Origin of the sequence: Streptococcus canis, assembly GCF_900636575.1 — a bacterium.
Taxonomy (GTDB): Bacteria; Bacillota; Bacilli; order Lactobacillales; family Streptococcaceae; genus Streptococcus; species Streptococcus canis.
Genome location: NZ_LR134293.1, coordinates 1,982,572 through 2,040,242, shown reverse-complemented (window position 1 = coordinate 2,040,242; position 57,671 = coordinate 1,982,572). Strand labels below are relative to the sequence as shown.

Sequence of the window (57,671 nt, the reverse complement as noted above, 5' to 3'; positions counted from 1 at the left end):
TGCGACCTCAACCTTTCAGGCAGAAGGTAGTGATGAGGATACCGTTCTTTCTGTTGTTGTGGAAAGTCCCCTTATTACCCAATACCCTTATGTCCATGAAGCACGGTATGAGAATAACACGCTTCAGACAGAGGAAGAGTTGCGACAATGGGCAATGGCTAAATTCACACATGAGCACATCGACAGTATCTCCAGACAGCTAACTGTTGAAGCCTATCAGTTAGACGGTCAGGAAGTTCATCTGGGTGATACGGTTACTCTTAAAAGCCAGAAGCACAAGGTAGATGTTAAGAAAAAGGCAGTTAGTTATACCTTTGACGCTCTAGAAGAAGTGTACCTTTCAGTGACCTTTGATGATGAGGTTAGCTTTACGAGCTCTGGATCATCTGGGACCCATTCGCTAGCCAGTGCGGCAAAGACTATTCTTGATGTCAATCAATCAGTTACAGAACACCGAGCGTCTAAGGAGCGAGCAAACTTTAACAAGGTTTTTGACAGGCAGTTTGAGCGTCTTCAAACAGAAGTTGAAGATGGTATCGCTATGGCCAAAGCAGAAGGCGAGCGTTCTGGGAAGAAAGCTGCGCTTGATTATCTGGCAACAGATGCCCTTGAAGCACGAGTCGCAGCCCTTCAAAAAGCTAAGATTGATGAGTTAACCGTCTCTAGTTCAGCATGGATGACAAGGCTTGTCTCTCAACAGATTCTATCAGAGTATGTGAAGAGTTTAGAGGTGGAAGCTGATAAGGTGGTTATTCCAGGTCAGCACAGCCCAGTATTTAGTTTGGATAGGGATGGGAATCTTTCCATTGATACGCCACTTCTAAAGGTTAGAGGGGAAAGTTTAGCGACACAAGCTGAACTTAAAACCATCTCTTTAACTCCTGGACCAAAGGGTGATGCTGGAGCAGATGGGGTAGGTATTCAGTCAAGGGAGCAGTATTACTTAGTCTCTGCACAAAAGACTGGTCTTACGACAACAAGTACTGGTTGGACTAAAACGATTCCCTCTCTAACCTCAACCCTTAAGTATTTGTGGAATTATGAAAAAACCACGTTCACCAATGGCTCAACGACAGTCACAACGCCTGTTGTTATCGGTGTTTATGGGGACAAGGGTGTGGATGGAAAGGTTGGTAAGGACGGAAAGACCCTCTACACTTGGAGGATGTACGCAGATAGTGACAAGGGAGATGGGATTTCTGCCGTCTCAACGGGCAAACGTTACCTCGGACTAGCCGTCAACAGGGAGAGTGCAACGCCTTCAACTAACCCTAGTGACTATACCTGGTCGTCCTTTTTTGAAGGAACAGAACTCGGTGGGCGCAATTACATTGACGATTATGCCATGAAGGCTACGACCTTTTCATCAGTAACCTCTGAGTGGAAGAAGGAGGTGGTTGAGGATACGAGCTCTGTCAGTGGCGTGACTGTTAAGATGACCTGTACCAAAGCAGGTACTGGTGGCTTCCATCGGAACTTCTATGATTTAAGAAGTCGAATTGGTGCTAATATGACGTTTAGTGTGGACCTCAAGGCAAGTAAGACGGTTAGTCTTACCATCGGAAATGAACTGAGCGGGACTAAGGTTGTTCAAGTTAGTTCTAGCTGGCAGCGGTATTCGGTGTCTTGGAAGGTTACTAGTGCCCAGAATCATTCCTATGTCTTTTACCTGAAGTCAGGAACATGGGCGGTGGGAGATGTGGTTTATCTTCGAAATGTTCAACTAGAAGATGGAAACGTTGCTTCAGCTCCAGGACCGTCTTTGAACGATCTGATCGCCCAGATTGATGCCAAGGCAGATAATGGCTTCATGAAGCAACAATTAGACCTTCTAACCGAAAAGACAGAATCTCTCCGAGTGGACCTTGAAGCGAAAGCGTTGGCAAAAGAAGTGGCCGATTGGCTCAAGTCTTATAAAGAATTTGAGAAAAATAATGAAGCTGTCCTTGCGCAATTTAATCAAGACTTTATTGATAATACGGCTCGTATCGCAGCGATTGAAGCTGATCTTAAAGCCAACAGTCTCTTGCTTAACTTTGTCAATACCTATCTGAGAGCTGGTGACAATGGGGTTATTATCGGTAAGAAGGATAACTCTGAGTATATCGAATTAACCCCACAAGGGATGATGATTAAGTCAGCTGGGAATGCCGTCATGACTGTCACAGCTGGTGTGATTAAAATTCATCATGGGGTCTTTGTGGAGACCTTACAGGTTGGATATTACCGACTAGAAGCTGCAAGGCATAATGCCAAGCATCTGGTTTGTCGTTTTATTGATGCCAAGTAGAAAGGAGACCTTATGGCAGATTATGGTTCAAATAATGATAGGGGCTATACCCTACTTTTGCGAGTGGAAGAAACAGGCACTTCGACCGCTGACAATACATCTACTGTCCGAGTCCAACTCTGGCTAAAGAATGGTTATACGACCTTTGGGATGTATGACTGTAGGGCGAGTGTGTCCATCAATGGGCAGACACTTTCTTGGTCAGGGCGACCCGATATGTACACGGCTCATAGTTCCCTCCACTTGATTGATAAGACCATTACTGTACCGCATGATTCCAATGGCTCCAAAACCATCAGTTTTTCAGCGACTTTTTCAGGCTCTGGGGGTTGGTCGCCTGGCACCTTAAATACGGGGTCACAAACGCTACGCTTAAGTGATATCCCACGGTCATCTAGTGCCACGGTGTCAGGCAATATGATGGGACAAGCCGTAACTATTACGATTAAACGTGCCAGTAGTGATTTTACCCATAACATGACCTGGCATTTTGGGAGTCTAAGCGGCACGATTGGATCAGGCATTGCGACCTCTGTAACTTGGACGCCTTCGATTTCTCAATTAGCAACTCAAATACCAAATAGCACCTCAGGTAATGGGCATTTAACGCTAGCCACTATCTATGGTGGAAAGACGATAGGCTCAATGACAATTCCCATTACCCTCAACCTACCGACGTCTGTTGTTCCAACTTTGGGCAGTATTTCTGTTTCAGAATCACATGCCACTGCAAAAACGATTTTAACTGGCACAAGTTTTGCCCAGTTGGTGTCTAATCCTAAAGTGACCTTCAATCAAGGAGCAGGTATTTACGGTTCGACCATTCCTTCGACGGGTTATCGTGCAGAGGTCTTTAAATTTGAGAATAATCAGTGGGTTCAACTGCCTAATGTGGTAACGAGTCATAACGGTCTTTTGGGAGGTATCAACTGGATTGGTCGCGCTAAGGTCTCTGCCTATGTGACCGATTCGAGAGGGCGACAAAGTGCTCGAAAAGAAGTAGAGATAACCCTATTAGAGTATTTCAAACCTATCTTTTCATTCTCAGCGGTTCGTGCTGGTTCTAGTATGAATCAGGTGACGGTGACACGAAAGCTTAAGATTGCCCCTTTAACCATCAATAGTGTCCAAAAGAACAAGGCAACCTTGACATGGGAAGTGGTTGATTTGACAAGTGGCCAGAAGGTCACAAACGCTGGTGGTGCTGCCAACTGGACGTCGACAACGGAACACACAAAAACAGATTTCCAAGCTATTTTAGGTGGCGCCTATGATACCACGAAATCCTACACCATTATTGGAACGCTCGCAGACCTCTTTTACTCCACGACCTTTGAATTTACTATTGGTCCAGAAAAAGGTTGTCTACGGCTTAAGTCCATCAGGTATGGGGATAGGCAAAGCATGGACAAGAGGAGTGCTAGATGTGGATGGGAGTTTACCTGCTTATTTTGATGGTGAGATTTATATGAAGAATAAGAAACTTCTTGATATCTTTTACCCAGTGGGCGTCATTTACGAGTCCACGTCAAGTACCAGTCCAGCCACCATTATGGGTGGGACTTGGGAACGATTTGGCAATGGTCGGGTCTTAGTTGGTGTATCTGAGAATGAAAGTGAGTTTAATAGCGTTAATAAGTCAGGGGGTAGTAAGGCACATACCTTGACCATTGATGAGATGCCGTCTCACTCACACGCTCAGTATGTGACAGCTAACAACGGCTCAGGAGCAATTCGTCGTGACCATTCTTCAGATGGTAGCTCTAGCCTTTACCCTCAAGGGAATAACACAGGAAATACTGGTGGCGGAAAGCCACACAATAACTTACAACCTTACGTCACGGTTTACCGTTGGCGTAGGACAGCATAAGAAAGGAAAGCGTCATTATGAAAGAATTACTGGCAACAAATAAGGTTCTCTTTTCAGCAATCGGAGGACTTATCGGTTCGATTTTTGGAGAAGTGGATGGGGTCTTATATGCCCTTTTTATTTTTCTCATCATTGATTATGTGACTGGAGTCTTTGCGGCAATCGTCGAGAAGAATTTATCAAGCGGTCTTGGTTTCAAAGGCATCTTTAAAAAGATTGCCATTCTCTTTTTGGTATCCGTGGGACACCTCATTGATACTGAAATCATTAAGCAGGGTGGAGCGATTCGCACCATGGTTATTTTCTTTTACTTGAGCAATGAAGGTTTGAGTATTTTGGAAAATGCGGTGCGGATTGGCTTGCCTATCCCTGAGAAACTACGAGCCATCTTAAAACAATTCAACGAAAAAGAAGGAGACTGATATGGGAAAACATCTAGTGATTTGTGGTCATGGGCAAGGACGAACTGCCTATGATCCAGGAGCAATGAATAGCAAACGAGGCATTACAGAAGCTGGTAAAGTTCGTGAGTTAGTCAAACTCATGTCCAAGTACAGTGGAAAAAGCATTGACTACATCACTGATCAAAATGTTTATGATTATCGCAGTATTGGTAGCTTAGGTAAGGGTTATGACTCGATTACCGAACTTCACTTCAATGCTTTCAATGGTACAGCAAGAGGGACAGAAGTTCTTATTCAATCCTCCTTGACGGCAGATAAGGAGGATTTGGCTATTTTGTCAGTCCTGAGCCGTCACTTCCAAAACCGTGGGATTAAGAAGGTGGATTGGCTTTATAATGCCAATGAAGCTAAGAACCGTGGATATTCCTACCGCTTGGTGGAGATTGCCTTTATCGATAACGAAGAAGACATGACCATCTTTGAGAATAAGAAGGAAGAACTGGCTAAAGCTCTCGTATCTGCCATTACCCAAGAGGAGGTGAAGACAGTTGTTTCTGCCACCCCCAGTAAGCAAGGAGGACAGCCCCATTCTTCTACCAGCCCTGTTTATCACGTTGGGGATAGTGTTCGTGTGCTTGGTCATGCGACTCATTACCAAACGGGTCAAGCGATGGCGAGTTGGGTCAAGGGTCGCACCTACAAAATCCTCCAAGTCAAAGGAGTAACGCAGTCTCAGAGTAAGAGAGCTTACCTGCTTGAAGGGATTACCTCTTGGGTGTTGGAGCAAGATGTAGAGGGAACAAGCCTTGGACATTCTGAACAGACCTACACGGCTCAAAAAGGGGATAGTTATTGGAAGATTTCTCGGAAATTTGGGACAACCGTTGATAGTCTTCTAGCCTTAAATGGCTTGAAGAAAACGGATGTTTTAAAGATTGGGCAGACCTTGAAAGTCCATAAGGCAACCAGTTCCATCAAGGCAGTGGGGACAAGCCTTGCTCAACGTGCAGTTGCATCTGCCCTGTCTAAGGTAGGGCAAAAGGTGACTGTTCCTACCAACCCTTATGGCGGACAATGCGTCAGTCTGGTGGATAAGATTGTACAGGAGTTGACCGATAAGGATATGGCTTACACCAATGCCATTGACTGCTTAACCAAGGCAAAAGCCAATGGCTTTACAGTCATCAAGGATGCTTGGGGAGTAAATCCTAAAGCTGGCGATTTCTATGTCATTAAGACAGACAGTCACCCTTATGGCCACATTGGCATTTGTATTACCGACTCAGATGGTACAAGCATTGATGGTGTGGAACAGAATGTCGATGGTTATACTGACCACAACAAGAATGGTATCAATGACCAATTGGAAATTGGTGGAGGCGGTATTACTCGCCGAGTAAAACGTGTCTGGATGGCAGATGGCTCACTCTATGATGCGACTGGCACGGTCAAACTTGGAAAAGTCATCGGTTGGTTCAGATTAGGATAAAAGTTATCAAGCCTGGTGGAAACATCAGGCTTTTTCTTTTTTCTTTTTTTCCATATGGCGGAATTTTCCTCCTCAAACTTACTTAGGAAGGTAGAGAGAAGTTTTTTTCAAAAAACCGGAAAAACTCCTCTAAAAGTTACCTAGTCATGTAGAGAAAAAGTTTTCTTTAGTTTGGACTAAATATCACTTTTAGTCACCTAGTAGATAGAAGGAGGAAAGTCATGATCCCAGAACAAAAAGCAACTATTCGTTATTTACGAGAACATGGACTTGGTTATAAAGCCATTGGCGTAAAGCTCAGTCTATCGTCTAACACCATAAAGTCATTTTGTCGTCGTGAGGCGATAAAGGCTGGTGAGAAAACAGATGATGTTTTACCAGATTATTGTCATGCTTGTGGTCGTGTTTTGACGCATATAGATGGTAAGAAAAAGAAACGCTTTTGTGGAACGTCCTGTCGCCAAACTTGGTGGAACAGCCATTTGGAGGAAGTCAATCGACAGACCTATACCGAGCATGTCTGTTTGGCTTGTGGGGGTGAGTTTACCTCCTACGCTAATCCTAAGAGAAAATATTGTAGTCGTAAGTGCTATGTGACTGCTAGATTTGGAGACAAGAAATGACAGAACAAGACTTTCAACAAGAACTTACCTACCAACTGACTATGGCACAGGCCAAGCAGCTCCTGTCTCAAGGTCTGATTTCTGAAGCCGTCTTCCAAGAATTTAAGGCAAAAATGCTCGAAAAATATGAGCCATTTCTGAGCCAATTAGTTGCCTAAAAACTTGATAAATAAGGGCTTTAGAGTGATATATAGTTGCGAAAGGAGATGTATCAATGAAACAAATCAAAACGATACAAGCCCAAAAGGTAACTACCATCAAAAGGTTAAAGGTGGCCGCATACACTAGGGTTTCGCATACGAGTTTACTCCAGTCCTTATCCAATCAAGTCAGCTACTACAGCCAAATGATACAGGCAAATCCTGAATGGGACTATGTGGGAGTTTACAGCGATTCAGCCATTAGTGGCCGTAGTCAAGCTCATAGACGAGATTTTCAACAGTTACTTGAAGATTGTCGCAAGGGGAAGGTAGACCTTATTTTAACCAAATCTATCTCACGATTTGGTCGAAATACGGTGGAGCTTTTGGAAACTGTTCGTGAGCTGAAGCGACTTGGTATCAGTGTTCGCTTTGAAAAGGAGAAGATTGACACCCTAACCGCTGAAGGGGAGTTGCTTTTAACCCTGCTTGCCTCCATGGCTCAAGAAGAATCACAGTCTATCAGTCAAAACATCAGATGGCGAGTGAAGAAACGCTTTGAAGATGGAAAACCTTATATTCCCCAAGACATCTTTGGCTATCGATGGAATGGCGAAGAGTATGTGATTGAACCCCATGAAGCCTCAATTGTCAGACAGGTCTTTGAATGGTATATGGAAGGACTTTCAGCCCCAAAAATAGCTAAAAGGCTTGATGATAGGGGAGAACGAACAAGGCTAGGTAATCGCTTTACTAAGCGAATTATTTATAACATGTTTGACCAAGAAGCCTACTGCGGACGACTTATTTTACAGAAGACCTTTCGAGATCATTTTGGCAGTCGCTCTATTCCAAACGATGGGCAGATGGCAAAGTATATCGTTGAGAATGCCCACGAAGCCATTGTGACACCAGAGTATTTCCAACAGGTCAATCAAGAGAAAAAGCGGCGTGCTAGGAGGAGAGTATCAAAGCATGATGCCCTAGCAAAGTTACAAGGCAAAGTGTATTGTGAGCACTGCGGTTTAGACATGATTTTAACTTTGGAGACCAAATCTAATCAGGAAAAGCGAGTGAGGTATTACTGCAGGACAAGAGATGCCAAGGGTGTCGAGGCTTGTCTAGGACGTACCGTTACAGAAGAACAGCTCTTTCAAGCCTTTGGTGAGAGCATAAATACAGAAGACATTCACCATATTTCTTTTAATAGCGTGACCAATGAAGCTAAAGCGACCTATAGAAATGGAGAAGAAAAACACGTCATCATTCAGAAAGGACGGTAGACATGAAAAAAGTTATCACGATAGAACCAGCCAAACAGGTCACCCATAAGGTTGACCTGCCCAGCTTTACCAAACGACGAGTGGCAGGCTATGCCAGAGTATCCACTGACCATGAAGATCAGACAACTTCCTACGAAGCTCAGATGACATACTATACAGACTACATCAACAGTCGCTCAGATTGGGAATTTGTCAAGATGTATTCCGATGAAGGGATTTCTGGAACAAACACCAAAAAGAGACTTGGGTTTCAAGAAATGGTGGAAGATGCCCTTGACGGAAAGGTAGACCTTATTTTAACCAAGTCAGTCAGCCGATTTGCCAGAAACACGGTGGACTCCCTTTCAACGGTTCGCAAACTCAAGGAAGCAGGTGTTGAAATCTATTTTGAAAAAGAGAACATTTGGACCTTTGATTCTAAAGGGGAGCTTCTGATTACCATCATGTCGAGTCTTGCTCAAGAGGAGAGCCGTTCCATTTCAGAGAACGTGACTTGGGGCAGACGACGTCAGTTGGCTGAAGGGCAAGTGACCTTTTCCTACAGCCAAGTTTTAGGCTTCAAGAAAAGTGACACGGGTGGTTTTGAAATTGACCAAGAAGAAGCTAAAATCGTGAGGTACATTTTCCATCAGGTTTTACTGGGCAACAACCCCAATAAAATCGCAAGGGAGTTGACTGCCCAAGGGATTCCAACCCCACAAGGAAAAAGGAAGTGGAGTTACGGTACAGTTAAGCGTATGCTTCGGAATGAAAAATACAAAGGGGATGCCCTCCTTCAGAAAAGTTTTACAACGGACTTCTTGACCAAAAGCACCAAACCTAATGAAGGGGAACTCCCACAGTATTATGTGGAGAATAACCATGAAGCCATTATCAAGCGTGAAGTCTTTGATTTGGTTCAGGTTGAATTGGATAAGTTAGAAAAGAAACGGCAAACCAATAACATCTTCACAGGACGACTGTTCTGCGGTGACTGTGGGTCAGCCTTTGGAAGTAAGGTGTGGCACTCTACCAGCAAGTACAAACGAACCATCTACCAGTGCAATGCCAAGTATAAGGGTGAGCATAAATGTCAGACTCCCCATGTGACGGAGGAAGAGATTAAAGGTTGGTTCCTATCAGCCATGAACCAACTCCTCAGTAATCGAGAGGAGATTGTCGCTAATACAGAACTCTTGATTGACTTGGCAAAAGACACCTCACCGCTTGAAAACAAGATTGATGATTTGGAGCAGCAACTTGAAACTATTCGACAAGACATTGAAGACTTGGTTGATAGAAATGCAAGGAAGGCTCAGAATCAAGACCTTTACCAAGAGCAGTACGATACTCTAGTAACAGCCTACCAAGAAAGGCAGAAAGAGTTGCAGGAAGCTACGTCATCCTTAGAAGAGCAGAAAAGTAAACAGCTAAGTCTTGATGGATTTATTCAACAACTCAAACAGCAGGAAGACCTCATTACAGATTTCAATCAAGAACTCTGGCAGACTAGTGTTGAGCGATTGGATATTAAAGAGGGCAAGAAAATCAGCCTCACCTTCAAAAATGGTGTTCGGATTGATTTATAGAAGACAAGATGTGTCAATTCGGCACGTCTTTTTTTGGTGTTTCTGTGTTATAATAGAAGGAGTTATATTAGGATTTGAGATGCACACCCCACTCGGGTTTTGCACCCCCTTGAAAGGGAAAAGGTTAGATTGTATGATTAAATTGATAGCGACAGATATGGATGGTACCTTCCTAGCTGAAGATGGTACTTATAATCAAGGGCAATTAGCTGCGCTCTTGCCAAAGTTAGCCGAAAAAGGCATTTTATTTACGGTTTCGAGTGGCCGTTCGCTCTTAGCTATTGCCCAGCTTTTTGAACCCTTTTTAGAGCAAATTGCTATTATTGCAGAAAATGGCTCTGTGGTTCAATGCCGTGGTGAGATTCTATTTGCAGATGTGATGACCAAAGAGCAGTACATCGAAGTTGCAGAAAAGGTCTTAGCTAATCCTCACTACGTAGAATCAGGTATGGTTTTTTCGGGGCAAAAGGCAGCTTATGTTTTAAAAGGTGCGACAGAAGAGTACATTCAAAAAACAAAACATTACTATGCTAATGTTCAGGTGATTGATGGTTTTGAAGCTATGGAAAATGATGTCATTTTCAAAGTCTCTACCAACTTCACTGGCGATACGGTCTTAGAAGGAAGCGATTGGCTGAACCAGGCCCTCCCTTATGCCACTGCAGTGACCACCGGCTTTGATTCCATCGATATTATTTTAAAAGAGGTCAATAAGGGCTTTGGGATGGCTCACCTTTGTCAGGCTTTGGGCATTAAACCAGTAGAAACGATTGCTTTTGGGGACAATTTTAACGATTACCAGATGTTGGAGTTTGCTGGAAAAGCTATCGCAACGGAAAATGCAAGACCTGAAATCAAAGCAATTTCAGATCAGGTTATTGGTCATTGTAATGACGGAGCAGTATTAACGTATTTAGAAGGACTAGTATAATTAATGGATATTAGAATTTTGGCGCTTGATTTAGATGGCACCCTCTACAACACTGAAAAAGTTGTCACAGATGCTAATAAAAAAGCCTTGGCAGCTGCTAGAGAAAAAGGGGTTAAGGTGGTTATTACAACAGGTCGTCCTCTAAAGGCTATTGGCAATCTGTTAGAAGAGTTGGACTTGCTTGACCATGATGACTATAGTATTACCTTTAATGGTGGCTTGGTCCAGCGAAATACAGGAGACATTTTGGACAAGAGTTCTCTCAGTTTTGACCAGGTTCGCCAGATTCAACAAGCCTTAGAGGCGGTTGGCTTACCAACAGATATTATCAGTGATGGCAATGTGTATAGCATTCCAAGTAAGGACGGCAGGCATTCGCAATACCACCTAGCCAACCCGCTGTTGACCTTTATCGAGGTGGCCTCCTTAGCTGAACTACCAAAAGACATTACCTATAACAAAATTGTGACAGTAACCGATCCGGACTTTTTGGACCAGCAGATTGCGAAGCTATCCCCAAGTTTATTTGAAGAGTTTGAGACCTTTAAATCACGGGATATTATTTTTGAAATCATGCCAAAAGGCATTGATAAGGCTTTTGGATTAAACTTGCTCTGCCAACATCTTGGTCTTGAAGCTAGACATGTCATGGCTATGGGAGATGAAGCTAACGACTTTACCATGCTGGAATGGGCAGGACTTGGAGTAGCTATGGCTAATGGTGTCGCAGGAGCTAAAGCCATTGCCAATGCTGTGACCACCTTGACCAATGACGAGTCTGGAGTTGCAGAAGCTGTGAAGAGATTTATTTTAGATGAGGAGAGCTAATGGGATTATTTGATCGTTTATTTGGGAAAAAAGAAACCTCTAAAGTTGTTGAAGACAAAGTAGAAAAAGACCTTTTAGAAAAACTAGTTGGAGAAGACGGGCTGTCAGAGAAAACCAATGAGCAAGACAAGATTGAGATGGTTCAACAAGAAGTCGTTTCTTGGGAGGATGTCGGTTCGGTGGAAAATGATTTCAAAACAGCTTCAGTAGATGCACATGTTGAGGAAGAGATGGTTGATAGTAGTGACGATTTTTTAGTTGCTGCTGATGAAAAAGAAGAACTTAATATAAGTGAACTGAGCCAAACGACTGCATCAGAGACCAAAGACGTTAGGGACCAGCCAGTTGTGGAACAGTTTCCAACGACACCAGCACAAGATGATGCCTCAAATGATTCGACGAAGGAAACAGCAGCAGACACTTCAGAAGAGCAATCCAGTAGCCAACACGTTATGGAAGACTACTATCGTCGCAAGACTGCCCTTGAAAAAAATCTTCAAGAAGCAGCGGCAACAGTGCCACTAATGCCCGAAGAAGCCTCACAGGAAAAGCAGGAATTTGCCCCAGCAGAAGCTCCTCAAGATAAGGCAACCCAAGTTACCACTCCTGAGACAGAACAAGAAAAATACAATCGTAGCCTAAAAAAAACACGGACAGGCTTGTCAGCTCGCCTAAACAGTTTTTTTGCCAATTTCAGGCGGGTGGATGAAGAGTTCTTTGAAGACCTAGAAGAAATGTTGATCCTATCAGATGTCGGTGTACATGTGGCAACAGCTCTGACTGAGCAATTGCGTTATGAAGCCAAACTTGAGAATGCTAAAAAACCAGATGCCTTAAAACGCGTGATTGTGGAAAGATTGGTGGACATCTATGAAAAAGACGGGTGTTATAATGAAGCCATTAATTATCAAGATGGCTTGACCGTTATGTTGTTTGTAGGGGTTAACGGGGTTGGTAAAACGACTTCGATTGGGAAGCTTGCTTACCGCTACAAACAAGAAGGAAAAAAAGTCATGCTAGTGGCAGCTGATACCTTCCGTGCCGGCGCTGTTGCTCAGCTAGTAGAATGGGGTCGTCGAGTAGATGTGCCAGTGATTACGGGTCCTGAAAAGGCTGACCCAGCGTCCGTTGTTTTTGACGGTGTGGAAAAAGCTGTGGCAGAAGGTGCAGATATTCTTCTGATTGATACGGCTGGTCGTCTGCAAAACAAAGAAAATCTTATGGCAGAGCTGGAAAAAATGGGTCGTATCATTAAGCGTGTGTTGCCCGATGCCCCCCATGAAACGCTCTTGGCTTTAGATGCTTCAACAGGTCAAAATGCGCTTAGCCAGGCCAAGGAATTTTCAAAAATAACACCATTGACAGGTTTGATTTTAACGAAAATTGATGGGACTGCCAAAGGTGGTGTGGTCTTGGCTATCCGTCAAGAATTAGACATCCCAGTGAAGTTCATCGGATTTGGTGAAAAAATTGATGATATTGGAGAATTCCATTCAGAAGACTTTATGAAAGGCCTTTTGGAAGGTATCTTATAACAGTAAAAACCAGTCTTGTTTTATTGAACGAGTCTGGTTTTTGGTATGTTATTTTAGGCTAATCCTTTTTTCCCTAAATGGTAAAACATAGCAAAGAAAAAGATAAAATTAAACAGAGCAAAATTAGTAAAAAGAAGATAGACAGACTGTACACCGCTTGTGAATTCTGGTTGACTATTAGCTATCAGCGATGCTAAAGCCGTTCCTAGAGCGCCAGCAAATTGCTGCATCATCTGAAAAATGGCCGTGGCATCGGCATTTTTCTCGGCAGGCAATTCTCTAATAGCTGTGGCTAGGCTATTATTAAAGCCCATGTTTCGCCCGAAAGTAAAGAGGATATACAAGAAGGTGAAGGCTCCAAGCATGAAGTGTTTGGTCTGTAAGGTCATTATCAGTAGAGACAGGCTAAAAAGAGCGTTGCCTAAATAAAGGGATAATCTGGCTCCTTTTTGATCATAAAGCTTGCCAAAAGCAGGTGCCAGCAGAGCTCCGAGTAAGGTGCCAGGTAGGAGTACCATACCAGCTTGAGAACTGTTAGCAATCTTTTCTATCACAATAAAGTTGGGTGTTAGAAAATTAATGCCTAAATTAATCAGCTGAAAGACGAAAAAGGGAATTAAACCAAAGGTCAGAGAGGGAATTTTGAGAATCCGAATATCAAGAAAGGGTTGCTTGGCTGTGAGATTCTTGTAGAGGAAGATGATTAGGCTAATGAGAAATAGTCCCAGATAAAGCCAATTGATATGTCCGCTTTCGAGGCTAGTAATGGTCAGTAAAGCAGATGTCAAGCTAACAGACAATGCCATAAAAGCAAGCCAATCAAAGGGAACCTTATCACCTGCTGGTGAATCTTCAAGGTAAAGGTAAGCAAGGATACTAGCTATTAACGGCACTGGTAAAATACCGATGAAAATCCATTGCCAGCTAAAATGACTAATCATAAAGCCGCCATAAGTAGGTCCAAAGGCAGGTGCCAGACTAATAATTAATCCGCCAAACCCCATGAAAAATCCAATCTTGTGCATAGGGACTCGCTCAAGGATGATGTTAAACATTTGTGGCATAATCATACCAGTCCCAATGCCTTGAAAAATGCGGGCTAACAACATGATTGCAAAGGACTGGGTCAGCACGGCCAAGATGGTTCCAAAGGTAAAGAGACCTGTGGCCATAAAAAAGAGGGGTCTTTCCCGCACATTTTTCTTGAGGGTAGCCGAAGTGGTCATCATAATCGCCACTGCTAGTAAATAAATAGTCGTCATCCATTGCAAGCTATTTAAGGGTAACTGATAGACTGACATCAGGGTTGGGAAGGTAACATTCATGCTGGTTTCAGATAAAATGCCTGAAAAACCAATGAGTGCTATGGCAACAATGGCCATAATCGTTTGTTTTGAAACTGTTTGATGATGATTTGACATGATAACTCCTTTATCTAATCGTTTGTTATTGTACCATAGAATCTTAAACTTGTCAGAAAGTCTCTTTTGGTAAAAGGAAGAGATAAGATTGGAAAGAGGTCTCCTTTCAGAGAATTTTTTGAAAACGCTTGACAGGAAATGAAGGAGATGATAAAATTAAAGCGTTCTCAGATGTGATTACTTTGGGTAAGCAGGCTAGAGACATAACAATCAGAATATTAAAGGATGTTATCACAACTTTGTGAGCAGGGACCTATTCGAAAAGTGCTTTTTGGGCGGCTTTTGGATGGGTCGTTTTTTATTGTGATACTAAAGGACTAGGACTTTTATGATTATTAAACGCGTTTTAAACCATAATGCGGCCATTTCGACCAACCATCAGGGTCTAGACATTTTGTTGATGGGAAAAGGTATCGCATTTAAGAAAAAAGTTGGAGATAGTATTGATGTCAACGCTATTGAAACATCATTTGTTTTAAAAAACAGCGAGAATATGAACCGATTTACGGAATTGTTTATTACGGTTCCGCCAGAGGTTGTGGCGTGTTCGGAAAGGATTATCAATTTAGGGAAAATCAAGCTAGGGAAGACGCTGGATGAGATTCTCTATATCAATTTGACGGATCATATCCATTCTGCCATCGAACGGCACGAGCAAGGGATGCTGATTCAAAATCCCTTGAGGTGGGAAATTCAGCGGTATTATCCGGATGAATATGCGATTGGGGTCAAGGCGCTCGAGCTGATTGGGCGTGATTTGGGGATTTCTCTTGCGCTTGATGAGGCGGCCTTTATTGCGACGCATTTTGTCAACGCTGGCTTGGATAATCCATTTAATGAGCCCCAGAAAATCACGGAAATTGTGTCTTCTATCGAGCAGAAAGTGAAGACGACCTTTAAGACAGAATTGGACGAGGATTCGATTGACTATTATCGTTTTATGACCCATGCCAAGCTGTTTGCACAGCGAGTCTTGTCAGGAACAACTTACGACGATGATGATGCGGATTTACTCTTGGTTGTCAAGGCAAAATATCCTAAAGCCTACCAATGTGTCAAAGAAATCGGTAAGGATATGGCACGAGACTATCATTACCAGCTAAATGCAAGTGAACAATTGTACCTAACGGTACATGTGAAACGGTTAGTGAAAAATTTAAAGGAGACTTCATATGACTTATAAAGAAACTGCCAAGGCTATTTTAGCGGCAGTTGGCGGCGAAAAAAATATTCAACAGGTGACGCACTGTGTGACGCGTCTACGTCTCGTCCTCAAAAATGATGAACTGGTAGATGACCAGACTGTCAAAGCCATTACAAATGTGATTGGCGTGATGCGCAAAAACGGCCAGTACCAAATTATCTTGGGAAATGATGTTAATAATTATTATCAAGCCTTTTTAAGCCTAGGGCATTTTGACAATCAAGATGAAGCCCACCCTTCAAAAGCAAAAGGTACTATTATTGAGTGTTTGATTGAAACCATTGCGGGAGTGATTACACCGCTGATTCCAGCCCTTCTTGGTGGCGGAATGCTGAAAGTGGTGGGCATCTTGCTTCCTATGCTTGGCTTAGCGAGTGCAGATTCTCAAACTGTTGCCTTTATTAACTTCTTTGGCGATGCGGCTTATTATTTTATGCCTGTGATGATTGCTTATTCAGCAGCAGCGCGCTTTAAGGTGACACCTGTTTTAGCAGCGACGGTCGCAGGGATTTTATTGCATCCTTCCTTTGTCGCAATGGTAGCAGAAGGTAAACCGTTGGCTCTATTTGGAGCACCAGTCACTCCGGCGAGTTATGGCTCATCTGTTATTCCGATTTTGATCATGGTTTACTTGATGCAATACATTGAAAAATGGGTCAATCGCTTAGTGCCAAGCGTGATGAAGAGCTTCTTACAGCCAACAGTAATCATTTTGGTTTCTGGCTTTTTGGCTTTAGTGGTTGTAGGTCCTCTTGGTGTGATTATTGGTCAGGGATTATCCAATACCATGCTTGCTATTTATCATGTGGCTCCGTGGTTAGCCCTAGCCATTTTAGGTGCGATTATGCCGCTTGTTGTCATGACAGGGATGCACTGGGCTTTTGCACCCATCTTTTTGGCTGCTTCGGTTGCGACACCAGACGTTTTGATTTTACCAGCCATGTTAGCTTCTAACTTGGCTCAAGGAGCAGCAGCGATTGCAGTGGCTTTCAAGGCGAAACAAAAACAAACACGTCAAGTTGCCCTTGCCGCGGGGATTTCAGCTTTACTAGCGGGGATCACGGAACCAGCACTTTATGGTGTTACACTGAAATTTAAAAAGCCGCTTTATGCAGCCATGATTTCAGGTGGTTTGGTCGGAGCTTTTATTGGTTTTGTCAATCTTGCTTCTTATACCTTTGTCGTTCCTTCTATTATCGGTTTACCACAGTACATCAACCCGGCAGGCGGGGCTAATTTTAGAAATGCTGTGATTGCTGCCGTAGCAACGATTGTATTAACCTTCATTTTGACTTGGTTCTTGGGAATTGATGAAGAGTGCCCAGAGCAAGCAAGTGGTTCAGCAGACATTTCCCAAGTTAAGAGTGGTTTGTCAACCAAACAAACTCTGTATGCTCCAATGACAGGTGAGATGCTTCCTTTGGCAGCCGTTCCTGATGAGACCTTTTCTTCCAAGTTATTAGGAGAAGGCTTCGCTATTTTGCCAAGTCAGGGAGAAGTTTATGCTCCTTTTGATGGCGAAATCATCACATTTTTCCCTACCAAACACGCTATTGTTTTGAGAAATGAAGCTGGTGTAGAAGTCTTGATTCATGTTGGTATTGATACGGTCGAGTTAAAGGGACAAGGTTTCGAGCAGTTAGTGTCTGTTGGTGATGTCGTGAAACGAGGTCAAGCACTCCTACGAATGGATACTGATTTTATTGCTTCAAAAGGCTATTCACTCATCAGTCCTGTGGTCGTGACCAATTCGGCTGAGCAGTTGGAGATTATTGTCCAAGATGATAACAAAATGGTGAGCAAAGAGGATGCTTTGTTAGTAATTTTATAACATAAAAGGAGAAGAAGAATGGGAATTTTTCCAAAGGATTTCTTATGGGGCGGCGCAGTGGCAGCCAACCAAGTGGAAGGGGCATTTGAGGCAGACGGAAAAGGTTGGTCCGTACAAGACGTCCTTCCAAACGGTGGGCTAGGAGAATGGACAGACAGTCCTACCAGCGATAATTTAAAATTAGAGGCGATTGATTTTTACCACCGCTACAAAGAAGACATTGCTCTTTTTGCCGAGATGGGCTTTAAAGTCTTTCGAACTTCCATTGCTTGGTCTCGTATTTTTCCAAACGGTGATGATGACCAGCCCAATGAAGCAGGTTTGCAATTTTATGATGATTTATTTGATGAGTTATTGAAATACGGCATTGAGCCCTTGGTGACCTTATCGCATTATGAGACACCTTTGCATTTGGCCAAGACCTATAATGGTTGGACAGATAGACGTCTAATTGGCTTTTTTGAGCGATTTGCTCAGACAGTCATGGAACGCTACAAGGGTAAAGTCAAATACTGGTTGACCTTCAACGAAGTCAACTCGATTTTGCACATGCCCTTTATCAGCGGTGGCATCATGACGGAAAAAGAACAGCTGAGCCCGCAAGATTTATACCAAGCCATCCATCATGAATTGGTAGCATCTGCTAGTGTCACAAAACTAGCGCATGAAATTAACCCTGATGTTAAAGTTGGGTGTATGATTTTGGCGATGCCTGCTTATCCAATGACCTCTGATCCGAGAGATGTGCTTGCTGCGCGTGAATTTGAAAACCTTAATCTCTTATTTTCAGATATTCATGTGAGAGGCAAGTATCCTTCATATATCAATTCGTATTTTAAAGAAAATGGGATTGAGATTGTTTTTGAAGACGGCGATAAGGAATTATTGGCGCAACATACGGTTGATTTTCTATCCTTTAGCTATTACATGAGTGTCACACAAGCCCATAATCCAGAAGAGTATGCTACTGGTGAGGGAAATATTTTAGGTGGCCTGGTCAATCCGCATTTACAATCTTCAGAATGGGGCTGGCAGATTGATCCTGTTGGTCTGCGTTTGGTCTTGAATCAGTACTATGATCGCTACCAAATTCCTTTGTTTATTGTTGAAAATGGCTTAGGGGCAAAGGATCAGCTGGTGCCAACCGCAGATGGTAGTTGGACAGTGGAAGATGATTATCGTATTGACTACATGGGGCAGCACCTCGTACAAGTTGCCAAAGCGATTGAAGATGGCGTCGAGGTCATGGGTTACACTTCTTGGGGCTGTATTGATTGTGTCTCTATGTCAACAGCCCAATTAAGCAAGCGTTATGGCCTGATATACGTTGACCGAGATGATGATGGTACTGGTCAACTCACACGCTATAAGAAAAAATCGTTTGATTGGTATCGACAGGTCATTCAAACCAATGGACGTTGTCTCGAGGATGATGTTTCCTAAATTGGTTCTGCCTAACAGGAGACTCTGGTCGTATGCTAACTGAGAAAATTCAAAAACCAGTTGTTTTGATAAAAAACAGCTGGTTTTTTGTTAATGTCTAAAAAACGCGGTAAACATAAGGGTTATCAGGTTCTTGAACTTGATGAACCTCGGCAATTTGAAGAACAGGTAAATTTTGTTCCAACTTGCTGTCATATTCCATATGAAGGCGACCTTTAACCGTTAGCCATGTGTTGTTAGGATAGTTGGTTTGACTACCTGTGGTCAGAAGTCCGTATACCCCTGAATCGGCAATACAGTGAATAATGCCAAAACGGAAAAGAAATTGGTAGCTATCGTGTCCAGGTTCATTGTAAACAAAACCAGTATACTGAATGTCACGATCAACAAACTCATCAGGATAGAGATAGATTAACTCCATCACTTCCATATAATTTTCAGTGGTAATGGTGACAGGTTTCTTACCTTTATATTTATTGAGTTCTTGGCGCATCTCTTTTTGATAGGCAGATTTTGTAAAATAAAGGCTGGTATCAGGTTTGAGGTATTGAATGGTGGTACCGTCATCACTGACGCCTGTTTTAGAGGCTCCCGCAGCCAATGGGAAAGTGTAGCCTTTAGCAGAAACCGTGGTGGAATCTAAGGTCACGGTCGGCACAAGGAGACCAACCAAGACAGGAAAGACCAAGATAAAAGGACTCGTCAGCTTTGCGATTTTTCCTGTTAAATGGCTGTGCACCTTAATATTTTTCATCCAGGTATAGAGTTGAACAAGAGCTAAAATGAAAGATAAAACCATGGAAATATAAGCAAGGTAAGAATAGCGTACATTGATGTATTGATCCAATTTTCCAGATAATTGGAGGTACATGGTTAATTCAAAATAGCCAGCTAAAATTAAAAAACGAATCATTAGAGCACCCCCACAAGTAAACAATAAACAGTAATCATAATGACGGATACACCGATAAATTGGACAATGAAACGTCCTTTAAAAGCCTTTAACATCATCATCAGGTTTTTAATATCCACCATAGGACCAATCAAGAGGAAGGCAAGGACAGGAGCCACTCCAAAGGTTGATAATAAGGAAGCTCCGATAAAGGCATCGGCTTCACTACATAATGATAGAATGAATGCCATGAGCATCATGATCACAATAGCTGTTAAGGGACTATGCCCAATCGTTGTTAGCACACGGGTTGGGACATAAATTTGCATGGCAGAGGCAATCAAGGTCCCAAACACCAAGTACCTGCCGGTATCGAAAAACTCATCAATGGCATGAACCAAGGCTAGGTAAATACGCTTGGGCAAGCTTTCATGAGAATAATCATGAAAATGAACAGGTTGAGCATTCTCCTTGAGAATGTTGTCATCTACGACAAAAGCTAACATAATCCCAAGTGAAATGGCTACCAAGATAGCGCCGACCAAGCGAAGCATCAGAAAGCGCAAAGAATTCCCAAAAGCAGAATAGGTTGCAAATAAGACAATGGGATTAATAATAGGAGCCGTCGCCAGAAAGGGCACAGCTGTGTAACTAGGGACCCTTTTTTCTAAAAAGCGGTTAATAATTGGGATAATCCCACATTCGCATGAAGGAAACACAAAACCGACAAAGGTTCCAAATAGGATGCGCAAGAATTTTTGTTTGGGAAGGTATTTTTGAACTAAGTCTGGTGTTACAAAAACTTCAATACAACCCGATAGAATAGTTCCCAAGAGTACAAAAGGCAGCGCTTCAATGATAATGGATAGGAAAATCGCAAACCATTGTAAGACACTAGGGGGAAGAGATGAAAAAAGAGACATTCACCATTTCCTTTCTAGATGATAAAAGAGGAGGCTGGGACATTAATGCTCAGCCTCGATTGATCAGGTTTATTAGCCTAGTCGCTAAAAGATTCCATATTCAGTTTAGGCGAATGGACGAGGTGTGTTCAGAAGAGACAAGATTGTTAGGATTTATCTGTCTTGGTCTGGTCAGTGACCTTTTCTTTGGAAAGTAATTTTCCATCACTCGTAATGTCGAGTGGCTTATCAAAGCTAGGAATTGACGCAAAACCTGCTAGCATTTTTTCAAGTTCATCATTTTTTTTATGGGTAATTGCCATGATTATGACCTTCTTTCATTCAAGATAAGTCTATTATACTATCATTTGAGAACAATGCCAAAGCTGAAGTGTTTTTTGACCATTTGTTTGCATTGTTAACGTTAGGATAGTTATAGGCTGAGGGTGTAGGTTAGGATAGGATAGTTATGTGATTGTGAAGAAAGAAATGACAAAGATACCATCTTTTGCAACGATGGGAGAAGTGGTCAGAAATTTTGAAGAAGAGGTTCTAGCTTTTATGATAAAATAGAACAAATAAGTAGAAGGAGTGCAATCATGATAACAAAAGAAGACTGGATAAGAACGCTAGAGTTAGCTCCCCATGTTGAAGGTGGCTATTTTAGACAAACAGAAAAAGCTCAAGAAACTATGGGTCTCAATGGTAAGGAAAGAGCGCTTTATACTAGTATTTATTTTCTGTTAGAAGAGGCCAATCCCTCTCATTTTCACCGTTTGACAGCAGATGAAATCTGGTATTTTCATGCTGGTGCCCCCTTGACTGTCCACATGATTACCCCAGATGGAAACTACCGTAGGGTTTCCTTAGGGTTAGATTTGGCTAAGGGGCAGCAGCTTCATTATTGTGTTCCCAAAGGAACCATTTTTGGATCAACGGTAGACAATGGCTATGCACTTGTTTCATGTCTGGTCGCCCCAGGGTTTGAATTTGAGGATTTTGAGTTGTTTGCAAGGGCAGACTTACTAGCGCTCTACCCAGAACACAAGACTATTATTGAGCGTTTGACCAGAGACTAGTCTTTGAAAGTCAGACTTGCTTGGTTTTATCAACATTAGAATTTCAGACAAGTGTGTTATAATGTGCCCAATAGGAGATAAACAATGATAAAACAGGTCTTATTAGTGGATGATGAAGAACATATTCTCAGATGACTTGATTACCATGCGAAGAACAGTTCCACCGAATGGGCAAATTATCGCTCAGCATGTTGGCAAATTTATGAGTTGTCTTTCCTTTGCACCAAGCCTTAAAAGTTATTAGTATTGCTCAGAAAAACGTAGTGTTAATGATACAATATCGATTAATGCAGTACGATGGGGAATAAAAGTGCATGTTCTTAACTTATTAACAGAGTTTAAAGAAGAGGTAGGTGACAGCGGTTTTCAATTTTATCAGAGACAGTTCCGATCTGAAGTAGGTAACGCTAGAACAGAGGCTCAAGTTAATGAGCTCTATGCTGAGTTTAGAAAAGAGTGAGAACAATTACGTGATAGTTGTTAGTAATGTCACTTAACGACTCTTTTCAGATACTATTTCTTTGAAGTCATAGCTTTATGTTATAATAAATACTGTTATGGAAAATAAAACGAATTACAAAATTGCAGAGGCTTTGTCTATTAGCCTCAACCAAATTGAGCAGGTGTTGGCTTTAACAGCAGAAGGCAATACCATTCCCTTTATTGCACGTTACCGTAAAGAAGTAACGGGGAATTTAGATGAAGTGGTGATTAAGTCTATTATTGATATGGATAAGTCTCTTACCACACTGAATGAGCGCAAAGCGACTATTTTGGCTAGAATTGAAGAACAGGGAAAACTTACCGATCAATTAAGAACTAGTATTGAAGCAACTGAGAAACTCGCTGATTTGGAAGAATTGTACCTGCCTTACAAGGAAAAGCGCCGTACAAAGGCGACGATTGCGCGTGAAGCGGGCTTGTTTCCATTGGCACGTTTGATTTTACAAAATGCTCAAAATCTTGAAAAGGCAGCAGAACCCTTTGTCACAGAAGGATTTGCTACCCCACAAGAAGCTCTAGCAGGAGCTGTCGCTATTCTAGTGGAAGCCATGTCAGAAGATGCTAAATTACGCTCTTGGACCTACAATGAGATTTGGCAATACAGCCGCTTAGTATCCACTGTCAAAGATGAGCAGCTTGATGAGAAAAAGGTTTTCCAAATCTATTATGATTTTTCTGACCAAGTGTCTAACATGCAGGGATACCGTACATTAGCCCTTAACCGTGGCGAAAAGTTAGGTGTTTTAAAAGTATCTTTTGAGCATCATTTGGAGAAAATGCAACGCTTTTTCAGTGTGCGCTTCAAAGAAACCAATCCTTATATTGAGGACGTCATTAACCAAACCATCAAAAAGAAAATTGTACCAGCTATGGAGAGGCGGATTCGCACTGAGCTCAGTGATGCCGCAGAAGATGGAGCCATCCACCTTTTTTCTGAAAACCTTCGTCATCTTTTGTTAGTATCTCCTTTAAAAGGGAAAATGGTTCTTGGGTTTGACCCTGCCTTCCGAACAGGCGCTAAGTTGGCCGTCGTGGATCAGACTGGAAAATTGTTGACCACCCAGGTTATTTATCCAGTAGCACCAGCTAGTCAGTCGAAGATCCAAACAGCCAAAGAAACACTGGCTCAACTTATTAAGACTTATCAAGTTGATATTATTGCTATTGGAAACGGAACAGCCAGTCGAGAAAGCGAAGCCTTCGTAGCTGAAGTTTTGAAAGATTTCCCTGACACTTCCTATGTCATTGTTAATGAAAGCGGTGCTTCCGTTTATTCAGCATCAGAGTTAGCGCGTCATGAGTTTCCAGACCTAACAGTGGAAAAGCGCTCCGCTATTTCTATTGCTCGCCGTCTGCAAGACCCACTCGCAGAATTGGTCAAAATTGACCCCAAATCAATTGGTGTCGGTCAGTACCAGCATGATGTTAGCCAGAAAAAACTGAGTGAGAATCTTGATTTTGTTGTGGATATGGTGGTTAACCAAGTCGGTGTTAATGTGAACACGGCTAGCCCATCTTTGTTAGCTCATGTGTCTGGCTTAAACAAGACTATTTCAGAAAATATTGTCAAATATCGTGAAGAAAATGGGGCGATTAGTTCACGCGCTGATATTAAAAAAGTCCCTCGTTTGGGGGCTAAGGCGTTTGAGCAAGCAGCAGGTTTCCTCCGTGTTCCAGAATCCCAAAATATTTTGGACAACACAGGAGTTCACCCCGAATCCTATCCTGCAGTCAAAAAGCTCTTCAAGGTACTTGATATTCATGACTTGGACGAAGCTGCTAAAGCAAAACTGACTGCTGTTAAAATTCCTCAAATGGCAGAAACCTTGGCGATTGGTCAGGTGACGCTCAAGGATATTCTTGCAGACCTCCTCAAGCCAGGTCGTGATTTGCGTGATGATTTTGAAGCACCGATCTTGCGTCAAGATATTCTTGATTTGAAAGATTTAGCTATTGGTCAAAAACTAGAAGGAACCGTGAGAAATGTGGTTGACTTTGGAGCTTTTGTGGATATTGGTGTTCATGAAGATGGGCTTATTCACATTTCTGAAATGAGTGAGACCTTTGTCAACCACCCTAGTCAAGTCGTTTCGGTGGGGGACTTGGTAACTGTTTGGGTATCTAAGATTGACTTGGACCGCCACAAAGTTAATCTCAGTCTCTTGCCGCCGCGTGACACTCACTAAGTATGTCCAAAAAGTTTCCCTAGCTGATTTTGGCAAACCTTTTACCCACAAGGCTTATTGGAACAAGCGCTTAAAGACAACTGGCGGTCGCTTTTTTCCAAAAGATGGTCATTTAGACTTTAACCCCAGAATACTTGAGGAGCAAGGTGAGTTTATTTTTCGGAAAATTGTTCGTCATGAGCTCTGCCATTACCATCTTTATTTTGCAGGTAAAGGTTATCAGCATAGGGATAAGGATTTTAAAGACCTGTTAGCCCAAGTAGACGGACTGCGCTATGTTCCAATGAGCTCTAAACCACAGGTTAAGTATTACTATGCCTGCCAAGCCTGTGGGCAGATTTATTCAATAAAAAGGCGTATCAATCTGGCTAAATATGTTTGTGGCAACTGTCGTGGAAAACTTATTGAAAAAAATCAGTCGTAGGGCTGATTTTATTTTGCGAAAAAACAAGTAAACTAGTATCATAGAATGAGGAGGTAAGGAAACGTGGAAACTAAATTTTATAAACAACGCAAACATCGTTTAGTGGCAGGTGTTGTTGCCGGTCTAGCAGATAAATATGGTTGGGACCTTGCTCTGGCGCGTGTTTTAGCAGCCCTTCTCATTTATGGCACTGGCTTTGGACTTTTGCTTTATATTTTATTAGCCATCTTCCTGCCTTACAAAGAAGATCTGCTTGAAGAACGTTATGGCCTAGGCCCTCGTCGTCGCAAAGATGCGGATGTTTTAAATGAAGAAGACGGCTGGTTTTGGTAAACAAATGAGAAGCCTTTGAGGATTAACAGGAACTTGAAGGTCTTCTCAGTAATGGAATGTTTTGGAATCTCCTAAAATAAAGCTATGTTAAAGGCCTTTATCTGTTAAGATGGGGCTTTTTTGGTAGTCCTAAGACAGTTATTTTCTCATAATAGCCAAAGAAACCTGAGCCTGGAAAGTATTTTTAACCTCATTTTCTTTAGTTTGGTAGTACAAAATGGGGTATTTGTAAGGGCCTAGATAGTGATTTGTGTTATAATATTGAAAAAAGGAGACATTCTATATAAAAAGTCAAGAGAAAATTCTACAAAATAAAAAAACACCCCCACTGCGATAAACTTGAATGCAAGTTACTCAATCGTCTGGAGGATGCACTTATTATTTTACACCTTTTCGTCTAAAAGCTCAATTTTAGACACGCAAAAAATCTTGCCCTTGAGCAAGTTTTAAAAATCATTCTTGATTTCTGTATTTTTATCTTAGTTTAGCCTCATCAAAGGTTTGATTGGTTTTGAGGAGATGATAAATGACACGAATAAGCTTCTTGGCAATAAGTGTCACAGCCACATTATAGTGTTTGCCGTAACTGATTTTTAGCTTTAAATAGGTTTTAAAATGCGGTGAGTAAATGGAGATGAGTTTGGCAGCTTGTATTAGGGCATACCTTAGATAAGAGGAGCCTCGTTTTACCATATGACCGGTATTATCCAACTGTCCTGATTGGTAAATAGCAGGGTCTAATCCAGCGAAAGCTTGAAGCTGGTTTGGATTCTTGAAATTATAGATAGTCTTAATTTCAGCTAGGATAATAGCACCAAGACGACTTCCGATTCCAGAAATAGAGGTGATAGGAGAATCTAATCCAGTCATCAATCGGTTAATTTCTTCTTGAGTTTGATTAATCTGTTTATCATAGTGTTGAATACTTTCAATTAACTGCACTAGCTCTAGGGATAAAGCTGACGAAGCATTACCAATCGTTTGTTTGGCTGCTTCTTGTATCTGATGCGCTTTATCAGCGGTTAGCCGTTTGATTTTAAGTAACGATGAGACTCTAGCACGAGCTATCTTTTGAGCAGAAGGGTACTTAGTCAATAACTCATAGACAAAATGACTATGAAGATTACTAACGTAGCTATTAATCTCAGGAAAGATAATGTCAAGTAATCGGATATATAAGTTCTTGCATTTAGAGCGTGACTGAATTAAACGGTTTTGATAGCGTGTGAGTTCTTTTAACTCATCCATTACTTTATCTGTCTGATAATATTCAGGAGTAACATCAGACCGTAATTTACGAGCTTATCTGTTTTGATTTTCCTTAGAGACTGAGATTTGGCAAATTGTTTGATAATAAAAGGGTTGTAAGCGAAAACGGTATATCCTAACTCTCTTAAGAAAGCAACAATATTATAGTTATAGTGTCCTGTGCTTTCAAGTGCTATATGGATATCTTGTGTGATAGGAGAGAGCTGTTTTAGTTTAAGTTTAAGCTGATGAAAGCCTTGATAAGAATTGGCGAATCTGAAGTTAGTTATCACTGTTTCTCCAGTTTCATTGATATAGGCTAAATCGTGTTTGGTTTTGGCAATATCAATACCAACATAGAACATAAGTTTCTGATTCCTTTCCAAGTGATTAGCAGCTGTTGTTCGTTCCACGCACTCTTTGTCTTGTATTCTTACACGAATAAAACGTCCAAGCGTTATCATTCTCATTACCAATAAAACAAAGAGCTGTGGTTAGAGTCTCCTTTAAATCGTCAAAGCGATTAAAACATGGTACTAATCCACAGCGCTGAACTAAGTATAAAACAAATCTAAAAAATAATTAAAGAAAGGGTTTATACTAGCGGGAGCTATCCACTAATATAAATATAAGAAAAATATGACTGTTACTGTAAGGATGTTAGTTAAAAAAGTCAAACTGGATGTCGTTTACGCCACGGATGACTTGTTAGAGAAAGAAATAACAACATCAGATATTTCACGTCCTGGTCTTGAAATGACTGGTTATTTTGATTACTATGCTCCAGAAAGGTTACAACTTTTTGGCATGAAAGAGTGGTCCTATCTTACTCAAATGACTTCTCATAATCGTTATTCTGTTTTGAAAGAGATGTTTAAAAAAGCTACTCCAGCTGTTATTGTTTCTAGAGCCTTGGTGATTCCTGAGGAAATGATTCAAGCTGCAAAAGAAGAAGGCATTTCTCTATTGAGCAGTCGGGTTTCGACTAGCCGCTTAGCTGGTGAAATGTCCTATTTCCTCGATGCTTCTTTGGCCGAACGTACTAGTGTTCATGGTGTGTTAATGGACATCTATGGTATGGGGGTTCTGATTCAAGGGGATTCTGGGATTGGTAAAAGTGAAACGGGTTTGGAATTGGTCAAGCGTGGGCATCGTCTGGTTGCAGATGATCGTGTGGATGTCTATGCCAAAGATGAAGAGACCCTCTGGGGAGAGCCAGCAGAAATCTTACGCCACTTGCTTGAAATTCGTGGAGTAGGGATTATTGATGTTATGTCACTTTATGGAGCTAGTGCCGTGAAGGATTCGTCACAAGTTCAGTTGGCAATTTACCTTGAAAACTTTGAAGCTGGTAAAGTCTTTGACCGACTTGGAAATGGCAATGAGGAAATCACTTTCTCAGGTGTCTGCATTCCTCGTATTCGTATTCCAGTTAAGACAGGTCGTAACGTTTCAGTGGTTATCGAGGCTGCTGCCATGAATCATCGAGCTAAGGAAATGGGATTTGATGCGACCAAGACCTTTGAAGATCGGCTGACTCAGTTAATTAACAAGAATGAGGCAAGCCGATGATTAATCCGATTGCTTTACAACTTGGTCCACTAGCTATCCATTGGTACGCTCTATGCATCTTGTCAGGACTTGTTTTGGCGGTTTACCTCGCATCAAAAGAAGCGCCAAGAAAAGGCATGACAACGGATGATATTTTAGATTTTATTCTAATTGCTTTTCCACTAGCTATTATTGGAGCTAGGCTCTACTATGTTATCTTTGAGTGGTCCTATTATGCACACCACTTAGATGAAATTATTGCCATTTGGAATGGGGGGATTGCCATTTATGGTGGTCTCATCACAGGAGCACTTGTACTTTTGGTTTATTGCTATTACAAGGTACTCAATCCCATTCATTTTCTAGATATTGCCGCACCAGGTGTCATGATTGCACAAGCTATTGGCCGTTGGGGAAATTTTATTAACCAAGAAGCCTATGGCAAAGCCGTGAGCCAGCTTAATTATCTGCCAAGTTTTATTCAAAAGCAGATGTTTATTGAGGGAAGCTACCGCATTCCGACCTTTCTCTATGAATCGCTTTGGAATCTTTTGGGATTTGTCATTATTATAATTTGGCGTCGCAAGCCAAAAAGTCTATTAGATGGGGAAATCTTTGCATTTTATCTGATTTGGTATGGTTGCGGACGGCTGGTCATCGAGGGAATGCGAACAGATAGTCTCATGTTCCTAGGTGTTCGTGTTTCTCAATATGTCTCTGTTTTATTAATTATTATTGGTCTTATCTTCGTCATTAAAAGACGTCGTCAAAAGGGAATTCCTTATTATCAAGAATAGGGATAGAAAGAGGAGAAACTTATGGATTTAGTTGGAATCTCATTAATTATTATTGCATTAGCCTTTGTTGCTTTGGTTGTTTTTTTGATTATCGTCTTGAAGAAGGTCTCTGAAACAGTTGATGAAGCCAAAAAAACCATCTCTGTGTTGACCAGTGATGTTAACGTGACTCTCTATCAAACTAACGAAATCTTGGCCAAAGCCAATGTTCTTGTTGAAGATGTTAATGGCAAGGTCGCTACCATTGATCCTCTATTTGTTGCTATTGCAGATTTGTCTGAAAGCGTCTCGGATTTAAACCTGCAAGCAAGACATTTAGGACAAAAAGCAGGCAATGCCACAAGCAATGTGTCAAAAGCTGGCAAAGTTGCCTTGGTTGGTAAAATGGCATCAAAAGTATTTGGTAAAAAAGGAGAAAAAGCATGAGTAAATTGTTCAAAACACTAATTGTTGGCGCTGCTTCTGGAGCAGCAGCAGCTTACTTTTTATCAACAGAAAAAGGCAAGGCTTTGAAAACCCGTGCTGAAAAAGCTTATCAAGCTTATAAAGAAAATCCAGATGATTATCATCAATTCGCAAAAGAAAAAGGCAGTGAGTACAGCCACTTGGCGCGTGATACCTTCTATGATGTGAAAGATAAGTTAGTCACTGGAGAGCTAACTAAAGAGGAAATTCTGGGCTTACTTAAAGACAAAACCACAGCCTTTGTCCAAAAAACAAAAGAAACACTGGCTGATATTGACGCAAAAGAAAATCCAGATGATGTTATTATTGACTTGAATGAAGAGGATATTATTATCGACTATACTGAGCTCAATGATCAAGCAAGTGAAGCCGAAACGTCACAAAACCAATCCTAAAAAACCAAAGATTGAGGAAATTGATTTCTTCAATCTTTCTTTTTTGACAAAAAGAAAAGGCCAAGCAAGGCTTGACTCTGAAAGTTACATTAGGAGTGATTTGATGCCTTTGGCTAATAAGGAAGTGATCCCTAAGCTGATAAGGCTGGCAAATAGGAAAGCCAAAACCGGTGCTAAGTTCATCACGAGCAGGACAAATGCAAATAAAACAGTAATAAGGCTAAAGCAAGCAATACGGGCAAAGAATACTAATTCTTTCAATTTAGCACTTTGACCATTAAACTCTTGAAAATCCTGGAATTTACCTTGGGCTTCCTGATAGGCATCATCTTGCTCAAATGTGTCATGCTTCTTTAACGGTGTAGGCATAGTCCTCTCCTTTCCTTCAGATACTAGGCTATTCTACCACAAAAGTCCTTTTTTGTCATCTTTTTTTTTAAAATGAAAAATCCAATAATGACTATGGTCTCACAAAGGATCCAATCAATCGAAGTTAATCAGAAATTGGGAGATTTTGCAAGAAATATGCTTAATGCCTTGAATTTTTTGGTATAATAAAACTTGTATGAAAAAAATAATTATTACAGCCACAGCTGAAAGCATTGAGCAAGTCAAAGCTTTATTAGCTGCTGGTGTTGATCGTATTTATGTTGGTGAAGCAAATTATGGGTTACGTCTCCCCCATAATTTTTCTTATGACGAATTGAGACAAATTGCCAAACTAGTGCACGAGGCTGGAAAAGAACTGACAGTAGCTTGCAATGCTTTGATGCATCAAGGTATGATGGATCACATCAAGCCCTTTCTCGATTTGATGGCAGAGATTGCTGTTGACTATCTTGTGGTTGGTGATGCAGGTGTCTTTTATGTCAATAAAAGAGATGGCTACAACTTTAAACTGATTTATGACACTTCTGTTTTTGTGACTTCCAGCCGTCAGGTAAATTTCTGGGGCCAACATGGCGCTGTTGAAAGTGTTTTGGCTAGGGAAATCCCTTCTGCAGAGTTATTCACGCTAGCTGAAAACTTGGAATTTCCAGCAGAGGTGTTGGTTTACGGTGCCTCGGTGATTCATCATTCGAAACGTCCACTATTAGAAAATTACTATCATTTTACCAAGATTGATGATGAAGTCACTCGTGAACGCGGTCTTTTCTTGGCAGAGCCAGGAGATGCCAGCAGTCATTATTCCATTTATGAAGACAATCATGGCACTCATATTTTCATTAATAACGATATTGACATGATGTCAAAATTGGGAGAACTTTATGCGCATGGTCTGACTCATTGGAAATTAGATGGGATTTACTGTCCTGGTGATAATTTTGTAGCCATCGCTAAATTATTCATTCAGGCGAAACAATTGTTAGAAGCTGGGCAATTTACCCAAGAAGAAGCTGAAAAGCTTGATCAAGAGGTACATCTCCATCATCCAGCTGGTCGTGGTCTAGATACTGGTTTTTACGATTTTGATCCGAAAACTGTTAAATAAATAAGTAACCCTTGTCTTGTGTGAGTTTACTATTTCAGGACAAGACAGGGTTGTGACACCATTATACAGGTAATCTACCTATCTTGAAAATAGAAAGAATATCACATGTCAAATATGAAAAAACGTCCAGAGGTCTTATCACCTGCTGGAACACTAGAAAAATTAAAAGTTGCGATTGACTATGGCGCAGACGCTGTTTTTGTTGGAGGACAGGCCTATGGTCTAAGAAGCCGTGCTGGGAATTTCTCCATGGAGGAACTGCAAGAAGGCATTGATTATGCTCATGCACGTGGAGCTAAGGTCTATGTTGCTGCCAATATGGTTACCCACGAAGGGAACGAAATTGGCGCGGGTGACTGGTTCCGTCAATTGCGTGATATGGGGCTTGATGCGGTCATCGTTTCAGATCCCGCCTTGATTGTCATTTGCTCAACAGAAGCTCCAGGTCTGGAAATTCATTTGTCAACTCAAGCCTCATCTACCAATTACGAGACCTTTGAATTTTGGAAGGCCATGGGCTTGACCCGTGTCGTATTAGCCCGTGAAGTTAATATGGCTGAACTAGCAGAAATCCGCAAGCGGACAGATGTGGAAATTGAAGCCTTTGTCCACGGAGCCATGTGTATCTCTTATTCAGGTCGCTGCGTCTTGTCGAACCACATGAGTCATCGTGATGCTAACCGAGGAGGCTGTTCACAATCTTGTCGTTGGAAATATGATTTGTACGACATGCCATTTGGAGGAGAGCGTCGTTCCTTAAAAGGGGAAATTCCAGAAGAATATTCCATGTCCTCTGTTGACATGTGTATGATTGACCATATTCCTGACCTCATTGAAAATGGTGTTGATAGTTTAAAAATCGAAGGTCGAATGAAGTCTATCCACTATGTCTCAACTGTAACCAACTGTTACAAGGCAGCTGTAGATGCCTACATGGAAAGCCCAGAAGCTTTTTATGCCATCAAAGAAGAATTGATTGACGAGCTATGGAAGGTTGCTCAGCGCGAATTGGCCACAGGTTTTTACTATGGTACCCCAACTGAAAATGAACAGTTATTTGGTGCTCGCCGCAAAATTCCACAATACAAATTTGTGGGAGAAGTGGTTTCCTTTGATTCGGCTAGTATGACGGCGACGATTCGTCAGCGTAATGTCATCATGGAAGGGGATCGAATTGAATTTTACGGACCAGGTTTCCGTCATTTTGAAACAGTTATTAAAGACTTACATGATGCGGACGGTCAAAAAATTGATCGTGCCCCAAATCCAATGGAACTCTTAACCATTTCCTTACCTAGAGAGGTTAAGTCAGGGGATATGATTAGGGCTTGCAAGGAAGGTCTTGTCAACCTCTATCAAAAAGATGGTACTAGCAAAACCGTTAGAGCCTAATTGAAATAAGTAGGAAAGGCCCTTTTTCACTAGTAGTGTAAAAGCTGCGTTTGGGATAAAAGAGCCTGTTTTTTGAAAGTAGATGTTGGAATAGCTTATTTTCTCAAAACTTGATAGAATAATGGAAGAATGAGTAATAAAAAAGTGAAAAAAAAGATGATTTTTTCCACTTTTTTTCGGATAGTATAGATGAGGAGGAAAAATAATGGCAGATTTTACATTTAAAATTGAGGAACATTTGTTAACCTTATCAGAGAGTGATAAAGGATGGACTAAAGAATTAAACCGCGTCAGCTTTAATGGCGCAGAAGCGAAATGGGACATCCGAACATGGAGCCCTGATCACAGTAAGATGGGGAAAGGTATCACCCTGACCAATGAAGAATTTAAAACCATCTTAGATGCTTTTCGTAGATAAGTCTATCTTGTTCTAAAAACCCTACTGCTACAAGGCCCTCCCCCAATACCCGAATCTTTAAGGATTGGTTGAGGAGGATACAGCAGAAGGGTTATTTTTTTGAGTTCAGGCGATCAGCAAGACCTACAATGATTAGGATCAGACCAAGTCCAAGGAAAATCCATTTAGCAGTTAAAAGGCCATAAAGGATGAAGATAGCAGCACTGATATAGGAGATGTATTCTTTTGTCATCTTGATAGAATTACTTTCTTTAGGATACTATCTATTATAGCATAAAAGCAGTTAACAATCACAAGTGACTTTGCAACAGTCTGGGCGATCAAGGTGTATTTGGTTACCTCTGTAAACTTCCAGAATATCAGACTCAAGCTGCTAACCTTCTCAACTAGCAATTTCAGCAATAAGTGGAGAGAAGCGCTTCGGCAGATTGCTTCATCAGTTAGGTTTCTATGCCAAAGGAAGTCGGTACAACCATAAATATTATAACCGTCGGCCTTCTTCATTGACACGACCAAACTTGATTAATCAGTGTTTTCAAGCGATAGGTAAAAATAAACTATGGTTAGGAGACTTAACCTACATTCCGACAAAAGTAGATACTCTTTATTTATCAGTCTTTATAGACGTTTATAGTAGAAAGACTGTAGGTTGGGCAATGGGAAGACACATGCAAGCTTCAGTTGGTAACGGATGCTTTCAAACAAGCTTATCCTATTTTAGGACGGTTTTTTGAATCTTCTTATTTAAATGAAGCGACGATTTGCCATGATCAATCTCTTTTCTTATCCACGTCCATCTGTGAAAAAAGCCAACAAGTTAAGATTTCCCCTAAATAGAACCCCAAACTTGCTAGTTGATTTACTTTTGAAGAAGGTGGTAAATTCACTTGATGTTATCTGGCATACTTTAAGCGCAGTATTTTTTCTTGCTGCTTGGTTAAACGAAGCAAGATAACTACTTTGTCAATGCTCATGTTACTTTCAAGCAGACGCTCTGCTGCCATCATCAAGCCATTATTGATTCCCATCTGTAAAATCGGATTTTTCTTGTCGTTGATATCAAAAATGAATTTATTATCTGGTAAATCAAAGAGAACTTTAACCGCACCAAAGAGCTGTTCAAAGTTATCGATAGCCACGTCATAAACAGGTTTAGTTCCTGGTTTTAATTGGCGACCTCTGTGATTAAACCACATGGAATGCCAACCACCATTAAAGGCACCCATGATATCATTGTCATAAGAGTCTCCAACATACAGTGTGGTTTGCGGATTCATGTCAAACTGTTCTGCTGCCAAGTTAAAAATTTCTTTTTCTGGTTTTTGAAAGCCTGTCGCTTGACTAACAATGACCCGTTTGGGGTTAATATAGTCGTAAAGACCTAATTTACGAACTTTTTTCAGTTGATGTTCTGTTGGCCCATTGGTAATAATCCCCATAGGAACATTCTTTGATTTTAAAAAGTCAAGGGTCATGCGCATCTCATCTAGCATGGTAATATTTTCAAGTTCATGCTCGTAAACTTCTTGGAAATGTACTCCCGTAGCTTCATCAATTTCACGGTAGCCAAATTCAAGCAGTGTTTCTTTGCAGCGCCAGAATCGGAAATACTCTGTGGTCCACTCCCCTGCCATGACTCTTGGAAATCCAACATCTGAATAATGACGGAAACGAATGTAGGCCTGATTCATTACCGACATCTCAAAATCTGGAAAACACTTTTCCATGGCAATTCGGTAAGGCGCTTGCTGGTCGTAGATGGTGTCATCTACATCAAAAACAATAGCAGTAATCATGAGTCTCTTTTCTTTTCTAGTTTAATATCCCAACCATTATACTATTTTCCGCTAACCTTTTCAAATTCATTTCCTAAGAAGAAGCCTTGTTCTTTCGCATTTTCCAACGAAATATAGGTGTATTCTAGTCCCTTTTATGATACAATGAAAGGGAAATCATATTGGAGGAAAATATGTCTAATCAACACATTGAAGAATTAAATGACCAACAGATTGTTCGTCGTGAAAAAATGATGGCTCTGGCTGAAAAAGGAATTGATCCTTTCGGTAAACGTTTTGACCGCACAGCCAATTCTGCTGAATTAAAAGAAAAGTATGCTGATAAAACAAAAGAAGAATTACACGACTTAAACGAAACAGCTATTGTTGCTGGGCGATTGATGACCAAACGTGGCAAAGGCAAGGTTGGCTTTGCTCACTTGCAAGACCGAGAAGGACAGATTCAACTTTACGTTCGTAAGGATTCTGTTGGCGAAGACAATTATGACATCTTCAAAAAAGCTGACCTCGGAGACTTTCTTGGAGTTGAGGGAGAGGTAATGCGGACTGATATGGGTGAGCTTTCCATCAAGGCAACCAAACTGACCCACCTTTCTAAATCACTTCGTCCCCTTCCAGAAAAATTCCATGGCTTAACGGATATTGAGACCATCTATCGCAAACGTCATCTTGACTTGATTTCAAATCGTGAAAGTTTTGAGCGCTTTGTGACCCGCTCAAAAATGATTTCAGAAATTCGTCGTTACTTGGACGGCCTTGATTTCTTGGAAGTTGAAACCCCTGTACTTCATAACGAAGCTGGTGGGGCTGCCGCTCGTCCTTTTGTTACTCACCACAATGCGCAAAATATTGACATGGTTCTTCGTATCGCAACAGAACTTCATTTGAAACGTTTGATTGTCGGTGGTATGGAACGCGTTTACGAAATTGGCCGTATCTTCCGCAACGAAGGAATGGATGCCACTCACAATCCTGAGTTCACTTCTATCGAGGTTTACCAAGCCTATGCAGATTATCTGGACATCATGAATTTGACAGAAGGTATTATCCAACATGCTGCTAAAGCTGTTAAAGGTGATGGTCCTATTAATTATCAAGGAACTGAAATCCGTATCAATGAACCTTTCAAGCGTGTCCACATGGTAGATGCTATCAAGGAAGTGACGGGGGTTGATTTCTGGCCTGAAATGACTGTCGAAGAAGCTATTGCACTTGCCAAAGAAAAACAGGTCCCTCTTGAAAAACACTTCACCAGTGTCGGACATATCATCAATGCTTTCTTCGAGGAGTTTGTTGAAGAAACCTTGATTCAGCCGACCTTTGTCTTTGGTCATCCTGTAGAAGTATCACCTTTGGCTAAGAAAAATCCTGAAGACGGCCGCTTCACCGACCGCTTTGAGCTTTTCATCATGACCAAAGAATATGCCAATGCTTTCACAGAGTTGAATGATCCCATTGATCAATTATCACGTTTTGAAGCACAAGCACAAGCTAAAGAACTTGGTGATGACGAGGCAACTGGTATTGATTATGACTTTGTTGAAGCCCTTGAATATGGTATGCCACCAACCGGTGGACTTGGAATTGGTATTGACCGTCTCTGCATGTTGTTAACCAACACAACAACCATTCGCGACGTCCTTTTATTCCCTACAATGAAGCCTTAATTTAAAAAGCTTATGATCATAAAAAGGTAATCTAACTTCTGTACCGCACTTCTGGACAGGTCAAGGAAAAATAGACATCAAGTTAAGCTAATGAGTTATTTTTTCACATTCTACAGGTGAGAGATCCCCTAAAGCTGAATGCAGACGTTTAGGGTTATAGTAAGTCTCAATATATTAAAAAATCTCAAGCTGAGCTTGCTCAATAGTTGCGAAATGAGCATCATTGACAAGCTCTCTTTTTCTACCATTTGTTAAGCCTACCAAGGCTTTAAAGTGAAAATATTTTGAGGACAGTAGCTCAATGTAGGTTATTGTTCAGAACGTAGACAAACTTTATTTTTAGAAGGTGTCAATGAAAATGATTTAATGATCATGATGTCAACCAACTCTTGAAACGCTTATGTTGTCGTGTTTCAGGAGTTTTTCTTTTTTAGAAGAGTGAAAAAAGATTGAAGAAAAATTGTCCTAAATGGACTTTTTCTTCAATGTAGGTTATTGTTCTCTTTTTCTGTGGTAAACATGATAAAAGTGTGCGCAAAAGGAACACCTTATCTAGCCTTTTTAACAATAAGGTGTTAGAATAATATGGCATAAAAGCTTTAATGATTTTGGATCAAAGTATAATCGTAAAGTTTGTTATGCGTTATGAGGTCATACATTGTCCGAATGAGACGATGTATAGAGGCAATCGTATGTGGCTTAGTTGAAGCTATTTGCGATTGTCTTTTTCGTTTCTCATAAAAGTCTGCGATATGACAAGGCTTGGTATGACTAGCTGAAAGCGATGTTGTGAATACACTTGAAGAGAATCTTTCTGGCATAAGAATTGCCACCTTTGGTGATGTGTTTCTTGGCAAGAAAGTTCCCAGATTCATAGTGTCTGAGATCAATTTCAAACATGATTCGCATGATATTACCTCTTTGTCTTGAATGATTCCTAGTTTTAGTGATTTCATTTTCAATACACGACGTCTGGCCTCCCACATACTTTGATAAAATTCTACCTAAAACAGGTGTCTTGCCAGTTTTAATCGCGACGTCTAGCGCCTAAAGAGAGCACGACTTAACAAGACACCTCTACTTTATCACAAAGAAAAAGTAGTAAGTATTCTCTTCCGTCGGAGATTTCCTCACTACTAATCTTAGTATGTTTTAATGGTTTATAAAAGGATTCCATGAGTGCCTTATCGCATGGATCTCATACGGGACTGACATTTTTTCCGCCTAAGCAGGTCCTAAAATCGTGCCCCAGTATATTAAGAACCTTGGTTTGTAGGGACGATGAGTCCTTCTTTGGGTCTTTCTCTATGATAAGCTTGTTTGAAAGTATCTGTTACCAACTGAGCTTTCATGTATCTTCCTATTGCCCAACCAACAATCTTTCTACTATAAATGTCTATAAAGACTGATAAATAAAGAGTGCCTACTGTTGTCGGAATATTGGTTAAATCCCCCAGTCAGATTTCTTTAAAAAATCCCTAAGATGGTGACACAAAAAATAATATCAATCAAAGACTAGCTTACCTAGGCCCAGAAGTCTGAAAAGATAAACCAGATGAGGTTTGCAATAGTTTTTATTTTTTTTCCTTTAAATCAGCAAAGCTTGCCCCAACAAAATCAGCTAGAGCTTGGCTAGAAATCTGAATAGAACGACCAACCTCACCAGCTGAAACAATCAGTTGTCCTTTATCAAGTGCAGTTTGGTCAATAAAAATAGGGTAGGAATGTTTTTGACGAATCCCGATAGGATTATTGGCGCCATGAATATAGCCAGTTGTCTTTTGCAAGTCTTTTTGAGGAATCATTGACACTTTTTTATTGCCGGATACTTTTGCTAATTGTTTTTCTGATAAGTGTTCTGTTAATGGAATAATGCCAATCAGAGGTCCTGTTTTATCACCAGTCAGAGCAAGGGTTTTGTAAATATCGGACGGCTGGATGCCCTCTGGCAAGTCACCTTCTAAAGCATTAAGATTGAGCCTTTGATGAGTAATCTTAGCCTTATCGAGGATTTGTTCTACTAAGGTTTTTTTGAGTTTTGTTTTTTTAGCCATATCAAGTCCTTATCTTCACCTAAACATAAAAAAGGTATAATGATGTTATTATACCTTTTTTTAAAGGGGCTTTCAATTTGGTACCATTAGTCTTTTGGATCAAAAAATTGAGGCTGAGTTGGTAAGATAATCAAAAGGGCTAATAGAGTGACTAATAAGGTTAGCATGCCGGCAGTTCCATTAACAGTGAATGAATACCAGATAGCAGACATGCCCTTAGGAGCATAGCTCCCCCAGAAAATAACACCGGCTATAAAGTGCCACAGGTAACGAACCCCAATAGCCAAGAAGCTAGCTAGAAAGGCGATGAGAAAAGCATAAGATTTCTTTTGCAGTCTCAAGGATTTGACTAAAGTGTCAGACAAACAACCGGCGAGACCCATAGAAATAAAGGCTAGGATATATTCAATAAAGACTTGGGACATGCTGAGATAGTAAACTTTGCCAAGTGCAAAGTGAAGCAGTCCCCAAATGAGCCCTGCCAATATGCCGTATTTTAACCCACGGCGCAAAGAGAAAATAACCAGTGGAATAGCACCATAAGAAGGGCTAAACCAGCCAGCAAAATCTGGAATAAAAGAAAGTGCCATTGCTAGAGCAGCAAAAATAGCAGCTTCGATAAGGTATTTGACATTGGTGTTTGGTGACATAAAAAAACTCCTTTTAGACACAAAAAGAGTATTGTTTTCCAATTTTTCTTGATTGGTCACAATCCCTACGCTTGTACTAACAAGATCAGGTCCTTAGGATTTCGCAATTGCGATCTCAGCCAAAGCACTCCTTTGTGAATTACTATATTTTCTTACATTATATGGTTTGATGAAAGCCCTGTCAAGGGGGATGACTTGAAAAAAATAATATTGTGAAAGATGCGGTTAGGAAAAGCAGGCTTAGGGCACATCAAAAAGACTAGCTGACAGACTAGTCTTTGATTTTCCCGAAGAGTTTTTCGAAAGTTTTTTTGGCATCTTTTGTCACTGCAATCTGATTTAAATCCAAAGGATTATTAAAACCATTGACATAACCTTGGGAGGTATACTGATGCAAATCGTAATCTAAGGTCGTATTAGGAGCTGCCTCGTAGTAACCAGAATCGCTCCCGTAAGTTGGAATCCAGATGGCATCGAAGCCCTTGGTTGAAATTTCCTGCTCCGCCATAAAGTAGGTACCAATATATATACCGACATTTTCAGCCCCAAGTTTTTCAAGTTCTTCACGGAAGGCTTTGACCCCTTTATTCATGTCCTTCATGGTAGCTTCTTCAACGTCAATCCAATAGTAAGTAGGGTTGAAGGGAGAGGCATTCTTATAAAAGGTTCTAGCCTCTTCTCGCATTTCTTTGGTGCTACGTCCAAGAGCATAGCTGTAAACAGCCACAGGAACCTTGCGCTTTTGAAATTCTTTGATGTGTTTTTTAAATGATTTGTCAATTCCAGTTGTGAAAGCAGCATTGTTATGGGCTGTGATTTGTGACCCTCCGTAGACACGAACAATTGCTCCTGAGATATGGTGGGATAAGGTATCGTAATCCATTTCTTCTGGGAGTTGCCAACCGGAAACATCAATAATAGGATTTAAAATAAAGTCTTCAGTTTCAGAAGTGCTCGTCTTTGTTTTACTGGAACTGCTGGTCATAATGGGAACATTGGCCTTGGCCTCTTCAAGCTCTTTTTGCTTGGCCTGATCAGCTTGAATCTTTCCGATAATTAATAAAATCGCCAGTAAGGCAAAGAAGACGAGCACAACAATAGGTTTTATTCTTCTTCTCATTATTGCTATTGTACCTTAATTACTTGAAAAAATCAAAATATCCTAACTGTTTTCTTATATTGTCTTGCATTTTAAGGTGATTTGTTCAAAAAAGTCAAGAATTGAGTAGTAGCCCTTTGAGAGACTTTTTTGTTTTCTTTACGACATAGCAGACAACTATGTCTTAGTTGAATTTGATATAGCTTCTACCTATAATATGCTCAGAAGAAACAAAATCTTTATTATAGTAATCTCATCTATTTATCATTTTTAAAAAAGTAGGTGTCAAACTGGTCAATATCCCTAATTTCTGTCATAATAGAGAAAAAAGAGGAAGAGGTCTATGTCAACTAAGCTTATGAGTCGCGTTGCTATCATGTCAGCCCTATGTTTTGTGTTGAGAATGGCTTTTAGCAGCCTACCCAATGTGCAGCCTGTGACGGCTATTTTTTTAGGGTATCTCCTTTACTTTGGGTTAGCAGAAGCTATATTAGTCATGATGTTGTGTCTATTTTTATCAGCCTTTTTGCTGGGCTTTGGACCGTGGGTCTTTTGGCAAATCACTTGCTTTGGACTTGTTCTCTTGCTATGGCGATTTGTCTTTTTCCCCTTGTCTCAACAACTCTCCAAATATCAGCTTGCCTGTCAGAGTCTCTTGGCCGCCTCATGTGGACTTCTTTATGGGGTATTGATAGACACTTGTTTTGCTTACGTATATAGTATGCCTTGGTGGAGTTATGTCTTAGTAGGCATGCCTTTTAATATAGCGCATGCCCTATCAACTCTGCTCTTTTTCCCAGTTATTATGATATTATTTAGGAGGTTAGTCGGTGAACAAAGGATTTAAAACAGGATTTCTAGCGCTTGTTGTTCTGCTATTAGTGGCCTGTTCACAAGGAGGAGACCAAGCCCCTTTGTCAAAGGTTCAAAAAGCAGACCATCAGGTTCGTTTAATTGTCAAAGAAGATACCAATACCATTGACGAAAAAGTTTCTTTTGACAAAGGAGATACAGTGCTTGAGGTGCTCAAAGATGATTATGAGGTCAAGGAAAAAGCTGGCTTTATCACAGCTATTGATGGCATTGAGCAAGATACTAAAGCTAATAAATATTGGCTGTTTAAGGTCAATGGTAAAATGGCAGAAAAAGGAGCTAATCAAATCACTGTCAAAGATGGCGATAAGATTGAATTCTATCAAGACGTTCTGAACTAGTGACCATCAGATACAAAGATAGATTTGAAATTCCCAAATCTCAGAACGTAGACAAAGTTTATTTTTAGAAGGTGTCAATGACAATGATGTAATGTTCATGCTGTCAACTAACTCTTGAAACGCTTATATTACGTGTTTCAGGAGTTTTTTGTTTTTAGAAGAGCAAAAAAAGATTGAAGAAAAATTGTCTTAAATGGACTTTGTCTTCAATCTGATCTATTTTTAGATTAATCAAGAAGTATTTTAAGGTCTTTTTCAATTAGCTTAGGGTTAGTTTTTGAGGAGTAGCGCTTAATCACCTGTCCATTTTGGTCAATAAGAAATTTAGCAAAATTCCACTCAATGCGTCTGCCAAGAGGTCCACTTTTTTCCTCTTTTAACCAGGCAAACAAAGGGTCAGTTTCTTTACCATTCACTTTGATTTTAGCAAAGCGAGGAAAAGTGGTGTGATAAGTCAGGCTGCAAAAGTGATTAATATCTTCAGCATCTCCAGGAGCTTGATTTAAAAACTGATTGCAGGGAAAGTCTAGGATCTCAAATCCTTTGTCACGATAAGTGTCATATAATGCCTGCAAGGATTGGTATTGTGGGGTTAATCCACACTTGGTAGCCGTATTAACAATCAAAACCACCTTTTCTTTATAAGCAGCTAAGGAAAGGTCATTCCCGTTTTGGGCTTTAACCGTAAAATCATAGAGATTAGGCATGGGACATGTCCTCAGTGTAGTTAATAATTTGGTCAACCGTATCGCTTAAGAATTGAATGGTATCACGAAGAGGTTTTTCAGTGGCAATATCAGCTCCAATGAGCATCGCAGTATCAAGCGGCGTACGGCTTCCACCTGATTTTAGGAAATCAAGCCATTCTTTTGCCCCATTTGGATTGTTTTTAAGGTTGAGGTAACCAGCTGTTGAAATAACAAGTCCTGCAGAGTAAGTATAACTGTATAAGCCCATGTAATAATGTGCCTGACGCATCCAAGTAAGGGCTGCATCATCGTCAATCTCAATGGCATCTCCCCAAAATTCTGTTAGAACCTCTTTCATCATGGCATTTAATTGTTCAGCTCCGAAAGTGCCACCTTCTTCAATAAGGGTGTAAACCTTACGTTGGAAAGCTGCTTCTAATAAATGAGTAATGAAATTATGGAAGTAGGTATCTGTTAGGCGATGAGCAAGAGCAAAGCGTTTTTGACGAGGGTCATCAAATTGATGTTCCAAATAATCACTTAACATTAATTCATTAAAGGTTGATGGCGCTTCGACATAATAAGTTGACATGTGAGTGTTGAAGTAGCTTTGGTGATTATCTGAAAAAATGAATTGACCAGAGTGACCGATTTCGTGAATAAGGGTATAGACATCAGACATTCTGCCAGTCCAGCTCATTAAGACGTAAGGATGAACCTTGTAGGGATCAGCAGCATAGCCCCCAGAATCTTTATTGGCATTAGCAGCAAAGTCAACCCAGCGCTCAGTTTGGTAACGTTGGATTTCTTGGGTATATTCTTGCCCTAACGGGGCTAGAGACTTCATCACGAGGTCATAGGCACCATCGATGCTGACTTCTGGATTGAGTTCATTATCAATATCTAGTTTCCAGTCAGCAAAGGTCATTTTTTCAAGACCATTGACGTCTGCCACGTGTTTTAAGAATTTTTGAGCAACTGGTCCAAACTCAGTCATAATCAAATCAATCTGACGGTCAAATAGGCTACGGTCTACTTCTTGTTCTGCAAGGAGATAATCAAAGACAGAAGCATAGCCTTTCATGTCTGCTAAAAGTTTTTCCGATTTGACCTTAGCTAAGTAAGCTGCTGCAGCTGTATTTTGATGTTTGCGAAGACCTTTTGAAAAAGAGCGGAAGGCTTTTTCACGAATCTCAGTATTTTCGTGATTCTGATAGAAGTTTTCGTAAGAAACAAAGCTATTTTTATAGGTTTTCCCATCTACTTCAAAATCCTCCATGTCAAAGTCACCAGCCCGCATTTTGGTATAAATGTCGTAAGGAGCATTGATAACCTCGCGTAAGTTAGCCAAAGCTTTTTCCACATCAGGACTTAAGAGGTGTTCTTTTTGAATTTTTGCCATGCGAATAGCTGCGCTAAAATAAGGATTCTTTTCTAAGGCATCAAGAACCTCTAAATCAGCATTGGCTAAGGCAGTGTCAAAAAAGCTGAGGGAAATATTAGCCTTGGTCATGAAATCATCACCAGCCTGAGCGATTTGAGCAAAGGCTTCGCTTGAAAAATCGGTAGTCTGTGGCATGAAAGCATAGGTGCTGATATGACTCATTTGAATGTAAATGTGCTCAATTACCATCAAGGCCTGAGTGAAATCGTCCACCGATGTCAAGCGACCTTCATAATTGCGCTTGAACAGGTCGATGTCTTGCAAGGCTTTCTCAATAGCGAGTAGAAAATCTTGGCGATCTTTGTAAAGGGCTGTCAAATCCCAAAGTTCATTTTCAGGAAATTCTGAACGTTTTTTCAATTCCATAGATGTCTCCTTAAATTATAATCTAAGTTTAGTATAACAGAATTTAGACCAGAGGTGTCAGAAAAGTTGTTCCATACATTTTTTAAAATAAAACGCTTACTTCTACTGAAAAACAAACATTGCTATCACGAGTGCTTTTATTTTTAGTAAAAAATGATATGATAAAAGAAGCAACTAGCAGAGGAGGAATCAGTAGTTTGTCACTTAAAAAGTTAGAGAGTAGCAGCCATTCAACTATTATCGCTGAAGAGGTTGCCATCTTAAAAGAAATGTTGAAGAAAATCACGTGTCGAATGATTGGGGACGAAGCCTTTAAGACTATCGAAACCATTGTTAATTTATCTGAACAACAAGATTATGCGGGCTTGGAAACGATTATTGCTAATATTTCTAATCAAGAGATGGATGTGATTTCAAGATACTTTTCAATCTTGCCTTTGTTAATTAATATTTCAGAAGATGTTGATTTGGCCTACGAAATCAATTACCAGAATAATACTAATACGGATTATTTAGGGAAGTTAGCCTTAACCATTGAGGATCTTGCTGAAAAAGATAATGGTAAAGACATTTTGGAGCAGGTTAATGTGGTTCCTGTATTAACAGCCCACCCGACGCAAGTCCAACGAAAAACCATCCTTGAATTGACAAACCATATTCATGATCTCCTTCGGAAATACCGTGACGTTAAAGCTGGTGTGGTTAATCAGGAGAAGTGGCATAATGAACTCTATCGTTACATTGAAATCATTATGCAGACAGATATTATTCGTGAGAAAAAACTCAAGGTCAAAAATGAGATTACCAATGTGATGCAATATTACAATGGTTCCCTCATTCAGGCTGTGACTAAGTTGACAACAGAGTACAAAAACTTAGCCCAAAAACACGGTCTAGAGTTAGACAATCCCAAACCCATTACCATGGGGATGTGGATTGGTGGGGACCGTGATGGCAACCCCTTTGTCACAGCTGAAACCTTGCGCTTGTCTGCTACGGTTCAAAGTGAGGTTATCTTTAATTACTATATTGACAAAATAGCAGCCCTTTACCGAACATTTTCCTTGTCGTCAACCTTGGTACAACCAAACTCGGAAGTGGAACGTTTAGCCAGTTTGTCTCAAGATCAATCGATTTACCGTGAAAATGAACCTTATCGCAGAGCCTTTCATTACATTCAATCGCGTCTTAAGCAAACGCAAATGCAATTAAGTAATCAGCCAGCAGCAGTTCTTATGAGCAGTAATGTGGAGCCAAACACATCTGCTTGGTCCTCACCAGCTAGTGTAGAAAATCCTATCTTAGCCTATGGTTCTCCTGTTGATTTTAAAGCTGATCTAAAGGTTATTGAGCAGTCGCTATTTGATAATGGCAACTCCGCTTTGATTGAGGGGGATTTGCGAGAAGTCATACAAGCTGTTGATATTTTTGGTTTCTTCTTAGCAAGTATTGACATGAGACAAGATTCCAGTGTTCAAGAAGCTTGTGTGGCAGAGTTGTTAAAAGGCGCCAATATTGTTGACGATTATAGCTCCCTTTCAGAAACTGAAAAATGTGATGTCCTCTTACAACAATTAATGGAGGAGCCAAGGACTTTATCTTCAGCAGCAGTTGCTAAATCAGACCTATTAGAAAAAGAACTGGCTATTTATACTGCGGCAAGAGAGCTGAAAGATAGGCTTGGAGAAGAGGTTATTAAGCAACATATTATCTCACATACAGAAAGTGTCTCTGATATGTTTGAGTTGGCCATCATGCTTAAAGAAGTGGGATTAGTTGACCAGCAACAGGCTCGTGTGCAAATTGTTCCCCTCTTTGAAACCATCGAGGATCTAGATAATGCGCGTGACATTATGACAGCCTATTTAAGCCATGACATTGTCAAATCGTGGATTGCAACGAATGGTAATTACCAAGAAATCATGTTGGGCTATTCTGATAGTAATAAAGATGGTGGCTACTTGGCATCATGTTGGACTCTTTACAAAGCTCAGAATGAATTGACAGCTATTGGTGAGGAATATGGGGTGAAAATCACCTTCTTCCATGGTCGTGGAGGAACAGTTGGTCGAGGAGGTGGCCCTTCTTATGACGCCATTACCTCACAACCTTTTGGTTCCATCAAAGATCGGATTCGTCTGACGGAGCAAGGAGAAATTATTGAAAATAAATACGGCAATAAAGATGTCGCTTATTACCATTTGGAAATGCTGATTTCAGCTTCTATCAATCGTATGGTGACTCACATGTTGACCAATCCCGATGACATTGATAGCTTTAGAGAAATTATGGATGGCATTGTTGCTGATAGCAACACCATTTATCGAGAATTGGTTTTTGACAATCCTCATTTCTATGATTATTTCTTTGAAGCCAGTCCGATCAAGGAAATTTCCAGTCTTAACATTGGATCAAGACCAGCAGCCCGTAGAACGATTACGGAAATTGCAGGCTTGCGTGCCATTCCTTGGGTCTTTTCATGGTCACAAAATCGTATTATGTTCCCAGGTTGGTATGGGGTAGGTTCTGCCTTTAAGCGTTATATTGACCAAGCAGAAGGTAACCTTGAACGCCTCCAACAGATGTATCAGACTTGGCCATTTTTCCATTCCTTATTATCGAATGTGGATATGGTTCTATCAAAATCAAATATGAACATCGCTTTCCAATATGCACAGCTAGCAACTAGCCAAGATGTTAGAGATGTCTTCCATGTGATTTTAGACGAATGGCAGTTGACCAAAAATGTCATTCTTGCTATCGAAGGGCATGAGGAGTTGTTAGAGGATAATCCTTCTTTGAAACAAAGTTTGACCTTCCGCCTGCCTTACTTTAATGTCTTAAATTATATTCAGATTGAATTGATTAAGCGCCTTCGTAACCATCAGTTAAGGGAAGAAGATGAAAAATTAATTCACACGACAATCAATGGTATTGCAACTGGCTTACGCAATTCAGGCTAATGTTCCAAATGACTGACTAAAAACAAGTTAACCATTACCAAGATTGATAAACGAAATCAATCAATTAAAGAGAAGTTTTTCCTTGTTTGGGCCTAATCCTTTGTCGGGCTAACAGGAAAGCTTCTTTTTGTGGAAGATTGACTTTCTCTTTTGTTTGCGGTTGAAAGATGATATAATGCTAAATGATTATCTCAAGAAATATAGGGGAAATTATGAAGATTGATAAAAGGCACCTCTTAAATTATTCCATTTTATTGCCTTATTTAATTTTATCAGTAATTGGTTTGATTATGGTTTATTCCACAACAAGTGTCAGCTTGATTCAAGCACATGCCAATCCGTTTAAATCAGTTATTAACCAAGGGGCCTTTTGGGCTCTCAGTCTGATTGCCATTACCTTTATTTATAAGCTGAAATTAAACTTTTTAACCAATACCAAGGTATTGACACTGGTTATGCTTGTTGAAATGGTCCTCTTGATTATTGCACGCTTTTTTACAACGGCTATCAAGGGAGCTCATGGCTGGATTGTGATTGGACCGATCAGTTTTCAACCTGCCGAGTACTTAAAAATCATTATGGTCTGGTATCTGGCTCTAACCTTTGCCAAGATGCAAGAAAAAGTCAGTAAGTATGATTATCAAGCCTTGACCCGTCGCAAGTGGTGGCCAACAGAATGGGGAGACTTGAGAGATTGGCGTGTCTATTCGCTTTCTATGATTCTTTTGGTCGCTGCTCAGCCTGACTTGGGAAATGCTTCCATTATCGTATTGACAGCCATTATTATGTTTTCCATCAGCGGTATTGGTTACCGATGGTTTTCAGCTATCTTAGTCTTAATCACCAGTCTATCAACCCTCTTTCTAGGAACAATTGCTGTGATTGGGGTAGAAAGGGTCGCAAAAATTCCGGTTTTTGGCTATGTTGCCAAACGTTTCAGCGCCTTTTTCAATCCTTTCAATGACTTGACCGATTCAGGTCACCAATTAGCCAATTCTTACTATGCTATGAGTAATGGTGGTTGGTTTGGCCGAGGACTTGGAAACTCCATTGAAAAGCGGGGCTATTTGCCCGAGGCACAGACTGACTTTGTCTTTTCAGTTGTCATTGAAGAATTAGGTCTGATAGGTGCAGGGCTTATTTTAGCACTTGTCTTTTTCCTTATCTTGCGTATTATGAATGTGGGGATTAAGGCTAAAAATCCCTTTAATGCCATGATGGCACTAGGAGTTGGTGGCATGATGCTGATGCAGGTATTTGTTAATATTGGTGGGATTTCTGGTCTAATTCCTTCAACCGGAGTAACCTTCCCCTTCCTCTCGCAAGGAGGAAATAGCCTGCTGGTTTTATCAGTTGCCGTTGGTTTTGTGCTTAACATTGACGCCAATGAAAGACGTGAAGATATTTTAAAAGAAGCAGAGCTAACCTATCGCAAAGAAGCACGGAAAGAAAGCAGTAATGTCATTAACATCAATCAGTTTCAATAAAAAATCCAGATTGGAGAAAACGTCCGTTTAAGACAATGTTTCTTCAATCTTTTTTGCTCTTCTACAAAAGAAAAACTCCTGAAGCAGGATAACATAAGCGTTTCAGGAGTTAGTTGACAGCATGAACATTAAATCATTTTCGTTGACACTTTCTAAAAATGGAGTTTGTCTACGTTCTGGAATTTTTTTGTAACCAAAATAAAGGATGATACGTTATATAGGTAAGGAAGGAGGTGACTCCCATCAAGTTAGAAGCTTATGAAAAGGAATTAATAACCTATTCAAAGGACATTATTGCCTATTTAATGGCATCAGGTGTCCCTGACCAGTTGGCGCGTGATATTAGTCAAGATGTGTTCTTAAAAATGTTAGAAAGCGACATTGTGCTCCCGCCTGAAAAAATGAGAGCTTGGATGTATCGCGCTGCCGTTAGAAAATATATTGACGTTTATAGACGTGATAAAACCTATCTGCAGATACTCAAACGGGATTTTTTCCATCAAGAAAAAGTTATCGAATTTGATCAGCCTAACTATACCCCTCTCTATGAGACTATTACTGGCTTACCAGAAAAATACCGCATTGTTTTGTCGCTTTATTATTTTGATGACATGTCGGTAAAAGAAATCGCAAGCATTTTGCACAAGTCCCTCAGTAGTGTCAAAGTTAACTTGATGCGAGGACGCGCCTTATTAAAAGAAAAATTGAAGAAAGCAGGATATACTTATGATGACTTCAACTGATTTTGAAAAACTTGCCAAGCAAAATAAACGTCGAAGTATTTTTAAAATGGTGGCTATTAGTGTCATGCTAAGCTTATTACTTATCATGTTAAGCTTTGTAGGACTTAATAGACTGACTAGCAAGAACGGCCAAAAAATTCAACAGTATTATGCCATCATTTCTGAAATAGCCTATCCCAATATCAGTTATAGTAGTTGGGGCTATGATGCCACTTCTCAATTTACAGGTCATTTTGTCTCTCACCGCTTTAAAGATATTGATGGCATATCTGTTCCTTTTGAGAAATATGAGCATTATTACTCCCTTATTTTAAGTCAGAAATCATCAGCAAACAATAACTCGCTGATGTCTGGAGATAATGGCCATTCGATGTACACAAGAGCATCTCATTACAAAGTCCCAGTATTTTTCAACAAGGGAAAAAAAGTCCAACTTGGAGCGATAAAACCTACTCAGGATATTCCTCTTCTCCATCAGATGTCAGGACAAGCTATAGAAGTAGCAGTTACTTTTGATAAAGGCTATACATTAAAGGAAATCGAACAGTTCATTCCTAAAAATTTAAAACTCAATTGGATTTGGAGCGGGATTCAGTTTGATTATTTGGAAAGCCAATTTGGCTTTACCCCCTATTTTGATTTGGGGTTGTCAGCAGAGCAACAAAAAAAGATGGAGGCTGAGATTGATAAGGCCTATAAAAGCAAAAGGCACCCAGATCTGAACCCCATTTATCAAAAATATGACCCCAAAAGTGCCGTTTCTCCTGTCGAAGGGATGGAAAATAGTTACACTGTCTTTCAAAATAGACTGGAACAATACCTCAAAATGAAGGAGAGTGATTGGCAAACAGTGACGTCTGAACATGGGGAAGTTTATTCTTCTAAAGCTATGTTAAAAGAGTATCTAAGACAAAACAAGGATCCCAAAACAGCTAAATTTGACGGCGTTATCCTAACAGGACGAGCAGAAAATTTTGCGCAACTGCAAAATGCCGATTGGGTTTATGCGTCAAATATTGGGCAATCCATTCAAATACAACCCTACCATCAATTGGAAAAATAAAGAAAAGGGCAAAAGGCATAAAATACTTGCATTTTCCCTATAATTTGCTACAATAGTAAGGTAAAGTTAGACTGTATTGCCTACCGTCTATCTATAAAATATATTTTATTGGAGGCTTTTCCCAAAATGGCAAAAGAAAAATACGATCGTAGTAAACCCCACGTTAACATTGGTACAATTGGACACGTTGACCATGGTAAAACTACTTTAACAGCTGCAATCACAACTGTATTGGCACGTCGCTTGCCTTCATCAGTTAACCAACCAAAAGACTATGCTTCTATCGATGCTGCTCCAGAAGAACGCGAACGCGGAATCACTATCAACACTGCACACGTTGAGTATGAAACTGCAACTCGTCACTATGCGCACATCGACGCTCCAGGACACGCGGACTATGTTAAAAACATGATCACTGGTGCCGCTCAAATGGACGGAGCTATCCTTGTAGTTGCTTCAACAGATGGACCAATGCCACAAACTCGTGAGCACATCCTTCTTTCACGTCAGGTTGGTGTTAAACACCTTATCGTGTTCATGAACAAAATCGACCTTGTTGACGATGAAGAATTGCTTGAATTGGTTGAGATGGAAATCCGTGACCTTCTTTCAGAATACGATTTCCCAGGCGATGACCTTCCAGTTATCCAAGGTTCAGCCCTTAAAGCTCTTGAAGGCGACACTAAATTTGAAGACATCATCATGGAATTGATGGACACTGTTGATTCATACATTCCAGAACCAGAACGCGACACTGACAAACCATTGCTTCTTCCAGTCGAAGACGTATTCTCAATCACAGGTCGTGGTACAGTTGCTTCAGGACGTATCGATCGTGGTACTGTTCGTGTCAACGACGAAATCGAAATTGTTGGTATCAAGGAAGAAACTAAAAAAGCTGTTGTTACTGGTGTTGAAATGTTCCGTAAACAACTTGACGAAGGTCTTGCAGGAGACAACGTAGGTATCCTTCTTCGTGGTGTTCAACGTGACGAAATCGAACGTGGTCAAGTTATTGCTAAACCAGGTTCAATCAACCCACATACTAAATTCAAAGGTGAAGTATATATCCTTTCTAAAGATGAAGGTGGACGTCACACTCCATTCTTCAACAACTACCGTCCACAATTCTACTTCCGTACAACTGACGTAACAGGTTCAATTGAACTTCCAGCAGGTATAGAAATGGTTATGCCTGGTGATAACGTGACAATCAACGTTGAGTTGATTCACCCAATCGCCGTAGAACAAGGTACTACTTTCTCAATTCGTGAAGGTGGACGTACTGTTGGTTCAGGTATCGTTTCAGAAATCGAAGCTTAATTTTAATTAAGTTCCCAGAATAACAATTAAAGTCGGACAGCTTAAATTGTAAGAGTTCCTTGCGAGGAACTCTTTTTTTGTGTTTAAGAGAGACCGTGTTTTTTGTAGCGAATGAATCTGTGAAAAGGTTAATTAATCAGATGATTTTCTTATTATTAAAAGATAACGAAAGTCATTTTTGGCAGGTTCGGTTCTCCATTATATTCTTTTAATTAAGGTGTTTTGCTTTACTATTTAGGTAATCAAACCTAGTATTTTCAAGGCTTTGAGGTAGTTTGATGAGCTTTGTTATTAGATGATTACGCTTTTTTGTATTGTTACTATCATACATCGACACATTTGATGAATTCTGTTACAATCATTATGTTTAATATTTCACTAACGGAAAGGAAACCATTAGTAAGTCATTAGAGGGAAGAGATATGAATGAAGTCTTAAGACAGGAAAAAAGTATTTAATTACCATTGAGGATTATTACGCTTGTCTAAACGGTTTTCACAGCTGATGAACTTGGATTCCCACAGTTCTGGGGATGGTTATACTATTCGTTCTTTATATTTTGATTCCTTGGAAGATGTGGACTGGCAGGAAAAAGAGGATGGTGTTGAGCTACGTCGTAAGATCCGCTTGCGCAATTATGGCAGTCATAGTTCATTTGCTAAACTAGAGATGAAACAAAAACAAGGGGCTAACCAGAAGAAGAGGTCTTTGCGTTTAACAAAAGCAGATGCCCAAGAGTTAATTAGGGGAAATAACTCAGTTTTGTTAGCTTATCCAGACGATTTTGCGGCAGAATGTTATGCTCGGATGAGCATGCATCTTTACCAGCCTAAGACAGTTATTGAGTACCAACGAAAAGCTTTTGTAGCCAAGGAAAACAATATTCGGATTACCTTTGATCATCATATCATTGGGACGGAATCTTGCTACGATATTTTTTCAGAAAATTTAAACCAATACTACCTTTTAAATCCTTGTTTAGTCATTTTAGAAGTGAAGTATAATGGTTTTCTATTGTCCTATATCAAAGAGCTATTAACTTCTGTCAATGGAAGTGAATTGTCCGCCAGTAAATACTGCATGGGGAGAGCCATCAGTAAACATTACCGTTTTTAAAATACTGACAAGTTTATTATTTATCGTTTAAGAGAGAGGAACGATTAAAATGAAACATTTATTGAGAAATATTTTGGAACAAAATGGCAATTTAAGTTTCCAAGATATGGTATTACACATTCTGGTGGCAGCTTTATTGAGTGGGGCCATCTACATTTCCTATGCTTATACACATAGCGGGACGGCTTATAGTAAAAAGTTCAATGTTTCTTTAATGACTTTGACTGTTTTAATGGCAACGGTAATGACGGTCATCGGAAATAATGTTGCCCTATCCTTGGGGATGGTCGGTGCCTTGTCAGTTGTTCGTTTTAGAACAGCTATCAAGGATTCGAGAGATACTGCTTATATTTTTTGGACTATTGTTGTTGGTATCTGTTGTGGTGTTGGCGATTATGTGGTTGCTTCTTTAGGTAGTGGTGTCATTTTCATCTTATTATGGATTATGGGCAGGGTCAGAAATGAGAATCGTCTTTTGTTAATTGTACGTTGTGACAGATCACTTGAAGTGGCAGTGGAAGGTGTCTTTTTCCAATATTTTGCAGGCAGGGCAATTCAACGAGTGAAAAATGCAACAGCTGATTCCATTGAAATGATTTTTGAGATATCCAAAAAAGATTATGATAAACAATACCAAGAAGACAATCAGCTAATGGCAAAAGTTGACCAATTGGGGAATGTTGATTATTTCAATATTATCAGTCAAAGTGATGAGATCAATGGGTAGGCTTATGAGAGGTAACGTTATTTATGTAATGACTCTTATGGGTCTTTTCTTATTCATTATTTTAGCGGTGGGACTACCTAAACATCATCATAAGAGGGTTCATCACCATCAAGTATCTGTTCAACCTCCTAGAGAGACAGGAAAAGATTTGAGGAGCCATTTGCCTATCGTGGCGATTGATACCAACCACCAAACGATTCCTTTGGTGATGAAGGAAGAAGGGGAATACATTAAGGAGCAAGATAATGTTGCAGCATCAGTGGAACTTCGTGATCAACTTGACCGGTCACATGATATGAGAGAAACGCCTAGGGTGATAACCAAAGCTTTGGTGTCCTATCGGGGAAACTCTTCTCAAAAAGTCTCTCAAAATTAAATTTGTGACAAAGACTTTAGATAAAAAAGAATATGGGATTGCTGGTATGTCTGAAGAATCTGAATGGGTCTTACATGGGCCTTTCTTGGACAGAAGTCTGGTACGAAATTACCTTAGTTATAATATTGCTGGGGAGATTATGGATTATGCTCCAAACGTTCGTTATTGTGAATTGATAGTTAATAAGAGCTATCAGGGGCTTTATCTGATTGTCGAGAGCATTGAACAGGGGAAAAAGCGGGTTAATATTGAGGAAAGCGACAAAAAGGTTAACAAGACTCCCTACATTGTGACCTGGGATAGGGAGCGTAAAGCGAAACAAAAACTGGATAATTACCTCTATTATACTCACCAAGCTGGGGTTTCAGCCTTAGATGTTAAATACCCTAGTAAAAAACGATTGACATTAGGACAGCTTGACTTTATCGCTAGGGACATCAGTCGGATCGAAAAAACACTTTATTCCTATGATTTCAACCAGTACCCTAAATACGTGGACCGTCAATCCTTCGCAGACTATTTCATTATTAATGAATTCTTTCGGAATGTGGATGCTGGGAAGTTTTCAACATATTTATACAAAGACCTGCGTGGCAAAGTGAAACTAGTGGTCTGGGACTTTAATAATGCCTTTGATAATCAAATTGAGGGAAGGGTAGATGAAGCTGATTTTACCTTGACGGACGTTCCTTGGTTTTCAATGTTGGTTAAGGATAGGCAATTTATTGATTTGGTCATTCAAAGGTACCGGAAGTTGAGTCAGGGTGTTTTGGCAACAGAATACCTTAGTACTTATATTGATGATACCGTTTCTTTTTTGAGACCAGCTATCACGCGTAATAATAACAAGTGGGGCTATGTTTATCAGCTAAAGCATCCTGATTCAAAAAACTATTTGCTTCCTTTAGACCGGAATATAACCAGTTATGAGCAATCAATTGACCAGTTAAAGGACTTTTCTTTGATTTCCCTTTATATTTTTTACTGCGTTTTAATCACTTTGACGTCTTTTTTTTCACCGCATTTATTCGCAAAAGTTGATGATTGGGGTGGTGGATATTATCAAGGTTATCTATATAGCGATATTTCGATACCTTGTCTTACACCCTGTCTTAACTATCGTTAAGGTGGGGGGAATGATTGGTTATCGTAATCATAAAAATGTTTGGGGGCAACTGAAAAGAGAAATCCCGATGCAAGAATACGACAGTTCCCCTTTTTAGAAATAAAGAAGAGAAGTGCTTGCCAATGAGAGAAAAAGAAAAATTAACTTTGAAAGACTTTCAGAAAAGCTAGCTTTCTTTGTGAAAATATAGTCATTTTCTTTTATTAGCCGGTAAAATATGCTAGAATAGAAGATATAAATAAAAAAGAAGAGGTATGTGAAATGTCACGTAAACCAATTATTGCCGGTAACTGGAAAATGAACAAAAACCCTCAAGAAGCAAAAGCTTTTGTGGGGGCTGTAGCAAGCAAATTACCTTCAAATGACTTTGTTGATGTTGCCGTAGCAGCACCAGCTGTGGATTTGGTAACAACTATCGAAGCTGCTAAAGATTCGGTCCTTAAAGTTGCTGCACAAAACTGCTACTTTGAAAATGCAGGGGCATTCACTGGTGAAACATCTCCAAAAGTGCTTGCTGAAATGGGAACTGACTATGTTGTGATTGGTCACTCAGAACGTCGTGATTACTTCCATGAAACAGACGAAGACATCAACAAAAAAGCTAAGGCAATCTTTGCTAACGGCTTAACTCCAATTGTTTGTTGCGGTGAGTCTCTTGAAACTTATGAAGCTGGTAAGGCTGTTGAATTTGTTGGTGCTCAAGTTTCTGCAGCACTTGCAGGTCTTACTGCTGACCAAGTGGCTTCACTTGTTTTGGCTTATGAACCAATCTGGGCAATCGGTACTGGTAAATCAGCTACTCAAGATGATGCTCAAAAAATGTGTAAAGCTGTTCGTGACGTGGTTGCAGCAGACTTTGGTCAAGAAGTTGCTGATAAAGTTCGCGTTCAATATGGTGGTTCTGTAAAACCTGACAATATTAAGGAATACATGGCTTGTCCAGATGTTGACGGTGCCCTTGTTGGTGGTGCGTCATTAGAAGCTGATAGCTTCCTTGCTTTGCTTGATTTCCTTAACTAAGCAAACCTAACATAAAAAAGAAAAGGCAAATCGCCTTTTCTTTTTTATGTTAGGTAAAACCTCTGATTGTGAAAACGCCTTGGAATGCCTGGGGAGCAATTGGTAGCAAGTTAGTGAGCATTGTGGGTTCAAAAGAGATTGGGGTTAAGCAATTGTTATGGGGATTTTTAGATTTCATCTAAAACTGAAAGGGATCAGACTTCCTTATATCTGGTCCCTTTTTTACGTTGTCTTAGGAGGCTTGAGTCAGCTTTTAACGTTAGGTTCTTGTTCATGTGTACAGTTTGTCTGTCGTTAATAGCGTTTTAAAAGTTTCTTTGTTAGGCGAATAAGTCGGTATTTGAGAGGATTTGGGTAATATCTGAATGTTCCATAAAGTTGGTTGATATAACCAGTAAATTTTTGTTTAAAGCGAAGGACACCGTCACTGCCATCAAAATGCCCCGTAATCCCTAGAAAGTTGTATAGAGGTATTCCTAAGGCAATAGAGTGCGTCATGGCATGTTTTTGAAGAAGCATGGGGCCATAGAAGTCGTTAAATTTAGCATCAGATCCTCCAAAAAGGTAAACCGTCTCTTGAGGGGTGTAGATAAAAAGGGCGCAGGCTAAGGGGACTGCTTGATCACCGTATTCCTGATAAAGAGTTTCTGCCTTAGCTAATTTTTGAACAAGGCTTTGGTATTGAACTTGTTTGGCATCTAGTTCTTTTTGTTTTTTGAGGTTATCAGGATTAGTCTGAATAGTTTCTTGGAGACGGGTAATCTGTGCATCAAGTTTATCTTTTTCTGGTTGCAAACTTTCCAAATAGGACTTGAAATTAAGGCGTGCAACCATGAAGGCAGCTGTTTCACCAAAGGCATCGTAGAAATCTTGGTAATAATCCAATGATTTGTCATCAAAGGCTTGACGATCAGATGTAGAAGCAGTTAAGTGCTTAAAAACCTTTAACTCATCGCGTGACAATTGGCTAATTTGGATACCAAATTTTTCAGCACGTTTGGTATGTAATTTGCCGGTTTTAGAAAAAGTCTTGATAACATCTTGACTATTCATCCCCTCTAAAGATTTAAGGTAATGCCAGACAGGTTCGCCATAGGGATAGCCTGTTTTTAGACCATCATGCTGATAGCCTAGCTTGGTCAAGAGGTCAATCAATTTAGAATTGGCTTGGTTAGTGGGTTTTCCTGTTGCGTCAAAGCTTTGATAAATATCATAAGGTTTGACAATACACTCTATCACCTGATGTTCCTTAGCGTAATTTTTGAGTTGGCTGTAAAAATCTTCTAAGTATTCTGGGAAATTGGTATTAGGACCAGCATTGAGTTCCATGCGCCAACCTCCAGCGACTTTTTGACTAAAAATCATAGCGGCAACTTTTAAATCACCCTCTTTTTCGAGTCCGATAAAGCGTGTTTTAGCTCCTCTTTTGCTTAATAACTTTGCCATTTCTGGAGTTTGAATAAAGGAATGATGGGGTAGACTGTGGCAGTAATGGTCAAATTGTTCTTGTGAAATATCAATTAGTGCCATTAGTTGTGCTCCTTAATTTTTTTCTTAGATTATAGGCCAAGATGGCTAAGGTTGAAACAAGACCGACAGGAATATTGAATTCACCTGCAAATTCTTCGATGGTTGGGTTGAGTCTAGCTTTGAAATGATAGAGTCCGCCGTCTAGCTGGTTTTCCACGCCTCCTAAATTATGCCAGCGGCAGCCTCTTTTAAAAGCTTCCGTAGCTGTTTCATACCAAGTTAAAAGAGCTGCTTGATAATTGCGGTAGTCATCGTCCATTCCAGCATAAAGATTTTCGGA

The 57,671-nt window shown here is 40.3% G+C and carries 50 protein-coding genes, 6 pseudogenes and 1 riboswitch (2 of these 57 only partly in view); of the genes and pseudogenes, 38 read left to right on the top strand and 18 right to left on the bottom strand.

What is annotated here, in order from left to right:
- The 11 genes and pseudogenes from EL097_RS10250 to ftsY form a co-directional block, all read left to right on the top strand.
- Window positions 1–2,290 carry the 3' portion of a phage tail spike protein gene (locus tag EL097_RS10250; protein ID WP_006738705.1) on the top strand. 626 nt of this gene lie to the left of the window's left edge, so 2,290 of the gene's 2,916 nt are visible here — the last part of the coding sequence; its start codon lies off the left edge, out of view; it ends in the stop codon at window positions 2,288–2,290.
- A 12-nt stretch (window positions 2,291–2,302) separates the two neighbouring features.
- Window positions 2,303–4,160 (top strand): annotated as a pseudogene (locus tag EL097_RS10245) (DUF859 family phage minor structural protein).
- A 17-nt stretch (window positions 4,161–4,177) separates the two neighbouring features.
- Window positions 4,178–4,582 carry a phage holin family protein gene (locus tag EL097_RS10240; protein ID WP_003047264.1) on the top strand — a complete coding sequence of 135 codons (405 nt, stop codon included), beginning with the start codon at window positions 4,178–4,180 and terminating at the stop codon, window positions 4,580–4,582.
- A gap of 1 nt (window position 4,583) precedes the next feature.
- Window positions 4,584–6,053 (top strand): LysM peptidoglycan-binding domain-containing protein, encoded by a 1,470-nt coding sequence (locus EL097_RS10235; RefSeq protein ID WP_003047266.1) that lies wholly within the window; start codon window positions 4,584–4,586, stop codon window positions 6,051–6,053.
- Window positions 6,054–6,274: 221 nt separating this feature from the next.
- The gene (locus EL097_RS10230; RefSeq protein WP_003047268.1) at window positions 6,275–6,676 is read left to right on the top strand and encodes a hypothetical protein; all 402 of its coding nucleotides are present in this window, start codon (window positions 6,275–6,277) and stop codon (window positions 6,674–6,676) included.
- Window positions 6,673–6,834 (top strand): SHOCT domain-containing protein, encoded by a 162-nt coding sequence (locus tag EL097_RS10635; protein WP_003047269.1) that lies wholly within the window; start codon window positions 6,673–6,675, stop codon window positions 6,832–6,834. Before EL097_RS10230 ends, EL097_RS10635 begins: the two co-directional genes overlap by 4 nt.
- Before the next feature lie 56 nt (window positions 6,835–6,890).
- Window positions 6,891–8,099 (top strand): recombinase family protein, encoded by a 1,209-nt coding sequence (locus EL097_RS10225; RefSeq protein ID WP_003047272.1) that lies wholly within the window; start codon window positions 6,891–6,893, stop codon window positions 8,097–8,099.
- Window positions 8,100–8,101: 2 nt separating this feature from the next.
- Window positions 8,102–9,667 carry a recombinase family protein gene (locus tag EL097_RS10220; RefSeq protein WP_003047275.1) on the top strand — a complete coding sequence of 522 codons (1,566 nt, stop codon included), beginning with the start codon at window positions 8,102–8,104 and terminating at the stop codon, window positions 9,665–9,667.
- Between the two features lie 133 nt (window positions 9,668–9,800).
- Complete coding sequence (locus tag EL097_RS10215; protein ID WP_003047278.1) at window positions 9,801–10,598, top strand: Cof-type HAD-IIB family hydrolase; 798 nt, start codon at window positions 9,801–9,803, stop codon at window positions 10,596–10,598.
- Between the two features lie 3 nt (window positions 10,599–10,601).
- Window positions 10,602–11,426, top strand: coding sequence for a Cof-type HAD-IIB family hydrolase (locus EL097_RS10210; RefSeq protein ID WP_003047281.1), 825 nt, complete (start codon window positions 10,602–10,604; stop codon window positions 11,424–11,426).
- Between the two features lie 614 nt (window positions 11,427–12,040).
- Window positions 12,041–12,961, top strand: a pseudogene (ftsY, locus tag EL097_RS11270) (signal recognition particle-docking protein FtsY); the annotation flags it as partial.
- A gap of 53 nt (window positions 12,962–13,014) precedes the next feature.
- Here ftsY and EL097_RS10200 read toward each other — a convergent pair.
- Window positions 13,015–14,382: an MFS transporter gene (locus EL097_RS10200; RefSeq protein WP_003047287.1), complete on the bottom strand. Its 1,368-nt coding sequence runs from the start codon at window positions 14,380–14,382 to the stop codon at window positions 13,015–13,017.
- A gap of 328 nt (window positions 14,383–14,710) precedes the next feature.
- On the opposite strand from EL097_RS10200, the gene licT reads away from it, so the two are divergent.
- From licT to EL097_RS10185, 3 genes are read left to right on the top strand one after another with little or no spacing between them, the layout of a single operon-like run.
- Window positions 14,711–15,565 carry a BglG family transcription antiterminator LicT gene (licT, locus tag EL097_RS10195; protein WP_003047289.1) on the top strand — a complete coding sequence of 285 codons (855 nt, stop codon included), beginning with the start codon at window positions 14,711–14,713 and terminating at the stop codon, window positions 15,563–15,565.
- Window positions 15,555–17,417 carry a PTS beta-glucoside transporter subunit IIBCA gene (locus EL097_RS10190; protein WP_099983149.1) on the top strand — a complete coding sequence of 621 codons (1,863 nt, stop codon included), beginning with the start codon at window positions 15,555–15,557 and terminating at the stop codon, window positions 17,415–17,417. The genes licT and EL097_RS10190 overlap by 11 nt, the downstream gene beginning before the upstream one ends.
- Window positions 17,418–17,435: 18 nt before the next feature.
- Complete coding sequence (locus EL097_RS10185; protein ID WP_003047295.1) at window positions 17,436–18,860, top strand: glycoside hydrolase family 1 protein; 1,425 nt, start codon at window positions 17,436–17,438, stop codon at window positions 18,858–18,860.
- A 97-nt stretch (window positions 18,861–18,957) separates the two neighbouring features.
- On the opposite strand, the gene EL097_RS10180 is transcribed toward EL097_RS10185, so the two are convergent.
- From EL097_RS10180 to EL097_RS10170, 3 genes are all read right to left on the bottom strand, one after another.
- Window positions 18,958–19,773, bottom strand: coding sequence for a TIGR03943 family putative permease subunit (locus EL097_RS10180; RefSeq protein ID WP_003047298.1), 816 nt, complete (start codon window positions 19,771–19,773; stop codon window positions 18,958–18,960).
- Window positions 19,773–20,675 (bottom strand): permease, encoded by a 903-nt coding sequence (locus EL097_RS10175; protein WP_003047301.1) that lies wholly within the window; start codon window positions 20,673–20,675, stop codon window positions 19,773–19,775. The genes EL097_RS10180 and EL097_RS10175 overlap by 1 nt, the downstream gene beginning before the upstream one ends.
- Window positions 20,676–20,821: 146 nt before the next feature.
- A complete protein-coding gene (locus EL097_RS10170) occupies window positions 20,822–20,977 on the bottom strand; it encodes an SPJ_0845 family protein (RefSeq protein ID WP_003047303.1) in 156 nt (51 codons plus the stop codon).
- A 276-nt stretch (window positions 20,978–21,253) separates the two neighbouring features.
- On the opposite strand from EL097_RS10170, the gene EL097_RS10165 reads away from it, so the two are divergent.
- From EL097_RS10165 to EL097_RS10150, 4 genes are all read left to right on the top strand, one after another.
- Window positions 21,254–21,733 (top strand): cupin domain-containing protein, encoded by a 480-nt coding sequence (locus tag EL097_RS10165; RefSeq protein ID WP_003047310.1) that lies wholly within the window; start codon window positions 21,254–21,256, stop codon window positions 21,731–21,733.
- 557 nt (window positions 21,734–22,290) lie between these two features.
- Window positions 22,291–24,423, top strand: coding sequence for a Tex family protein (locus tag EL097_RS10160; protein WP_003047316.1), 2,133 nt, complete (start codon window positions 22,291–22,293; stop codon window positions 24,421–24,423).
- Window positions 24,410–24,847, top strand: coding sequence for a SprT family protein (locus tag EL097_RS10155; protein WP_003047318.1), 438 nt, complete (start codon window positions 24,410–24,412; stop codon window positions 24,845–24,847). Before EL097_RS10160 ends, EL097_RS10155 begins: the two co-directional genes overlap by 14 nt.
- Window positions 24,848–24,910: 63 nt before the next feature.
- A complete protein-coding gene (locus EL097_RS10150) occupies window positions 24,911–25,180 on the top strand; it encodes a PspC domain-containing protein (RefSeq protein WP_003047321.1) in 270 nt (89 codons plus the stop codon).
- Window positions 25,181–25,654: 474 nt separating this feature from the next.
- Here EL097_RS10150 and EL097_RS10145 read toward each other — a convergent pair.
- Window positions 25,655–26,793, bottom strand: a pseudogene (locus EL097_RS10145) (IS110 family RNA-guided transposase).
- 274 nt (window positions 26,794–27,067) lie between these two features.
- On the opposite strand from EL097_RS10145, the gene hprK reads away from it, so the two are divergent.
- From hprK to EL097_RS10125, 4 genes are read left to right on the top strand one after another with little or no spacing between them, the layout of a single operon-like run.
- Complete coding sequence (gene hprK / locus EL097_RS10140; RefSeq protein ID WP_003047328.1) at window positions 27,068–28,000, top strand: HPr(Ser) kinase/phosphatase; 933 nt, start codon at window positions 27,068–27,070, stop codon at window positions 27,998–28,000.
- Entirely contained in the window at window positions 27,997–28,776 is a 780-nt protein-coding gene (gene lgt, locus EL097_RS10135) for a prolipoprotein diacylglyceryl transferase (protein ID WP_003047330.1), read from the top strand. The genes hprK and lgt overlap by 4 nt, the downstream gene beginning before the upstream one ends.
- Window positions 28,777–28,797: 21 nt before the next feature.
- Complete coding sequence (locus EL097_RS10130; protein WP_003047333.1) at window positions 28,798–29,202, top strand: DUF948 domain-containing protein; 405 nt, start codon at window positions 28,798–28,800, stop codon at window positions 29,200–29,202.
- A complete protein-coding gene (locus tag EL097_RS10125; protein WP_003047336.1) occupies window positions 29,199–29,636 on the top strand; it encodes a YtxH domain-containing protein in 438 nt (145 codons plus the stop codon). The genes EL097_RS10130 and EL097_RS10125 overlap by 4 nt, the downstream gene beginning before the upstream one ends.
- 84 nt (window positions 29,637–29,720) lie before the next feature.
- Here the strand turns inward: EL097_RS10125 and EL097_RS10120 are convergent, their stop codons facing one another.
- Window positions 29,721–30,005: a DUF3270 domain-containing protein gene (locus EL097_RS10120; RefSeq protein WP_003047340.1), complete on the bottom strand. Its 285-nt coding sequence runs from the start codon at window positions 30,003–30,005 to the stop codon at window positions 29,721–29,723.
- Between the two features lie 196 nt (window positions 30,006–30,201).
- Here EL097_RS10120 and EL097_RS10115 point away from each other — a divergent pair, with 196 nt between their 5' ends.
- The 3 genes from EL097_RS10115 (at window position 30,202) to EL097_RS10105 (ending at window position 32,938) form a co-directional block, all read left to right on the top strand.
- Window positions 30,202–31,128 carry a peptidase U32 family protein gene (locus EL097_RS10115; RefSeq protein WP_003047343.1) on the top strand — a complete coding sequence of 309 codons (927 nt, stop codon included), beginning with the start codon at window positions 30,202–30,204 and terminating at the stop codon, window positions 31,126–31,128.
- Window positions 31,129–31,233: 105 nt separating this feature from the next.
- On the top strand, window positions 31,234–32,520 hold the full coding sequence (locus EL097_RS10110) for a peptidase U32 family protein (protein WP_003047346.1): 1,287 nt from the start codon (window positions 31,234–31,236) through the stop codon (window positions 32,518–32,520).
- 205 nt (window positions 32,521–32,725) lie between these two features.
- Complete coding sequence (locus EL097_RS10105) at window positions 32,726–32,938, top strand: YdbC family protein (RefSeq protein WP_003047368.1); 213 nt, start codon at window positions 32,726–32,728, stop codon at window positions 32,936–32,938.
- A 91-nt stretch (window positions 32,939–33,029) separates the two neighbouring features.
- On the opposite strand, the gene EL097_RS10630 is transcribed toward EL097_RS10105, so the two are convergent.
- Entirely contained in the window at window positions 33,030–33,170 is a 141-nt protein-coding gene (locus EL097_RS10630) for a hypothetical protein (protein ID WP_003047372.1), read from the bottom strand.
- A 196-nt stretch (window positions 33,171–33,366) separates the two neighbouring features.
- On the opposite strand from EL097_RS10630, the gene EL097_RS10095 reads away from it, so the two are divergent.
- Window positions 33,367–33,672, top strand: coding sequence for an IS3 family transposase (locus EL097_RS10095; protein ID WP_003047380.1), 306 nt, complete (start codon window positions 33,367–33,369; stop codon window positions 33,670–33,672).
- Between the two features lie 159 nt (window positions 33,673–33,831).
- Here the strand turns inward: EL097_RS10095 and EL097_RS10090 are convergent, their stop codons facing one another.
- Entirely contained in the window at window positions 33,832–34,734 is a 903-nt protein-coding gene (locus EL097_RS10090; RefSeq protein ID WP_003047383.1) for an HAD family hydrolase, read from the bottom strand.
- A 173-nt stretch (window positions 34,735–34,907) separates the two neighbouring features.
- On the opposite strand from EL097_RS10090, the gene lysS reads away from it, so the two are divergent.
- Window positions 34,908–36,401, top strand: coding sequence for a lysine--tRNA ligase (gene lysS / locus EL097_RS10085; protein ID WP_003047386.1), 1,494 nt, complete (start codon window positions 34,908–34,910; stop codon window positions 36,399–36,401).
- A gap of 87 nt (window positions 36,402–36,488) precedes the next feature.
- On the opposite strand, the pseudogene EL097_RS10995 reads toward lysS, so the two are convergent.
- The 6 genes and pseudogenes from EL097_RS10995 to EL097_RS10060 form a co-directional block, all read right to left on the bottom strand.
- A pseudogene (locus EL097_RS10995) lies at window positions 36,489–36,641 on the bottom strand (IS3 family transposase); the annotation flags it as partial.
- A gap of 359 nt (window positions 36,642–37,000) precedes the next feature.
- Window positions 37,001–37,295 (bottom strand): annotated as a pseudogene (locus EL097_RS10080) (IS110 family transposase); the annotation flags it as partial.
- Window positions 37,296–37,657: 362 nt separating this feature from the next.
- Window positions 37,658–37,858: a DDE-type integrase/transposase/recombinase gene (locus EL097_RS11265; protein ID WP_081587259.1), complete on the bottom strand. Its 201-nt coding sequence runs from the start codon at window positions 37,856–37,858 to the stop codon at window positions 37,658–37,660.
- Between the two features lie 117 nt (window positions 37,859–37,975).
- Window positions 37,976–38,455: an aminoacyl-tRNA deacylase gene (locus tag EL097_RS10070; RefSeq protein ID WP_003047394.1), complete on the bottom strand. Its 480-nt coding sequence runs from the start codon at window positions 38,453–38,455 to the stop codon at window positions 37,976–37,978.
- 86 nt (window positions 38,456–38,541) lie between these two features.
- Entirely contained in the window at window positions 38,542–39,105 is a 564-nt protein-coding gene (thiT, locus tag EL097_RS10065; RefSeq protein ID WP_003047398.1) for an energy-coupled thiamine transporter ThiT, read from the bottom strand.
- Window positions 39,106–39,150: 45 nt separating this feature from the next.
- Window positions 39,151–39,247, bottom strand: a riboswitch (TPP riboswitch).
- A gap of 129 nt (window positions 39,248–39,376) precedes the next feature.
- Window positions 39,377–40,225: a glycoside hydrolase family 25 protein gene (locus EL097_RS10060; RefSeq protein ID WP_039994795.1), complete on the bottom strand. Its 849-nt coding sequence runs from the start codon at window positions 40,223–40,225 to the stop codon at window positions 39,377–39,379.
- 322 nt (window positions 40,226–40,547) lie between these two features.
- On the opposite strand from EL097_RS10060, the gene EL097_RS10055 reads away from it, so the two are divergent.
- On the top strand, window positions 40,548–41,051 hold the full coding sequence (locus tag EL097_RS10055) for an ECF transporter S component (protein ID WP_003047404.1): 504 nt from the start codon (window positions 40,548–40,550) through the stop codon (window positions 41,049–41,051).
- Window positions 41,035–41,418 (top strand): DUF4430 domain-containing protein, encoded by a 384-nt coding sequence (locus tag EL097_RS10050; protein ID WP_129545032.1) that lies wholly within the window; start codon window positions 41,035–41,037, stop codon window positions 41,416–41,418. The genes EL097_RS10055 and EL097_RS10050 overlap by 17 nt, the downstream gene beginning before the upstream one ends.
- Window positions 41,419–41,645: 227 nt before the next feature.
- Here the strand turns inward: EL097_RS10050 and EL097_RS10045 are convergent, their stop codons facing one another.
- Both EL097_RS10045 and pepF read right to left on the bottom strand, forming a co-directional pair.
- On the bottom strand, window positions 41,646–42,125 hold the full coding sequence (locus tag EL097_RS10045; protein ID WP_099983176.1) for a glutathione peroxidase: 480 nt from the start codon (window positions 42,123–42,125) through the stop codon (window positions 41,646–41,648).
- Window positions 42,118–43,917, bottom strand: a complete 1,800-nt coding sequence (gene pepF, locus EL097_RS10040; RefSeq protein WP_003047598.1) for an oligoendopeptidase F — start codon at window positions 43,915–43,917, stop codon at window positions 42,118–42,120. Before pepF ends, EL097_RS10045 begins: the two co-directional genes overlap by 8 nt.
- A 197-nt stretch (window positions 43,918–44,114) precedes the next feature.
- On the opposite strand from pepF, the gene ppc reads away from it, so the two are divergent.
- The 9 genes and pseudogenes from ppc (at window position 44,115) to tpiA (ending at window position 55,861) form a co-directional block, all read left to right on the top strand.
- Window positions 44,115–46,880 carry a phosphoenolpyruvate carboxylase gene (gene ppc / locus EL097_RS10035; protein ID WP_003047601.1) on the top strand — a complete coding sequence of 922 codons (2,766 nt, stop codon included), beginning with the start codon at window positions 44,115–44,117 and terminating at the stop codon, window positions 46,878–46,880.
- A gap of 212 nt (window positions 46,881–47,092) precedes the next feature.
- The gene (gene ftsW / locus EL097_RS10030) at window positions 47,093–48,367 is read left to right on the top strand and encodes a cell division peptidoglycan polymerase FtsW (protein WP_003047604.1); all 1,275 of its coding nucleotides are present in this window, start codon (window positions 47,093–47,095) and stop codon (window positions 48,365–48,367) included.
- 233 nt (window positions 48,368–48,600) lie between these two features.
- Window positions 48,601–49,110, top strand: coding sequence for an RNA polymerase sigma factor (locus EL097_RS10025; protein WP_003047607.1), 510 nt, complete (start codon window positions 48,601–48,603; stop codon window positions 49,108–49,110).
- Window positions 49,094–50,173: an anti sigma factor C-terminal domain-containing protein gene (locus tag EL097_RS10020; RefSeq protein ID WP_003047611.1), complete on the top strand. Its 1,080-nt coding sequence runs from the start codon at window positions 49,094–49,096 to the stop codon at window positions 50,171–50,173. The genes EL097_RS10025 and EL097_RS10020 overlap by 17 nt, the downstream gene beginning before the upstream one ends.
- 126 nt (window positions 50,174–50,299) lie before the next feature.
- Entirely contained in the window at window positions 50,300–51,496 is a 1,197-nt protein-coding gene (gene tuf, locus EL097_RS10015; protein WP_129545031.1) for an elongation factor Tu, read from the top strand.
- Window positions 51,497–52,000: 504 nt separating this feature from the next.
- On the top strand, window positions 52,001–52,612 hold the full coding sequence (locus EL097_RS10010) for a polyphosphate polymerase domain-containing protein (RefSeq protein WP_039994799.1): 612 nt from the start codon (window positions 52,001–52,003) through the stop codon (window positions 52,610–52,612).
- A gap of 49 nt (window positions 52,613–52,661) precedes the next feature.
- Complete coding sequence (locus EL097_RS10005; protein WP_003047621.1) at window positions 52,662–53,339, top strand: DUF4956 domain-containing protein; 678 nt, start codon at window positions 52,662–52,664, stop codon at window positions 53,337–53,339.
- Window positions 53,332–54,938, top strand: a pseudogene (locus tag EL097_RS09995) (CotH kinase family protein). Before EL097_RS10005 ends, EL097_RS09995 begins: the two are co-directional and overlap by 8 nt.
- A gap of 164 nt (window positions 54,939–55,102) precedes the next feature.
- Window positions 55,103–55,861, top strand: a complete 759-nt coding sequence (gene tpiA / locus EL097_RS09990; RefSeq protein ID WP_003047627.1) for a triose-phosphate isomerase — start codon at window positions 55,103–55,105, stop codon at window positions 55,859–55,861.
- A 294-nt stretch (window positions 55,862–56,155) separates the two neighbouring features.
- On the opposite strand, the gene EL097_RS09985 is transcribed toward tpiA, so the two are convergent.
- Together EL097_RS09985 and EL097_RS09980 are read right to left on the bottom strand one after the other, a co-directional pair.
- Window positions 56,156–57,391, bottom strand: a complete 1,236-nt coding sequence (locus EL097_RS09985) for an aminoacyltransferase (RefSeq protein WP_003047631.1) — start codon at window positions 57,389–57,391, stop codon at window positions 56,156–56,158.
- A protein-coding gene (locus EL097_RS09980; protein WP_003047633.1) for an aminoacyltransferase crosses the window boundary here: on the bottom strand, window positions 57,378–57,671 show its 3' end. 933 nt of this gene lie beyond the right edge of the window; only the last 294 of its 1,227 coding nucleotides appear in the window; its start codon lies beyond the right edge, outside the window; its stop codon occupies window positions 57,378–57,380. The genes EL097_RS09985 and EL097_RS09980 overlap by 14 nt, the downstream gene beginning before the upstream one ends.

Coding starts and splice junctions, on each gene's coding strand:
- EL097_RS10240 (WP_003047264.1), top strand. CDS start 4,178: ATGAAAGAATTACTGGCAACAAATAAGGTTCTCTTTTCAGCAATCGGA.
- EL097_RS10235 (WP_003047266.1), top strand. CDS start 4,584: ATGGGAAAACATCTAGTGATTTGTGGTCATGGGCAAGGACGAACTGCC.
- EL097_RS10230 (WP_003047268.1), top strand. CDS start 6,275: ATGATCCCAGAACAAAAAGCAACTATTCGTTATTTACGAGAACATGGA.
- EL097_RS10635 (WP_003047269.1), top strand. CDS start 6,673: ATGACAGAACAAGACTTTCAACAAGAACTTACCTACCAACTGACTATG.
- EL097_RS10225 (WP_003047272.1), top strand. CDS start 6,891: ATGAAACAAATCAAAACGATACAAGCCCAAAAGGTAACTACCATCAAA.
- EL097_RS10220 (WP_003047275.1), top strand. CDS start 8,102: ATGAAAAAAGTTATCACGATAGAACCAGCCAAACAGGTCACCCATAAG.
- EL097_RS10215 (WP_003047278.1), top strand. CDS start 9,801: ATGATTAAATTGATAGCGACAGATATGGATGGTACCTTCCTAGCTGAA.
- EL097_RS10210 (WP_003047281.1), top strand. CDS start 10,602: ATGGATATTAGAATTTTGGCGCTTGATTTAGATGGCACCCTCTACAAC.
- EL097_RS10200 (WP_003047287.1), bottom strand. CDS start 14,382: ATGTCAAATCATCATCAAACAGTTTCAAAACAAACGATTATGGCCATT.
- licT (WP_003047289.1), top strand. CDS start 14,711: ATGATTATTAAACGCGTTTTAAACCATAATGCGGCCATTTCGACCAAC.
- EL097_RS10190 (WP_099983149.1), top strand. CDS start 15,555: ATGACTTATAAAGAAACTGCCAAGGCTATTTTAGCGGCAGTTGGCGGC.
- EL097_RS10185 (WP_003047295.1), top strand. CDS start 17,436: ATGGGAATTTTTCCAAAGGATTTCTTATGGGGCGGCGCAGTGGCAGCC.
- EL097_RS10180 (WP_003047298.1), bottom strand. CDS start 19,773: ATGATTCGTTTTTTAATTTTAGCTGGCTATTTTGAATTAACCATGTAC.
- EL097_RS10175 (WP_003047301.1), bottom strand. CDS start 20,675: ATGTCTCTTTTTTCATCTCTTCCCCCTAGTGTCTTACAATGGTTTGCG.
- EL097_RS10170 (WP_003047303.1), bottom strand. CDS start 20,977: ATGGCAATTACCCATAAAAAAAATGATGAACTTGAAAAAATGCTAGCA.
- EL097_RS10165 (WP_003047310.1), top strand. CDS start 21,254: ATGATAACAAAAGAAGACTGGATAAGAACGCTAGAGTTAGCTCCCCAT.
- EL097_RS10160 (WP_003047316.1), top strand. CDS start 22,291: ATGGAAAATAAAACGAATTACAAAATTGCAGAGGCTTTGTCTATTAGC.
- hprK (WP_003047328.1), top strand. CDS start 27,068: ATGACTGTTACTGTAAGGATGTTAGTTAAAAAAGTCAAACTGGATGTC.
- lgt (WP_003047330.1), top strand. CDS start 27,997: ATGATTAATCCGATTGCTTTACAACTTGGTCCACTAGCTATCCATTGG.
- EL097_RS10130 (WP_003047333.1), top strand. CDS start 28,798: ATGGATTTAGTTGGAATCTCATTAATTATTATTGCATTAGCCTTTGTT.
- EL097_RS10125 (WP_003047336.1), top strand. CDS start 29,199: ATGAGTAAATTGTTCAAAACACTAATTGTTGGCGCTGCTTCTGGAGCA.
- EL097_RS10120 (WP_003047340.1), bottom strand. CDS start 30,005: ATGCCTACACCGTTAAAGAAGCATGACACATTTGAGCAAGATGATGCC.
- EL097_RS10115 (WP_003047343.1), top strand. CDS start 30,202: ATGAAAAAAATAATTATTACAGCCACAGCTGAAAGCATTGAGCAAGTC.
- EL097_RS10110 (WP_003047346.1), top strand. CDS start 31,234: ATGTCAAATATGAAAAAACGTCCAGAGGTCTTATCACCTGCTGGAACA.
- EL097_RS10105 (WP_003047368.1), top strand. CDS start 32,726: ATGGCAGATTTTACATTTAAAATTGAGGAACATTTGTTAACCTTATCA.
- EL097_RS10630 (WP_003047372.1), bottom strand. CDS start 33,170: ATGACAAAAGAATACATCTCCTATATCAGTGCTGCTATCTTCATCCTT.
- EL097_RS10090 (WP_003047383.1), bottom strand. CDS start 34,734: ATGATTACTGCTATTGTTTTTGATGTAGATGACACCATCTACGACCAG.
- lysS (WP_003047386.1), top strand. CDS start 34,908: ATGTCTAATCAACACATTGAAGAATTAAATGACCAACAGATTGTTCGT.
- EL097_RS10070 (WP_003047394.1), bottom strand. CDS start 38,455: ATGGCTAAAAAAACAAAACTCAAAAAAACCTTAGTAGAACAAATCCTC.
- thiT (WP_003047398.1), bottom strand. CDS start 39,105: ATGTCACCAAACACCAATGTCAAATACCTTATCGAAGCTGCTATTTTT.
- EL097_RS10060 (WP_039994795.1), bottom strand. CDS start 40,225: ATGAGAAGAAGAATAAAACCTATTGTTGTGCTCGTCTTCTTTGCCTTA.
- EL097_RS10055 (WP_003047404.1), top strand. CDS start 40,548: ATGTCAACTAAGCTTATGAGTCGCGTTGCTATCATGTCAGCCCTATGT.
- EL097_RS10045 (WP_099983176.1), bottom strand. CDS start 42,125: ATGCCTAATCTCTATGATTTTACGGTTAAAGCCCAAAACGGGAATGAC.
- pepF (WP_003047598.1), bottom strand. CDS start 43,917: ATGGAATTGAAAAAACGTTCAGAATTTCCTGAAAATGAACTTTGGGAT.
- ftsW (WP_003047604.1), top strand. CDS start 47,093: ATGAAGATTGATAAAAGGCACCTCTTAAATTATTCCATTTTATTGCCT.
- EL097_RS10020 (WP_003047611.1), top strand. CDS start 49,094: ATGATGACTTCAACTGATTTTGAAAAACTTGCCAAGCAAAATAAACGT.
- tuf (WP_129545031.1), top strand. CDS start 50,300: ATGGCAAAAGAAAAATACGATCGTAGTAAACCCCACGTTAACATTGGT.
- EL097_RS10010 (WP_039994799.1), top strand. CDS start 52,001: ATGAACTTGGATTCCCACAGTTCTGGGGATGGTTATACTATTCGTTCT.
- EL097_RS10005 (WP_003047621.1), top strand. CDS start 52,662: ATGAAACATTTATTGAGAAATATTTTGGAACAAAATGGCAATTTAAGT.
- tpiA (WP_003047627.1), top strand. CDS start 55,103: ATGTCACGTAAACCAATTATTGCCGGTAACTGGAAAATGAACAAAAAC.
- EL097_RS09985 (WP_003047631.1), bottom strand. CDS start 57,391: ATGGCACTAATTGATATTTCACAAGAACAATTTGACCATTACTGCCAC.